Genomic DNA, 44,210 nt, shown 5'->3' with positions numbered 1-44,210 from the left:
CCATCCCGAACAGGACAGTGAAACGCCTTTGCGCCGATGATAGTGGACGGACGTCTGTGAAAGTAGGTCATCGTCAGGCTTTTATTGCTCAAAACCCCGCAGGTATCCCCTGCGGGGTTTTGTCTTTAGTGAGAGACCAGGCCGTTGCGCTGGAGGTTGATTGCGCGATTGGCGCGAACCCTTCCGCGGCTGTAAGCGCCAGGTCCCATTGCAGTAAACCGTAGTGCCCAACAGTGTCAAAGCGGCACTTAAGTAAGACCCAAGATTCGTAAGACCCAAGATTCGAACGATTGACCCTGGTGTCAATTGCTCAAGCAGCTACGCTTGACGACCATAGCAAGGTGGTACCACTCCTTCCCATCCCGAACAGGACAGTGAAACGCCTTTGCGCCGATGATAGTGGACGGACGTCTGTGAAAGTAGGTCATCGTCAAGCTCTTATCCTCAAAGCCCCACCGGTACCCGGTGGGGCTTTGTCTTTGGTGCGTCACTGGCCTGCAAGCCGCGCCAATGCTGAATGTGCCCAAATAACAACGCGCGTGGGCGGGGTGGCTTTGTGCGGTAAGATTGTTCGAGTCAATTCGTTGGAGCGTTATCGTGAGTGATCCCCAGACCCCCGTGCCCGGTACGACATTGGACCTTCGCACGTTGACCCACGTGGCCTATGGCTTGTATGCCTTGGGCTTTCTGACGAGTGGATTTCTGGGCATTGCCACGATCGCGGCTGTTGTGCTCATGTATCTCAAGCGGTCTGACGCGGCCGGCACCGTCTACGCCGGCCATTTCGACTGGCTGCTGCGTACGTTCTGGTGGGCGTTGCTGTGGCTTGCCATCAGTGGGATCGCGACGCTCATCTTCATCGGCTGGATCGGCGTGGCGGCAACCATTGTGTGGGTGCTGTATCGCCTGATACGCGGTTGGCTGTCGCTGCTGGAAGGCACTGCGCCCACGTCTTACGCCTGAGTCCAGGCTGTACCCTCGGAAAGGCCGGCATTGATGCCGGCCTTTTTGCATGCGCCTCGTGTGACGCAGGAGAACTTGCGCGCGGATGTTCCTTGGCTCGCGTGTGCACTCAATGGAATCGGAAAGGACGCGGGCGGCCGCCTTGTTTAGGAGCGGGGCGCTGAGCGTCGATTTAGTTGAGTGCGACGCGCCGGACGCATTCAGAGGCGGCGCGTGCGCCTATCGACGTTGCGTGTGCCGGAGGGGCCATTGAAGTGCGTGAGCATGCAGCTTGTCGGCTTGCAAAGGCGCACCAGTGCTGACGATCAGGCGATGGCGTCGCTATTGAAATCGGGCGGAGATGTCCACGGACGTGGCAATGGGGAACTGCGAGGAGGGGCTTGCTTGGTGGCGTCGAGCTCGCCCGGCCGTAAGCCAGGGCGTCGCGACAATCCAAAGGCAGGGACGTACGCCGTACGCCCTTTGCCTGCTTACTTCAGATGTGCGTTGACCAGTTTGGTCAGTTCGAACATCGTGACCTGATCCTTGCCGAAGATCGGGCGCAGCTTGGCATCGGCGTTGATGTTGCGCTTGTTGCTGGCATCTTGCAGGTTGTGCTTCTTGATGTATTCCCAGATCTTCTTGGTGACCTCGGTACGCGGCACGGCTTCCGAGCCGATGACAGCGGCCAATTCGGCGCTGGGGGTCAGCGGCTTCATGAATGCAGCGTTCGGCTTGCGCGCGGTCGCGGGTTTGGAGGTTGTGGCCATAATGCGGCGCTCCTTCTCTGGCTGTTGGAAAAATTGTCCTGCGGCCGGAGCATAACGTGTCTCTACAGTAAAGACAAAGGCATTTATCCTCTGTAGCAACTAAAATGCACCGACTGTCCCCTCTCTCACGTCATTCTGTAACGTCCTATGTACGCACGTTCTCCGTTGGAATCGATTCGGCTTTTTCATGACGAATTGACGGCGCTCCGGCGCGATTTGCATGCCCATCCAGAACTCGGTTTTGAAGAGGTCAGAACGTCCGGCATCGTCGCGGGTGCGCTGGAAGCGTTGGGCATCGAAGTGCACCGCGGTATCGGAAAAACCGGCGTGGTGGGCGTGATCCGCGGCAAGCGCTGCGACAGCGGCCGCATGATTGGATTGCGGGCCGACATGGACGCGCTGCCCATGACGGAAGACAACACGTTCGGCCACAAGTCGACCAAGCCGGGACTGATGCACGGATGCGGGCACGATGGTCATACCGCAGTGCTGATCGGCGCGGCGAAGTACCTGGCGCAGACCCGCAACTTTGATGGCACGGCAGTGTTGATTTTCCAGCCGGCCGAAGAAGGACGCGGCGGTGCGCGCGCCATGCTGGAAGACGGTTTGTTCGACACGTTCCCTTGCGATGCGATCTATGCCTTGCACAACTGGCCGGGCCTCAAACCTGGCACGATCGGCATCAACCCCGGACCGATGATGGCGGCGGCCGACCGCTTCGAGATCCTGATCACGGGGCGGGGCGGTCACGGTGCGCATCCCTATCAGACGATCGATCCGGTAACGATTGCGGGTCAGATCATCACCGCGTTGCAGACCATCGTATCGCGCAATGTGAATCCGCTGGATTCGGCGGTGCTGTCGATCGGGTCGGTGCAGACCGGGCATCCGGGCGCGATGAGCGTGATTCCGCGCGAGGCGCGCATGGTGGGCACGGTGCGCACGTTTCGTAAGTCCGTGCAGGAGATGGTCGAGACGCGGATGCGCGAGCTGGTGAGTGCCATCGCCGGCGCTTTTGGCGGCACCGCTGAAGTGGTGTACGAGCGCATCTACCCCGCGACGCTGAATACACCGCAGCACGCCAACCTGGTGGCCGACATCGCGACCGAGATGATCGGCAAGGAAAACGTGGTGCGCGACCTGGTACCCTCGATGGGTTCCGAAGACTTTTCATTCATGTTGCAGGCCAAGCCGGGCGCCTACTTCCGTCTTGGCCAAGGCGGCGCCGATTCCGGTTGCCTGCTGCACAACCCGCATTTCGATTTCAACGATGCCGTCATTCCCCTGGGCAGTGCAATGTTCTGCGCGCTTGCTGAACGGGGCATGCCGCTGGCAGATTAAGAAGCCTTCCATGTCTACTCAAAGCACGACTCAACTCACCATCACCCGCCCCGACGACTGGCATCTGCATTTGCGCGATGGCGCGGCGCTTGAAGCCGTGGTCGGCGACACGGCGCGCCAGTTCGCGCGCGCAATCATCATGCCGAACCTGAAGCCGCCGGTCACGACGACGGAACAGGCTTTGGCCTATCGAGGCCGCATCCTGGAAGCGCTTGGCAAGTCGGGCGTCAATCCGGCTTCGTTCACGCCCCTGATGACGCTGTACCTGACCGACAACACGCCCGCTGAAGAGATTGTGCGCGCGCATGAGTCGGGCCATGTCTACGCCGTCAAGCTGTATCCCGCCGGCGCCACGACCAACTCGGACGCGGGCGTGACCGATCTGCTGGGCAAATGCACGAAGGCGCTGGAAGCCCTGCAGAAATGCGGTATGCCGCTGTTGGTGCATGGCGAAGTGACGGATCCGTCGATTGACGTGTTCGATCGCGAAGCCATTTTCGTGGAGCGTGTGATGAAGCCGTTGCGGCGCGCCTTCCCCGCCCTGAAGGTCGTGTTCGAACACATCACGACCAAGGAAGGCGCGGAGTACGTTCGCGATGCGGAAGGTCCGATTGCCGCGACGATCACGCCGCAGCACATGCTCTACAACCGCAATGCCATCTTCCAGGGCGGCGTGCGGCCCCACTGGTATTGCCTGCCGATTTTGAAGCGCGAGACGCACCGTCTTGCGCTGGTCGAGGCGGCGACCAGCGGCAGCCCGCGTTTTTTCCTGGGCACGGATAGCGCGCCGCACGCGCGCGGTCTGAAGGAACATGCCTGCGGCTGTGCTGGCTGCTACACCGCATTGCATGCCATGGAGCTTTATGCGACCGCGTTCGAGGCGGCCGGCAAGCTCGACAAGCTGGAAGGGTTTGCCAGCTTCCATGGCCCCGACTTCTACGGTCTGCCTCGCAATACCGGCACGTTGACGCTGTCGCGCGAGACCTATCAGGTGCCGGAAGAGTTGGCGTTCGGCAACACGACGCTGGTCCCGCTGGCGGCGGGCGAGGCGCTGGAGTGGCGCGCTCACGTCTGAGGACGATCGCGGCTGGCGCCGCATGCAAATGAAAAAGGGGTGAGCGGCTGTGCCGTTCACCCCTTTTTTCCGCCGCGCGGACTATCTATATATAGCAGTCACGTCAAAGCGTGCCATCGCGCCGCGCTTCCAGCAGTTCCCAGCGCGCAAACTTCTCTTCGAGTTCAGTTTCGAGCTTGGCGAGTTCGCCGTTGATGCGGTCGACCTCGGCCGGCGCATCGCGGTAGAGGCTGCCGTCAGCAAGTTGGCCGGCCAATTCAGCTTGCTTCGCTTCGAGCGCGGCAATCGCGTCCGGCAGGCCTTCGAGTTCGCGCAGGTCCCAGGCGTTGATCTTGCCAGCCTTCGCAGGCTTGGGCCGCGCCGCCTTTGCTCGTGCGGCGCCGTCGTCGGCGGGTTTCGCGGCCTTGTCGGCCTCGGCCTGCGGAGCGACAGGCGCCGGGCGCTGTGCGACCCATTCGTCGTAGCCGCCCACGTAATCGCGCCAGTGGCCGTCGCCTTCGTAGGCGATCGTCTGCGTGACCACGTTGTTGAGGAAGGCGCGATCGTGGCTGACGAGCAGCACGGTGCCTGCGTATTCCTGCAGCAGTTCTTCCAGCAACTCCAGCGTTTCGATGTCCAGATCGTTGGTGGGCTCGTCCAGCACCAGCACGTTGGCCGGCCGGGCAAAGAGCCGCGCCAACAGCAGGCGAGCGCGTTCGCCGCCGGACAGGCTGCGCACCGGTGATCCGGCGCGCGCCGGCGAGAAGAGAAAATCGCCCAGGTAGGTCATCACATGCTTGCGCACGCCGCCGATCTCGACCCATTCGCTCCCCGGACTGATGATGTCGACGAGCGAAGCGTTTTCGTCGAGCTGCGCGCGCATCTGGTCGAAGTAGGCGACGGCGACGTTGGTGCCCAGGCGCGTCGCGCCGCTATCGGGCTGCAGTTCACCCAGGATGAGCTTGAGCAGTGTGGTCTTGCCTGCGCCGTTGGGGCCGATGATGCCGATGCGGTCGCCGCGCAGAAGGGTTGTGGAATAGTCGTCGACCACGATCTTGTCGCCGAAGCGCTTGCTGACGTGTTCGAGTTCGGCCACGAGTTTGCCGGAGCGTTGGCCTTCGGCCAGCGCCAGCGACACGTTGCCCACGCGCTCGCGGCGTTCGGCGCGCTGCACGCGCAGGCTTTCCAGGCGACGCACCCGGCCTTCATTGCGGGTGCGGCGGGCTTCCACGCCCTTGCGGATCCAGACTTCTTCCTGTGCCAGCAGTTTGTCGAAACGCGCCTGCTCGAGCCTTTCGGACTCGAGCCATTGGGCCTTGCGCTCCTGCCACTGCGAGAAGTTGCCCGGGAAGCTCAGGAGGCGTCCGCGATCGAGTTCGACGATGCGAGTGGTGACGGCGTCCAGGAACCGGCGATCGTGGGTGATGATGACTGCGGCGCCTTTCCAGGCGCGCAGCATGTCCTCCAGCCAGGCGATGCCTTCGAAGTCCAAATGGTTGGTGGGCTCGTCGAGCAGCAGCAGATCCGGCTCGTCGATCAGGGCGCGGGCAAGCGCGACGCGTTTACGCGTGCCGCCGGACAGGCCGGCGATCTGCACGTCGGCGGGCAGGCCCAGCTTTTCGATGACGGCGCGCGCGCGCGAGGGGCGCTGCCAGTCTTCGTGGTCGCCATCTGCATTGCATACGACGTCAAAGACAGTGGCATTGTCGTCGAGCTCGGGTTCCTGTTCGACGGTGGCCACTCGCAGACTCGAGCTGCGCGCGATTGCGCCGTCGTCGGGCTGTGTGCGGCCGTCGAGCAGTCTGAGGAGCGAGGACTTCCCTGCGCCGTTGCGGCCGATGAGGCCGATGCGCTCGCCGGACTGGATGGCGAAGTCGGCATGGTCCAGCAGTGGATGGTGCCCATATGCGAGCTGGACGTCGGTCAGGGTGATGAGAGTTTCGAGGGCCATGTAGTGTTGGTGTCTGCGGCATCTAAGCGGATCAGCGCGTATTGTCGCAGGAACCCGCCCCGAGGTTCTTGCGGGCGCCCTGGGGACAGAGCGGACGGCTGTAATAGAATACGCGCTGCAAGATGGGTCGGACGATCGCGGTGGGTGCAAGCCCATCGAGGAAGGTCCGGACTCCACAGGGCAGGGTAACGGCTAACGGCCGTCCGGTCGTGTCTTCGGGCATGGCTGAGGAATAGGACCACAGAGACGAGACTGCGGCGCGGGCGCGCTATGCGCGCACTGATACGGCCATCTCCGTATTGCGCCGTCCGGCGACGGGCGGCGGCATCGCAGGGTGAAACGCGGCAACCTCTATCCGGAGCAACATCAAATAGGCATGCGTGCGGCCTCACGGCCGTGAAGGGCGGCTCCGTCCGAGCATGCGGGTAGATGGCTAGAGCGGCTCAGCAATGATCCGCGCAGAGGAATGATCGTCCGCCAGGGCAACCTGGTGTACAGAATCCGGCCTATAGACCCGTCTTGCACTGAATTTTCCCGGCGCGCGCGGATCTGTACGAGGCCGCGCGGCCGTCTGGCGCCCACCGCGCCAGTTGGTTGCCACTTCCAGGGTCGCCCATTTGGCGGGAAGCCTCGCCAATGGGAAGGATCGACCCAGCCCCAGGCGGTAAACCGCAATCGTTAGGCGCTACTTCTTAAGTAGGACTTTTAGAGTATGTCGCAACCTCCTGATTTATTGGGAGGTTTTTCTTTTTGCGAATTTACAAGTTGATCTAAGTCCTTGTTGTGATTGAAAAAATTGCAACCGCTCGCTTGACCGCCCCTTTCCCATACCGTAGAGTGGGAAATAGTAGGAAATTGTGCAATTAAGTGGGGTAAATGTGGTGTTTCAGGGAAGCAGCGCGCTCACGCTGGATGCCAAGGGACGGATCTCCATTCCGACCCGGCATCGTGACGCGCTCATGTCGCAGGCCGAAGGCCGGCTGACCCTGACCCGCCATCCCGACGGCTGCCTGCTGGTGTATCCGCGACCGGAGTGGGAAAAGAAGCGCGAGCAGATCGCCGCTTTTCCGATGACGGCCCGCGCGCTGCAGCGGCTGTTGCTGGGCAACGCTCAGGACGTGGAACTGGACGGCTCCGGCCGGGTCCTGATCGCTCCTGAACTGCGCAACGCTTCCGGTATGACGCGCGATGTGATGCTGCTCGGTCTGGGCTCTCACTTCGAGCTGTGGGACGCCGCTACCCTGGCTAGCCGAGAGGCTGAAGACTTGGCCAAGGGTATGCCGGACGTGTTGAACCAGTTTTCGTTCTGACAGAGTTATGGAATTCGAACATCGGCCCGTCCTCCTGGCGCCGACGGTGGACGCGCTTTTGCTGCCCGGTTTCGGCGGCAAGGGTGCGGCACGGTCGCAGCCGCAGGATGGGCAGGATGTGGCTACGCGAATCGAAAGCGGCGTCTTCGTAGACGGCACTTTCGGCCGGGGCGGCCACAGCCGCGAGTTGCTTGGCCGGTTGGGCAAGCACGCCCGGCTGGTCGTGTTTGACAAGGACCCGCAAGCCATTGCGGTCGCCAACGCGCTGGCGGCCGAGGATGCGCGGGTCACTGTGGTGCATGGGGGCTTTGCCACCATGGCCGAAGAATTGCAGCAGCGCGGCATCGGCAAGGTCGATGGCGTGATGCTGGATCTGGGCGTTTCGTCGCCTCAGATCGACGATGCCGAGCGCGGTTTCTCGTTCATGCGAGACGGCCCGCTCGATATGCGGATGGACACCACTCGTGGTCCCACGGTGGCGGATTGGCTGGCGCAAGCCAGTGTGGATGAGATGCGGGAGGTCATAGCGGATTATGGCGAAGAACGGTTTGCTTTTCAGGTTGCAAAGGCGATTGCTGCTCGCCGCGCAACAAGGCCGCTGCGCACCACGCTCGAGCTTGCCGAGTGCGTCGCCAGCGCCGTCCGCACGCGCGAAAAGGGGCAACATCCGGCCACACGCACCTTTCAAGCTTTACGGATTTACATCAATCGGGAACTCGAAGAGCTCGCGCGCACCCTCGCGTCAGCTTTAGACCTGCTTGCCCCGGGGGGGAGGTTGGCGGTGATCAGCTTTCATTCACTTGAAGACCGCATGGTCAAGCAGTGCATCGCGGCGGCGGCCAGGCCGGCTGCTGCGCATGCACGCCTGCCCCTGCGCGAAAGCGAAATGCCCCAACCCGTTGTGCGATCCCTGGGCAAGGTCGTGGCCGAGGACGATGAAGTCTCGACGAACGCCCGCGCCCGTTCCGCCATCCTGCGCGCGGCTGAACGTACGGAAACGCCGCTGCCCGCTGAGGGCGGCTTTGCATTTGTGAAGATCGGTTCGCTGCCCGGCAGCGACCTCGCCCCGCCGCCCCGGCGTGGCGGCAAGGGAGGGCGCCGCTGATGGGTCGCGTCAACCTGATCGTTGCGGCTTTGCTGATGCTGTCGGCCATTTCCCTGGTCACCAGCCGGTATCAGTCGCGCCAGCTCTTCGTGGAGCTGGGCCGCGATCAGGCGCATGCGCGCGACCTCGAAACCAACTGGCGGCGCCTGCAGCTTGAGCGCGCCGAGCTGGCCCGCAATGCGCGGGTCGACGCCATTGCGCGCGACGGTCTGAAGATGATTCCCATCGTCCCCGACCGTACGCTCTATATGAATCAGGCGCCCGTGCCCGCGGCCGCCGGAGGCACGCAATGAAGCGCGTGCCCTTCTTCGACAATCCCGTGCTGCGCGGAAGCTTGCCTACGTGGCGCGCCCGCCTGGTGCTGATCCTGCTGTTTGGCGGGTTTACCGTGCTGGCCGGCCGCGCGCTGTTCCTGCAAGGATTGTCGACGGAATTCCTGCAGCAGCAGGGCGAGCGCCGCTACGAGCGCACGCTGACGCTGGCCGCCACGCGCGGCAAGATCATGGACCGTAATGGTGCGGTGCTGGCATCGAGTGTGCCGGCGCGCGCCATCTGGGCGATTCCCGAAGACGTGAAGCAGGCCACGCCCGCGCAGCTGGATTCGCTGGCCAAGCTGCTGGACACGCCGGCGGGCGATCTGCGCCGCCGCCTCGTCGACGAGGACAAGAACTTCGTGTACCTGAAGCGCCAGGTCTCGATGGACGTGGCCGACAAGATCAAACAGCTGGGCTTGCCGGGCGTGCACCAGCAGCCCGAAACCCGCCGCTACTACCCGGACGGCGACGTGATGGCCCACGTGGTGGGCTTCAATAGCGTCGAGGACCAGGGGCAGGAAGGCGTCGAGCTGACGTTCAACCAGCAGTTGTCGGGCCGACCGGGAAGCCGCCGTGTCATCAAGGATCGGCTGGGCCGGGTCATCGAAGACGTGCAGGCCGTTACGTTGCCGGTTGATGGCCGGGACTTGCGCCTGTCCATTGACACGCGCCTGCAGTACCTGGTGTTCAAGGAACTGAAGGACGCCATGGACAAGCACCGCGCCAAGGGGGCGACGGCCGTGGTGGTGGATGTGCACACGGGCGAGATCCTGGCGCTGGCCAACGTGCCGACCTTCGATCCGAACAACCGCGAAACCTTCCATGGCGCCAACCTGCGCAACCAGGCGATCACGGATACGTTCGAGCCGGGCTCGATCATGAAGCCCTTTACCGCAGCGCTGGCGCTGGACCTGGGCCGCATCAGCACGTCGACGCAGTTCGAGACGGGCAACGGCCGGTTCACGTATCAGGGCAGCACGATCAGCGACGTGAGCCGCAACGGCACGCTGGATGTGGCGGGCGTGCTGCGCAAGTCCAGCAACATCGGCATGACGATGATCTCCGAGAAGCTGGAATCCCGTGAAATGTGGGATCGCTTCACCGAATTGGGTCTCGGCCAGGCGCCGCAAGTGGGATTCCCCGGCGCCGCGCCCGGCCGTCTGCGTCCGTGGGAACGCTGGCGCCTGATCGAAAAGGCCACGATGGCCTACGGCTACGGCCTGTCCGTGTCGCTGCTGCAAGTGGCGCGCGCCTATACCGTCTTTGCACGTAACGGCGACATGGTGTCGCTGACGCTGGTCAAGCGCGATAGCGATCCGACCAGCGTCAAGATCTACACGCCCAAGACGACCGCGCTGGTGCGCGCCATGCTGGAGGCCGCCACCGGCCCCGATGGCACGAAGGCCGCGCAGGTGCAGGGCTACCGCGTGGCGGGCAAGAGCGGCACCGCGCGCAAGATCGTGGACGGCAAGTACAGCACGCAACGTTACCGCAGCTCGTATGTGGGTTTTGCCCCGGTGTCGGATCCCAAGATCGTGGTGGCCGTGTCCATCGACGAACCGACGATCGGCGGCTATTACGGCGGCGCCATTGCCGCGCCCGTGTTCTCCCATATCGTGGGGGGGAGCCTGAGGCTGATGGGGGTGCGGCCCGACGCACCGTTTGAATCCACGATTGTTGCTGGTATCAAGGAGCCAGGCAGATGAGCGCCAACGGCTTCCACTCTTCCCCTGCCGCCACGGTTGCCGAGACCGTGGCGTGGTTGCATGAGCGCGTGTCGTTGACCGCGCATCTCAAGCTGGACTCGCGCGACATCGAGCCGGGCGACGTGTTCGTTGCTTGCCCGGGACTGTCGAGCGACGGCCGGCTCTATATAGATAAGGCGTTGGCGCTGGGCGCCAGCGCCGTGCTGTTCGAAGCGCCTGCCACCGATGCCGTACAAGCCGCGTCGGCCGGCACGCCCATGCTTGCGGTGACCGGCCTGCGCTCGCTGCTGGGCGAACTGGGCGACACCTGGTATGGCCGTCCGTCGGCGGCGCTGGCCGTGGTTGCGGTGACCGGCACTAACGGCAAGACGTCGTCGGTGCAATGGATTGCCCACGCGCTGAGCCGCAACGACAAGGCTTGCGGCACCATCGGCACGCTGGGCGCCGTGCTGCCCGACGGCCAGACGCTGGGCGGCAGCCTGACGACGCCGGATGTGCTGACTGTGCACCGCACGCTGGCCGCGATGCGCGACGCCGGCGCGAAGGCCGTGGCCATGGAGGCCTCGTCGATCGGCATCGAGCAGGGCCGCATGGATGGCGTGCGCGTGGCACTGGCCGCCTTCACGAATCTGACGCGTGACCATCTGGACTATCACGTCACGATGGAGCGCTACGAAGCGGCCAAGGCGCGCCTCTTCCGCTGGCCCGGCCTGACCGCCGCGGTGATCAACGCCGACGATGAAGCCGGGCGGCGGATGCTGGCCAGCCTGCCGGACGGCGTGACGCCGATGGGTTACAGCCTGAGCGACGATCCTGAAATTCCGGCCGCCATGCGTGCGCGGGACTTGCAGGCAACGTCGCAAGGCCAGATCTTTACGCTGGTGTCGCCGCATGGCGAAGCCCAGATCGTGACGCGCCTTTTGGGCGCGCACAACGTTTCGAACCTGCTGCTGGTGGCGGGCGTGCTGTACAAGCTGGGCCTGCCGTTTGCGCAGATTGCGCGTGAACTGGCGGCGACGGATCCCGTCGATGGCCGTTTGCAGACCGTGGAACCGGCAGTGAGCTTGCCAGCCCATACGGCACGCGGTCCGCTGGTGGTGGTGGACTACGCCCACACGCCGGACGCGTTGTCCCGTGCGCTGCTGGCGCTGCGTGCCGTGGCCACGGCGCGTTCCGGCCGCCTGATCTGCCTGTTCGGCTGCGGCGGTGAGCGCGATCCGGGCAAGCGTCCGGTGATGGGCGCCATTGCCGCGGAGCTGGCCGACCACGTGGTGGTGTCCAGCGACAACCCGCGCACCGAATCGCCCGAGGCGATCGTCCAGCAGATCCTGGCCGGCGTGCCCGAAGCGGCGCATGCCGACGTGCAGGTCGATCGCGCGCGCGCCATCTTGCAGACCATCTGGGCGGCGTCGCCGGAAGACGTGGTGCTGCTGGCCGGCAAGGGTCACGAAACCTATCAGGACATCGGTGGCGAGAAGCTGCCTTTCGATGATCGGGAATGGGCGCGCGTGGCGCTGCTGCTGCAGCAGACGCCGGGCGTGTCCACCGATACGCGCCGTATCGGCGAAGGCGAACTCTTCGTCGCGCTGGTGGGCGAGAATTTCGACGCGCACGACTACCTGGATCAGGCAGCTTCGCGCGGCGCTTGCGCGGCGCTCGTCGCGCACCAGGTTGCCGATGCCGGATTGCCGCAGCTTGTCGTGGGCGATACGCGCGTGGCGCTGACGCGCATCGGCGCCGCCTGGCGTGCCCGGTTCGTGCTGCCCGTGGTGGCGGTGACCGGCAGCAACGGCAAGACGACCACCAAGGAAATGATCTCCGCGATGCTCGCCGAATGGCAGGGCGACGCGGGGCGCCTGGCTACGGCCGGCAACCTGAACAACGACATCGGCGTGCCGCTGACCTTGCTGCGCCTGCGCGCGGGTCATCGCGCCGCCGTGTTCGAGCTGGGCATGAACCACCCCGGTGAAATTGCGCAGCTTGCCGCCATTGCCGCGCCTACCGTGGCGCTGGTCACGAACGCGCAGCGCGAGCACCAGGAATTCATGCACACCGTTGAAGCGGTCGCGCATGAGAACGGCGCCGCGATTGCCGCATTGCCGGCCGATGGCGTCGCCGTGTATCCCGGAGACGAGCCCTACGCAGCCATCTGGGATGCGCTGGCCGCGCCGCGCCGCGTGCTGCGGTTCGGTCTGCAGCCCGGCCTGGACGTCTATGCGGAACAGATCATCGCGGAAGTCGACGCCACGCGCTGCCGTGTCGTGACGCCGGTCGGCGTTGCCGATCTGACGCTGCCGGTGGCGGGATTGCACAACCTGCGCAACGCGCTGGCCGCCATCGCCAGCGCCATTGCAGCGGGCGCGCCGCTCGAGATCGCGGTGCGTGCGCTGGCGGGATTCAGCCCGGTGGCCGGCCGCATGCAGCACAAGCGAATGGGTGACGGAACGTTGCTCATCGATGACACCTACAATGCCAACCCCGATTCGGTCCGCGCAGCCATCGACGTGCTTGCGCGCATCGGCGGCACGCGCGTCCTGGTCTTGGGCGACATGGGCGAAGTCGGGGACAACGGCCCCGCCATGCACGTCGAGGTGGGCAATTACGCGCGCGAGCATGGGCTCGACGCATTCATCACGCTAGGCGAAGCCAGCCGGGCGGCAGCTGCCGCATTCGGCGCTGGCGCGCACGCCTGCGCATCGGTAGACGAAGTCGTTGCCGCCTTGCGCGGCTTGCGCCCGTCCTGCGTATTGGTAAAAGGATCGCGCTTTATGCGCATGGAGCGGGTAGTGACGGCTTTTTCTTTGAATGACGGTACGGCAGCCGCAGGGCAGGGAGAGCAGCATGCTGCTTGAGATCGCCCGCCTGCTTTCCGACGATGTGCGCGCGCTGGGCGTGTTCGAATACATCACCCTGCGCGCCGTCTTGGCGTGCGCGACGGCGCTGGTGATCGGCCTGGTGGCCGGTCCGCGCGTCATCCGCAAGCTGACCGAAATGAAGATCGGCCAGGCTGTGCGCACGTACGGTCCCGAATCGCATCTGGTCAAGACCGGCACGCCGACCATGGGCGGCGTGTTGATCCTGATCTCCATCGCCATCAGCACCTTGCTGTGGGCGGATTGGACTAATCGCTTCGTGTGGGTCGTGCTGCTGGTGACCTTCGGGTTTGGCTGGATCGGCTGGCGTGACGACTACCGCAAGGTGGTCTATCGCGATCCCGAAGGCATGCCGGCGCGTCAAAAATTCTTCTGGCAAGCCACCATCGGCATGGTGGCTGCGGTGTATCTGGCGTTCGCGGTGTCCGCGCCCGCCAACACCGAACTCTGGCCCCTGTTCAAGGCCTGGGTGGGCAGCGGCTTCACGATGGCGCTGCCGACGCGTGCCGACCTGATCGTCCCGTTTTTCAAGACCGTGAGCTATCCGCTGGGCGTGCTGGGTTTCGTGGCGCTGACCTGGGCTGTGATCGTCGGCACCAGCAACGCCGTGAATCTGACCGATGGCCTGGATGGCCTGGCCATCATGCCCACCGTGATGGTCGGCAGCGCGCTGGGCATCTTCGCCTACGTGGTCGGTCGCGTGGACTATTCGAAGTACCTGCTGTTTCCGTACATCCCCGGCGCATCGGAATTGATGGTGCTGTGCGCGGCGATCGGGGGCGCGGGGCTCGCATTTTTATGGTTCAACGCGTATCCGGCGCAAGTGTTCATGGGCGACGTCGGCGCGCTTGCGTTGGGCGGTGCGTTGGGCACGATCGCGGTCATCGTGCGCCAGGAAATCGTGCTGTTCATCATGGGCGGCGTGTTCGTCGTCGAGACGCTTTCCGTGATGATCCAGGTGACCTGGTTCAAGTACACGAAGCGACGTTATGGAACAGGTCGACGCATTTTCCGAATGGCCCCGTTGCATCATCACTTTGAAGTGGGCGGCTGGAAGGAAACCCAGGTGGTCGTGCGTTTCTGGATCATCAGCATGATGCTGGTGCTGATTGGCCTCTCTACGCTGAAGTTGCGATGAACATGATGGAATCCTCCCGCGCTGACGCGCCGCTCGTGCTGATCCTCGGATTGGGCGAGACGGGCGTCGCCGCCGCACGCTGGTGCGCCCGCCTGGGCGCCCGCTTGCGCGTGGCCGACACGCGCTCGGAACCGGGAGGCCTGGCCGCGCTGCGCGAAGCGTTGGCGCAGAACGAAGTGGAATACCGGCTGGGCTGCGACGAGTCGTTTGCCACCGATCTGCTGGATGGCGTGTCGCAGGTCGTGTTGAGCCCGGGTCTGGCGCCCACGCAGGCGCCCGCCGCCGACGTGCTGCGCGAGGCCGAGGCCCGCGGCATTGAAATCGTCGGCGAGATCGAACTGTTTGCCCGCGCGCTGGCGGATCTGGCCGCCCATCGCGAGTATCGCCCGCGTCTGCTGGCCGTGACCGGCACCAATGGCAAGACCACCGTCACCGCGCTGACGCGGCAACTGGTCGAAGCCAGCGGGCTGACGGTCATCGCTGCCGGCAACATCAGCCCCGCGGCGCTGTCCGCGCTGATGGACGCGCTGGACACGGACGCGCTGCCGCAGGTGTGGGTGCTTGAACTGTCCAGCTTCCAGCTTGAAACGACGCGCACGCTGATGGCCGATGCGGCCGTCGTGCTGAACGTGACCCAGGATCACCTGGACTGGCACGGCGGCATGCAGGCCTATGCCGATGCGAAGGGCCGTCTGTTGAAGATGGCGCGCATCGCCATCGTCAATCGCGACGATCCGCTGACCGTTGATATGGTGTCGTCGCTGAACGCCATGAACGTGCGCAGCTTCGGCCGCGATGTGCCTGAGCTGGTGGGCGACATGGGCCTTGAACTGGGACAGGGCGTAGCGTGGCTGACGGCCTGCGAGTCCAACGATTTCGATGAGCCGGCGCCGCCCACGCGGCGCAAGAAGGACGCGCCCGAACCGGTGCGCGCCAAGGGCCGTATGAGCCGCCTCATGCCCGTGGACGCACTGCGCATCCGCGGCATCCACAATGCGCTGAACGCGCTGGCCGCGTTACAGCTTGCCCGCTGCCTGGATCTGGGCTGGGGCGCCATGCTGCGCGCGCTGCGCGACTATGCGGGCGAGCCGCATCGCGCCGCCTTCGTGCGCACCATCGGCGGCGTGGACTACATCAATGACAGCAAGGGCACCAACGTGGGCGCCACCGTGGCCGCGCTGGAAGGCCTGGGCCAGCCCGTGGTGCTGATCGCCGGCGGCCAGGGCAAGGGCCAGGATTTTTCGCCGTTGATTCCCGTCGTCTCGCGCCATGCGCGCGCGGTGATGCTGATCGGCTTGGATGGCCCGGAGATCGGCCGCGTGCTGGAGCCGACCGGCGTCAAGTGCCTGATTGTCGAGACCTTGCGCGACGCCGTGCGCGGTGCGGCCGAACTGGCGCAGCCGGGCGACGCCGTGCTGTTGTCGCCGGCGTGCGCCAGCCTGGACATGTTCCGCAATTACCCGCATCGCGGGCAGGTGTTCGTGGAAGAGGTCGAAGACCTGGCCCGCGACCGTGGAGAGGTGGCATGAACCGCAACGCCGCCTCCTGGGCGAATTCCGTGGCGCGTGGCGCCGAGGCCGCACAATGAGCCTGATCGCCGACCTGACCGCCAGCGTCAATGCCGTACGGCCCGGCCGTACCCGCATGCGCAACTTCGACATGCCGCTCGTGATCGCGGCGTCGACGTTGCTGCTGCTCGGCCTGCTGATGGTGTATTCGGCATCGATCGCGCTGGCCGATGGCCCGCGTTATGCGTCCTATGGCCGCTATTACTTCGTGATCCGCCACGGCCTGTTCGTCAGCGCGGGCCTGGTCGGCGCCGCCATCGTGCTGTCGATCCCCATCCGGGTCTGGCAGCGTCTGGCCGTGCCGCTTTTCGTGGTGACGATGGTGTTGCTGGTGGCGGTGCTGATTCCGGGCATCGGCCGCGAAGTCAACGGCGCGCACCGCTGGATCCCGCTGGGTCCGCTGAATTTCCAGCCGTCCGAGCTGATGAAGCTTGCCGCCTTGCTGTACGCGGCCGACTACACCGTGCGCAAGCAGGAGCACATGCAGGCCTTTGCCCGCGGCTTCCTGCCGATGGCGTTCGCGCTGGCCGGCGTCGGCATGCTGCTGCTCCTCGAGCCCGACCTGGGCGCGTTCATGGTGATCGTGGCCATTGCCATCGGCATCCTGTTTCTGGGCGGCATCAACGGCAAGTATTTCAGCAGCCTGCTCGCCGTGCTGGTGGGCACGTTCCTGATGCTGATCTGGCTGTCGCCGTGGCGTCGTGCGCGGCTGTTCGCCTACCTGGACCCCTGGAACGAAGACAACGCCTACGGCAGCGCGTACCAGCTGTCGCACTCGCTGATTGCGCTGGGTCGCGGTGAATGGTTCGGCGTGGGCCTGGGCGCCAGCGTCGAAAAACTGCATTACCTGCCCGAGGCGCACACCGACTTCCTGATGGCGGTGGTGGGCGAGGAACTGGGCTTTGCCGGCGTCATGCTGGTGATCACGCTGTTCGCCATCATCGTGTACCGCGGATTCGACATCGGCCGTCAGGCCATCGCCATGGAACGCACGTTCGCCGGCCTGGTCGCGCACGGCGTGGCCATGTGGTTCGGCGTGCAGTCGTTCATCAACATGGGCGTGTGCCTGGGCCTGCTGCCCACCAAGGGCCTGACGCTGCCCCTGATGAGCTACGGCGGTTCGGGCGTGGTGATGAACCTGTGCGCGCTGGCGATGCTGATCCGGGTCGACGTGGAAAACCGCATCATGATGCGCGGGGGACGGGTATGACCGCCGCTCGCACGATCCTGATCATGGCCGGTGGCACCGGCGGTCATATCATGCCGGGTCTCGCCGTGGCCGACGTGCTGCGCGAGCGCGGCTGGCGCGTGCTGTGGCTGGGCAATCCCGAAAAGATGGAAGGCCGCCTCGTGCCGCCGCGCGGCATCGAACTGGTGCCGCTGCGCTTCCAAGGCGTGCGCGGCAAGGGCGCGTCCGCGTTGCTGAAGCTGCCGTTCCTGCTGCTGCGCGCGTTCGCGCAAGCGTGGTCGCGGCTGTCCGACGTGCGTCCCGACGTGGTGTTGGGCATGGGCGGTTACGTGGCATTTCCGGGCGGCGTGATCGCGGCGCTGCGCGGCACGCCGCTGGTCGTGCACGAACAGAATGCCGTCGCCGGCACCGCCAACAAGTGCCTGGCGAAGATGTCGCGCCGTGTGCTGAGCGGATTTCCCGGCGTGCTGCCCAAGGGCGAAGCGATGGGCAACCCGGTGCGCGCCGATTTGTGCGCCTTGCCGGATCCCGCCGAACGCTATGCCGGCCGCACCGGGCCGCTGCGCGTGCTGGTGGTGGGCGGCAGCCTGGGGGCGCAAGCCTTGAACACCACCGTGCCGCAGGCGCTGGCGCGTCTGCCGCTCGAGAACCGGCCGACGGTCGTCCACCAGGCTGGTGAACAACATTTGCCGGCGCTGCAACAGGCCTACGCCCAGGCGGGCGTGCAGGCCGATTGCCGCGCTTTCATCGACGACATGGCGGGCGCCATGGCCGACGCCGATCTGCTGATCTGCCGCGCAGGCGCCATGACGGTGTCCGAAGTGGCGGCCGCCGGCGTCGCGGCGCTGTTCGTGCCGTTCCCCCACGCCATCGATGACCACCAGACTGCCAACGCGCGCTTCCTGAGCGACGCGCAGGCCGCCTGGCTGCAGCCGCAGACCGCCCTGACGCCTGAGTGGCTGGCGGACTGGCTGAGCCAGCGCACCCGACAAGAACTCGAGGCTGTCGCCGTCCGGGCCCGCGCGCATGCGCGTCCCGACGCGGCCGCCCATATCGCCGACGTCTGTGAACAAGCAGCGGGGCGTTCATCATGAAACACAGAATTCAACATATCCATTTTGTAGGCATCGGCGGTTCGGGCATGAGCGGCATTGCCGAAGTGCTGCTGAACCTGGGCTACGACATCAGCGGTTCCGACCTGAACGAGTCGGCGGTGACGCGCCGCCTGGCCGGCCTGGGCGTGAAGATCGCGATCGGCCATGCCGCCAGCAACGTCACGGGCGCCAGCGCCATCGTCACGTCCACCGCGGTGGCGGGCGACAACCCCGAAGTGATCGCGGCGCGCTCTGCGCGTATTCCGGTGGTGCCGCGCGCCATCATGCTGGCCGAGCTGATGCGCTTGAAGCGCGGCATCGCCGTGGCCGGCACGCACGGCAAGACCACCACGACCAGCCTGGTCGCCAGCGTGCTGGCGGCGGGCGACCTGGACCCCACGTTCGTGATCGGCGGCCGCCTGAATTCGGCGGGCGCCAATGCGCGGCTGGGGCAGGGCGACTACATCGTGGTCGAGGCCGACGAGTCGGACGCCTCGTTCCTGAACCTGCTGCCCGTGATGGCCATCGTGACCAATATCGATGCCGATCACATGGACACCTACGGGCACGACGTGGCGCGGCTCAAGAGCGCGTTCATCGAATTCACGCAGCGCCTGCCGTTCTACGGCAGCGCCGTGCTGTGCTCGGACGACGCGAACGTGCGCGAGATCATGCCGTTCGTGTCGCGTCCCATCACGACCTACGGCCTGAACGAAGAAGCGCAGGTGCGTGCCTATGAGGTGCAGCCTGACGGCACGCGCATGCGCTTCAACGTGCAGCGCACTCACCGCGACACGCTGTTGCCGCCCCTGAACGTCGAACTGAATCTGCCCGGCCTGCATAACGTGCGCAACGCGCTGGCCGCGATCGCCGTGGCGACCGAGCTGGGCGTGTCCGACGCCGCCATCTGCGAGGCGCTGCGCGCGTTCAAGGGCGTGGGCCGCCGCTTCACGCAGACGGGCGAATTCCCGGTGCCGGCCAACCACGGCGGCGGCACGTTCACGGTGATCGACGATTACGGCCACCATCCGGTCGAAATGTCGGCAACGCTGGCTGCGGCGCGCGGCGCCTGGCCCGATCGTCGCATCGTGCTGGCCTTCCAGCCGCACCGCTACACGCGGACGCGCGATTGCTTCGAGGATTTCGTGCGGGTGTTGGGCACGGCTGACGCCGTTCTGCTGACCGAGGTCTATGCCGCTGGCGAACCGCCGCTGGTCGCCGCTGACGGACGTGCCCTGTCGCGCGCGTTGCGCGTGGCCGGCAAGGTCGAGCCGGTATTCGTGGAAGACGTGGCGGAGCTGCCGCAGACGGTTGTGGATTTCGTGCGCGATGGCGACGTCGTCATCGTGATGGGGGCGGGTTCGATCAGCAAGGTCCCCGCCCAGGTGGGAGAGCTGGCATGAGCAAGCAATTCGGCAAGGTGGGTGTGTTGTACGGCGGCCGGTCCGCCGAACGTGAAGTTTCGCTCATGTCCGGCAAGGGCGTGCACGAGGCGCTGACCAGCGCCGGCGTGGACGCGCACCTGTTCGACACCGGCGAGCGCAGTCTTGCCGAACTGGCCGATCAAGGTTTTGACCGCGTGTTCATCGCGCTGCACGGCCGTTACGGCGAAGACGGCACCCTGCAGGGCGCGCTGGAACTGTTGGGCATTCCTTACACGGGCAGCGGCCCGATGGCCTCGGCGCTGGCCATGGACAAGACCATGACCAAGCGCATCTGGCTGCAGCATGGCCTGCCCACGCCCGACTTTGAAGTGCTGGACGCCGATACCGAACTGCGCCTGGTCCCCGACCGCCTGCAACTGCCGCTGATCATCAAGCCGCCGCACGAGGGCTCGACCGTGGGCATCACCAAGGTCGTCGGCTACTCCGACATGAAGGAAGCCTACGCCGCAGCCGCGCAGTACGACAGCGAGGTGCTGGCCGAGCAGTTCATCACTGGGCGCGAGCTGACCGTGGCAGTCCTGGGCTCGGGCAAGGCGGCACGCGCGCTGCCGGTGATCGAGATCGCGGCGCCGGGCGGCAACTACGACTACGAACACAAGTATTTCTCCGACGACACGCAGTATTTCTGCCCGGCCGCCTTGCCCGCGGACGTCGCTGAAGAAGTCGCGCGGATTGCCGTCAAGGCGTATCAGACGCTGGGCTGCGAGGGCTGGGGCCGCGCGGATTTCATCCTCGATGCCGACAACCGGCCCTGGCTGCTTGAAATGAATACTTCGCCCGGCATGACCGGCCACTCCCTGGTGCCCATGGCCGCGAAGGCCGTGGGGATCAGCTATGCAGAATTGTGCGTGGCCATCCTGTCCGAGGCCTCGTGCAAGGTGCACGGCCACGCCCGCAACGCTTGATCTGGATACTCCGTGTGGAACGACGCTCGTACTACCAACCTGATCGCCAACACGCTCGCCGTGCTGGCGGTTGCCGCCATGCTCATCGCGGGCGTGGTGTGGGTAGCGCAACGTCCGTATTTCACGCTGTCGGCGATCGAGCTGGAATCGATGCCCGACACCGAACTGCACTACGTGTCGACGGGCGCCGTGCGTTCGGCGATCGCGGGCCGCGTGAAGGGCAACTTCTTCACGGTGGACCTGGACGACGCGCGCGAGATCTTCGAATCGGTGCCCTGGGTCCGGCATGCCACCGTGCGGCGGATCTGGCCGAACGTGCTGCGCGTGCGCATCGAGGAACAGCAGCCCCTGGCGCTGTGGAACGAGAACCAGATGATCAACACCTGGGGCGAGGCGTTCACGGCCAACACGGGCGAGGTGGACGACGACACGGTGCTGCCGCAGTTCTCCGGACCCGACGGCACGGAAGCGCTGGTCGTGCAGCGCTACGCCGAGCTGGCGCGCTGGTTCGCGCCGCTGGACATGCATGTGGAACAGTTGGAACTGAGCCCGCGCTACGCCTGGCGCGTCGTGCTTTCCAACGGCATGCTGCTGGACCTGGGCCGGGATCCGGGCGCCGATGCGCCGGACCCGCACGGCCTGCCCGGCGCCTTGCCGTTCGCGGCTCGTATTCAACGCTTTGTGCAGGCGTGGCCCACCGTATCGGGGCGCCTGGTAGGGCGCACCGTCACGCAGGCCGACCTGCGCTATCCGAATGGTTTCGCCCTGGCGCTGGCCCCGTTGCCCGCGTCGGAAACCAAATCCAAATCCACACCGAAACCTCCCAAGAAACGCTAACGCCATGACCCGTGACATCAAGGACCTTATCGTCGCCCTCGATATCGGCACCAGCAAGGTGGTGGCTGTGGTGGCTGAAATCCTGCCTGAAGGCCGCTTCGAGGTGCTTGGCCTGGGCCAGCACGAATCGCGCGGCATGCGCAAGGGCGTGGTCGTCAACATCGAGACCACTGTGAATTCCATTCAGCGCGCGCTTGAAGAAGCCGAGCTGATGGCAGATTGCAAGATTCGAGACGTCTACACCGGCATCGCCGGCAGCCATATCCGCAGCTTCAATTCCAGCGGCATGGTCGCCGTGAAGGACAAGGAAGTCACCGCCACCGACGTCGCCCGCGTCATCGAGACCGCCAAGGCGGTGAACATCCCGACGGACCAGCAGGTGCTGCACGTGCTGACGCAGGAGTTCATCGTCGACGGCCAGGAAGACATCCGCGAGCCCATCGGGATGAGCGGCCTGCGCCTGGAAGTGCGCGTGCACATCGTGACCGGCGCCGTCAGTGCCGCGCAGAACATCGTCAAGTGCGTCCGCCGCTGCGGCCTGGAAGTGCAGGACCTGATCCTGCAGCCGCTCGCCTCCAGCCTGGCCGTGCTGACCGCCGACGAAAAGGAGCTGGGCGTCGTTCTCGTCGACATCGGCGGGGGCACGACCGACGTTGCCATCTTCACCGGCGGCGCAATCCGCCACACCGCCGTGCTGCCCATCGCCGGCGATCAGATCACCAACGACATCGCGGCGATGCTGCGCACGCCCACGCCCGATGCCGAAGAAATCAAGCTGCGCTACGGCGTCGCCAAGCAGGTGCTGGCCAGCCCGGACGAGTCCGTGGAAGTGCCGGGCCTGGGCGACCGCGGCCCGCGCCAGGTCAAGCGCCAGGCGCTGGGCGCGGTGATCGAGCCACGCGTCGAAGAACTGTTCACGCTGGTGCAGCAGGTGGTGCGCGATTCCGGCTACGAGGACCTGCTGGCTTCCGGCGTGGTCCTGACCGGCGGATCCGCGCAGCTGCCCGGCATGATCGAACTGGCCGAGGACGTGTTCCTCAAGCCGGTTCGCGTGGCGGTGCCCGAGTATGAAGGCAGCCTTGCCGACGTGATGCGCAATCCGCGTTTCTCGACGGTGATGGGGCTGTTGCAGGAAGCGCGCATGCAGCGTGTGCGTGGCCGCAAGGTGGCTGCGCAGACGGGCAACTTCAAGAGCCTGCTTGCGCGCATGAAAGAGTGGTTCATGAATTAAAGGGTGCAGGTTGGGGCCTGCTCCTTGGTGCGAACCGCGGCTGTCCAGCGGGGAGCGCCAGAAAGAGGAGGCGTCTCAAACCCGTAGCGGGCCTATGTAGCCGGCGTCGGCTTTGAGGCGATTCACAAAAGATAGGTTGTCGGGGAATTTTTGTGATTTGCAAATTCGGACTTGTGAGGGAGTCATCATGATGAACTTTGAGATGCTTGAGAACAACACCAAAGGGACCGTAATCAAGGTCGTTGGTGTGGGTGGTGCGGGCGGCAATGCCGTCGCGCACATGATTCGCAGCGGTGTGCACGGCGTGGATTTCATCTGCGCCAATACCGATGCGCAAGCGCTGGCGGCAACCAATGCGCCGGTGCAGATCCGCCTGGGCCGTACCGGTCTGGGCGCGGGCGCCAAGCCCGAGCAGGGACGCGCGTCGGCGGAAACCGCGCGTGAGGAAATCCGTGCCGCGCTGAACGGCGCGCACATGGTCTTCATCACCGCGGGCATGGGCGGCGGCACCGGTACCGGTGCGGGTCCGGTCGTGGCTGAAGTGGCGAAGGAACTGGGCATCCTGACCGTGGGCGTGGTCACGAAGCCTTTCTCCTTTGAAGGCAACAAGCGCCTGAAGATGGCCGAGGACGGTATCTCGGAACTGGCCAAGCACGTGCATTCGCTCATCGTGGTGCTCAACGAGAACCTGTATGAACTGATGGACGAGGACGCGACGCAGGAAGACTGCTTCCGTTCGGCCGACGACATCCTGCACAACGCGTGCGCGGGTATCGCCGAAATCATCAACGTCGAAGGCAACGTCAACGTCGACTTCGAAGACGTGAAGACGATCATGGGTGAGCAGGGCCAGGCCATGATGGGCACGGCGTCGGCATCGGGCGCGGATCGCGCACGTGTTGCCGCCGAGCACGCCATTGCTTGCCCGCTGCTGGAAGGCGTGGATCTGAACGGCGCGCGTGGCGTGCTGGTCAACATCACCGCCAGCCGCTCGCTGAAGATGCGCGAAACGCGCGAAATCATGGAAACGATCCGCAGCTACGCTTCGGACGACGCGACCGTGATCTTCGGCACCGCCTACGACGAGTCCATGGGCGAAAACCTGCGCGTCACGGTGGTTGCAACCGGCCTTGGCCGTGCGCAAGCCCGTCCGCAACTGGTGCAGAACACAGCTGAAGTGCTGCGCACCGGCACCGACAACATGCCCATGGGCACGATGCCGGCCGGCCAAGGCGGCGACTACCGCAATCTGGACATGCCGTCTGTCATGCGCAATCCGCGCAGCCAGGCGTCGGCCCAGGTGCGGGCGCTGGAAAGCTCGGGAATGGATCATTTCGACATCCCGGCCTTCCTGCGTAAGCAGGCGGACTGAACCTAGAGCCGGTCAACGGCTCTAACTGCACTCCCTCACTCCGGCTCGCCTGTCCCCACGGGCGAGCCGGAGGCAGAGCGGTCCGTGTTTCCCTTGCACGTTAAATAAGGGACGGAGGTTTCGGCCGGTCTGAACGTCAGTTTGAATGGCGGCATGGATCGGACAGCGTTACAATACTTCGGTTACGCCGGCAATCCGTACTTATCTTGCCGGCTTCCGGGTTCAAAATTCCAAGTCTCATGTTCCGACAGCGCAGCATCCAGAATCTCGTCCGCACGACAGGCGTCGGCGTCCACTCAGGACGGCGGGTGGAGCTCACCCTGCGTCCGGCACAGCCCAATACCGGCATCGTCTTTCACCGGGTGGATCTGCCGCAGGTCGTCGACCTGCCCGCGCAAGCCACCGGCGTGGGCGACACCCGTATGGCGTCCGTGCTGCAACAGGGCAATGTTCGCGTGTCGACCGTGGAACATCTCATGTCGGCGTTGGCCGGCCTGGGTATCGATAACCTGCACGTCGACCTCACTGCTGAAGAAGTCCCCATCATGGACGGCAGCGCGGCGACGTTTGTTTATCTGTTGCGCTCGGCGGGCATCGTCGAGCAGAACGCGCCCAAGCAGTTCATCCGTGTGTTGAAGCCGGTGGAAGTGCGTGAAGGCGAAGGCCGCAACGAGAAATGGGCCCGGCTCGAACCCCATGAAGGGTACGCGCTGGCTTTCTCGATCGACTTCCGTCACCCCGCCATCGACTCCACGGCAAATTTCGCCGAAATCGATTTCGCCACGCATTCGTACGTTCGCGAAATCGCGCGGGCGCGCACCTTTGGTTTCGTGAATGAAGTCGAGGCCCTGCGGTCGATGGGCCTGGCCCGTGGCGGCAGCCTGGACAACGCCATCGTCATGGACGAGTACCGCGTGCTGAACAGCGACGGGCTGCGTTACGACGATGAATTCGTCAAGCACAAGATCCTGGACGCCATCGGCGACCTGTATCTGCTGGGCAAGCCGCTGGTGGCACGTTATGTGGCGTGCAAATCGGGCCACGGCCTGAACAACCAGCTTGCCCGCGCGCTGCTCGAGCAGCGCGACGCCTGGGAAATCGTCACGTACGAATCGCAGGCAGAAGCGCCCCAGGCGTTTCGCCATGAATGGAAACTGGCCTGACGCCAGGTTTCCGCTGAACCCGCGCACGGGGGCCACCCCTGGCCCAGCGCGGGTTTCTGCTTAGATACCCGCTTGGGTTTCTCCTTAGGGACGACGCTGGCCGTCATCCCCTCGCGCGATAGTCGCAATCCGGTAGCCCACCATCCGGCCATCGGTCTGAAAAGTTGGTTTCGCGACGTTTCCGGCCCTCTGAGTTGCCGGACAAAGCCGGGTTGCTCAGCTACTCTTGTGATGCTTCAAGAGCTTGGCGACGGCGTCGGCCAACGGACCTGGCCGCAGATTGCCGTGCAGCGTTTCGAACGCACCTAGAGCCTTGTCGTTCAACGGCTGCGCCTCTGTGGGAGGGCGCGGCTGACGGGCGCCGGGCTTGGGTAACCCCGCTTGTACCTTGATGGCAATTTCGTTAAGGTTCCAGCCCTGGTCCGCCAGAGACCGCGCGATGCGCGGCGCCAATTGACGCATCTTGGCCGCATGCGCGGCGGTCGGCACCACCAGGTGCAGACACAGGTTTTCCAGCTTGGCGACCTGGCACACAGCACCCAGCGGGGCGGGCAATACCGCCGCCACCGCGTATTGAATTTGCAGATGCTTGCGGGCAGTCGCCAATACACCGGCGCCCCGCATGTCATGACCCAGCCATCCCAGGGCGGTATTTTCTACGCGCCGGCTGGTACTGGAACGTTGACGGTATGAAGCGGGTCTATTCATGCCGGCTTTAAAAGAATTAGGAAGCAAACCTTGAAGATCGTGATTATGCACGCCCGCGACGGGCAGGACGGGCATTTCACCCTGGGCGGCGCGCGACTGGCGTTGTTCCTGGGGGGCGCCTTGATTACCGCGGCCATTTTTGGCGCAGCGCTTCAACGATACATCACTCCGATCCTTCCCGCCGTCCACACGATGGGATGGCCGCTGTCGGAGCAGCCTGGGCGCGACGCCGATTTCCTGCGTGAAAACATGAACTTGCTGGCTTCGAAGGTCGGCGCGCTGCAGGCCAAGCTGGTCAGCATCGACGGCTTGGGCCAGCGTGTGGCCAAGGTGGCGGGCGTGGCCTACACCGACCCCGAATTGGCCCAGCAGTTGGCATCTGCGCAGCCCGAGGCGCCGGCGCATCCCGAGGCCACACAGGTCATGGACGACCTTTTTACCGACCATCCGCCGCCCAGCGCGGCGTCGGCCGAGGCGCTGGGCCGGCAGCTCGACGAGATCCAGGCACGGCTGTCGCAGCAGACTGACAACCTGAAGTTGCTGGATGCGGCGCTCACCAAGCGTTCCGCGGATCAGGCGCGCATGCCGACCGCCATGCCGATCACCGATTACCCCTATCTGTCGTCCTCGTATGGCTGGCGCCGCAACCCGGTGACGGGCCGTTCGGCCATGCACGAAGGGCTGGATTTCGCGGCGCCCTCCGGCACGCCGATCCTGGCCGCGTCCGGCGGCGTGGTGCTCGAGGCCAAGTGGGCGCCTGGCTTTGGCAACATGGTCGAGATCGACCACGGCGACGGCCTGATCACCCGCTACGCCCATGCGTCGTCGTTGCTGGTCAAGCAGGGCGATCTGGTCGAGCGCGGCCAGCAGGTCGCGCGCGTCGGCAGCTCTGGCCGATCCACCGGCCCGCACCTGCATTTCGAGGTCCGCCTTGCCGGGCAACCGCTGGATCCGCGCCTCTTCCTGGGGCCGCAGCCTCAGCACGCGCCGCCCGCCGTCGCGCAGGCTGCCGCGCCTTGAACCCTTCGCGGGTTGGCCGGTCAAACCGGCCGACAGTGCTACCCTGGTCATAGGTCCAGGCTATTACGCTCCAGGTGCGTTAAACTGGTTCGTTTCCCGGCGGACCCCCGCTCAACCAATAACATCAAGTCACGGGTGACGCTGCCCCAAGCGTTTCGGGTGTGGTGTGGCTCGTGCGGCCGACATACGCATGGTTTCTCTGCTCAAAAAACTCATAGGTAGCCGCAACGACCGGCTGCTTAAGCAGTATCGCAAGCTGGTAACCCAGATCAATGGGCTCGAACCCAAGATCTCCGCGCTCTCCGACGCGGAACTGGCGGCCAAGACCGACGAATTCCGTTCCCGCCACGCCCAGGGCACGTCCCTGGACGATCTGCTTCCCGAAGCCTTCGCCGTTGTGCGCGAAGCCGGCAAGCGGGTGTTCGGCATGCGGCACTTCGACGTGCAGATGCTGGGCGGCATCGCCCTGCATAACGGCAAGATCGCCGAAATGCGCACGGGTGAAGGCAAGACGCTCATGGCGACGCTGCCCGTCTACCTGAACGCCATCGCCGGCAAGGGCGTGCACGTGGTCACGGTGAACGACTACCTGGCCCGCCGCGACGCCGAATGGATGGGCCGCCTGTACCGGTTCCTGGGCATGTCCACCGGCGTGGTGGTGCCGCAGCAGCCGAACGACGAAAAGAAGGCCGCGTACGCTGCCGACATCACGTACGGCACCAACAACGAATTCGGTTTCGACTACCTGCGCGACAACATGGAATTCCGTGTTGAAGACCGCCGCCAGCGCGTGCTGTTCTACGCCATCGTCGACGAAGTGGACTCGATCCTGATCGACGAGGCCCGCACGCCGCTGATCATCTCCGGCCAGGCCGAAGACCACACCGAACTCTACGTCCGCATGAACGCGGTGCCGCCGCTGCTGACGCGCATGGCGCACGAGCCCAAGCCGCAGGAGCCGGAACCCGAAGGCGATTACTGGGTCGACGAAAAGAGCCAGCAGGTCTACCTGTCGGAAGCCGGCCACGAACACGCCGAAGGCATTCTTGCCCGTCTGGGCATCCTGCCCGAAGGCGAATCGCTGTACGACCCGCGCCACATTGCGCTGATGCACCACCTGATGGTGGCGCTGCGCGCCAACACGCTGTTCTTCCGCGACCAGCAGTACGTCGTGCAAGACGGCGAAGTGGTGATCGTTGACGAATTCACGGGCCGCCTGATGGTGGGCCGCCGTTGGTCCGATGGCCTGCACCAGGCCGTCGAAGCCAAGGAAGGCGTGAAGATCCAGCACGAGAACCAGACGCTGGCGTCGATCACGTTCCAGAACTACTTCCGCATGTACGAAAAGCTGTCCGGCATGACCGGTACGGCGGACACGGAAGCCTACGAATTCCAGGAAATCTACGGGCTCGAAACGGTCATCATCCCGACCAACAAGCCCATGGTCCGTAAAGACCAGAACGACCAGGTCTTCAAGACCGACGGCGAAAAGTACAACGCCATCCTCGAAGACATCCGCGATTGCCACCAGCGCGGCCAGCCTGTGCTGGTGGGCACCACCAGCATCGAGAACTCCGAGCTGCTGTCGGGCCTGCTGAAAAAGGCCAAGCTGCCGCACGAGGTCCTGAACGCCAAGCAGCACGCCCGCGAAGCCGAGATCGTGGCCGAAGCCGGCAAACCGGGTCACATCACGATCGCCACCAACATGGCCGGTCGCGGTACCGACATCGTGCTGGGCGGCAGTGTCGACAAGCAGGTCGACCTGATCCGCGCCGACGAATCGCTGTCCGAAGCCGAAAAGACCGCGCGCATCGATAAGATCCGCGCCGAATGGAAGCCGCTGAACGATCAGGTCAAGGCTGCGGGCGGTCTGCGCATCATCGGCACCGAGCGCCATGAATCGCGCCGTATCGACAACCAGCTGCGCGGCCGTGCCGGCCGTCAGGGCGATCCGGGCTCGTCCCGCTTCTACCTGTCACTGGAAGATTCGCTGATGCGCATCTTCGCGGGCGACCGCGTGCGCGCCATCATGGAACGCCTGAAGCTGCCCGAGGGCGAGCCCATCGAAGCCGGCATGGTCACGCGCTCGATCGAGACCGCGCAGCGCAAGGTCGAAGGCCGCAACTTCGACATCCGCAAGCAATTGCTGGAATACGACGACGTTTCCAACGACCAGCGCAAGGTGCTGTACTCGCAGCGCAACGACGTGCTGGAAGCCGCCAGCGTCAGCGCAACCGTGCAGAACCTGCGCGACGCCGCGGTGACCGATCTGTTCAACACGTACGTGCCGCCGGAATCGGTGGAAGAACAGTGGGACATCCCCGCGCTGCAGAAGGCGCTGGAAGCCGACTGGCACCTGCATCTGCCGCTGACCGAGATGCTGGAAAAAGAACCCAACCTGAACGACGAAGAACTGCGCGAACGCGTGGTGGCCGCGGCGCGCGATGCGTACCAGGCCAAGGTCGACCAGGTGGGCGAGGAATCGTGGTCGCAGTTCGAGCGCTCGATCATGCTGCAGGCGATTGACACGCACTGGCGCGAGCACCTGTCGGCGCTGGATTACCTACGTCAGGGCATCCATCTGCGCGGCTATGCGCAGAAGAATCCCAAGCAGGAATACAAGCGCGAAGCCTTCGAACTGTTCTCGGGCATGCTGGAACGCGTGCGCGACGACGTGGTGAAGGTGCTGATGACGGTGCGCGTGCAGTCGTCGGAACAGGTCGAGCAGGCCGAAGCCGAAGCGGCGCAGTCGCATGTCCAGAACGTGCAGTATCACCACTCCGACTACGACGAGGCGCTGGCTTCCGATGCGCAGGAAACGGGTGCGCAACCCGCGCGCAACGCACTGCCCAAGGTCGGCCGCAACGATCCGTGCCCGTGCGGCAGCGGCAAGAAGTACAAGCAGTGCCACGGTAAGCTGGTCTGATAAAAGGGGTTAGCCTTCATGCTGCATTCTGTCGGCCGCACTGAATTCGACCACGCCGTCGTCATGGTGCGAGACCGGCTGGATGCGCTGGCGCCCCACTACGAACGGCAGGGGTTTCACCTCAGCGACAAAGCTGTGCACAACCTGGGGTCGTGCAATCGCCTGATCGTGCTGGAAGGCACGTACGTCGAATTGCTGGGTTGGCCGCCGGGCGCGCCGCCCGCGCGCAAGGAAATTGCCGATTCGCCGTTTGGCCTGGAAGCGCTGGTGTTCCGGACCTATGACGCCGAGGCCACCTACAAGCGGCTGCAGGACGCCGGCTTTGCCGTCAATCCCGTCCAGGAACTGACCCGTCCGGCCATGCTGGACGGTCAGGAAGTCCAGGCCCGTTTCCATACCGTGCGTTTTGCCGAGCAGCCCTTGCCCGGCATCCGCATGTATTTCTGCCGGCACCTGACGCCCGAGTGCGTCTGGTCGCCCGAACTGATGGCGCATCCCAATGGCGCCCGCAGCCTGCATCGTATCGATGCGCGCGCGGCGGACTCCCGCGGCGTGGCCGAGCGTCTGGCGCTGGTGGCCGGGGTGACTGCCGAAGCCGCCAACGGCGGCTGGGACGTGCCGTTGGCCAACCTGCGCATTCACGTCCAGCAGGACGACGCTGCGCAGACGCCTGTCCTGTCCACGCTGACCCTCGAAAATCGCGATGGCGCGCACTACACGCTGGATACCGGGCTGTAAGCCTTCCACGTACCGACTGCTTGCCGATAGCCCGCCGCCTGGCGGGCTTTTTCATGCCTGCCCGTCCCCGTCACGAGGCGGCCGTGGGCGACGACCGCGCGAAAGGGTGCCCGCCTGGGGCAAACCCGGGTTGTCCGTCAAAGTGTATGCACTTTAGTATGCACTTCATCCCGACTGGAACATTGCCACAGGCGATCCGGTATGACGCTCTCGCAACCTGCAGCCACCCCCGTTGCCCGCGCGGCCCGCACCTCGGCCGGGCAGGCCGAGTTGTATGGCGCCGTCAAGGCCATGGCGGTGCGCTTTGAGTTCAAGCCGGGTGAACGCATCAACGAGGTTGAGCTTGCGCGCCGGCTGCACGTAAGCCGCACGCCGCTGCGCGAGGTGCTGAACCAGTTGATGGTCGAAGGATTTCTGACGCGCGCGGTCAATCGCGGCTTCATTGCCCGCCTGCTGGACGCCAAGCAGATCCACAGTCTTTATGAATACCGCGCGGTGCTGGAAGCCGGCATCGTGCGTGCAGCCTGCGAGCGCGCCACCGACGAGGAGCTTGCCAGCCTGCGCGCCTTCGTCGAACGCTCGCGCGACGAGCCCGACGACAGTGATGCCGCCCGGTTGCTGGAACTGGACGAAGCCTTTCACCTGGCGCTGGCGCGCTACTCGCGCAACGACGAATTCGTGCGGGCGCTGGAAAGCGTCAACGCGCGCATTCATTTCGTGCGCTGGATCGACATGCAGCAAGGACGCCGCAGCCATACGCAAGGCGAGCACCTGCGCATCGTGGACGCGCTGCAAAAGCGCGACATCGAGGCCTTGCCCGGCCTCATCAGCGCGCATATCGGCCGCCGGCTGGACCAGATCACCGACGTCATCCGCACGGGCTTTTCAACGATTTACATGCGGGACCAGGCCGAACCCGCCACGGTAGTGCCGGCCAACACCACAACAGCAGGGGAAAACTGATGAATAGAACGATCAAGCGGGCGCTGGCGGCGGTATGCACGCTGGCCGCAGCCGGGGGCGCCTTTGTCGCCGCGCCGGCGATGGCCGAGGAACGGCCGCTGATTCTCGTCGTGCCGTATCCGCCAGGCGGCAGCACCGACATCCTGGCGCGCATCCTGCAGCCGCGCCTGTCGCAGCAGATGGGCGGCCGCGCGGTGGTGGTCGAGAACCGTCCGGGCGCCGCCAGCCAGATCGCCACGGCGTTCGTGGCGCGCGCCGAACCGGACGGCAACACGCTGCTGGTCAGTTTCGACAATCACGGCATCAATCCGGCCGTGAAGCCCAAGCTGCCGTACGACACGTTCAAGGATTTTGTCGCCATCGGGCAGACGGTGCGCTTTCCGCTGGTGATCGGCGCGAATCCGAGCGTGCCTGGGGACAACCTGAAGGAGTTCCTGGCGGCAGCCGCCAAGCAGCCGCCCAACAAGTTCAACTATGCGTCCACGGGCGTGGGCTCGCTGAACCATCTGGCGCCGGAAGAGCTCAAGCGGCTGTCGAAGGTTGAGCTGCTGCACGTGCCGTATGGCGGCGGCGGACCGGCCATTCAGGCCGTCGTCGGCGGGCAGGCCAACATGACGTGGCTGAGCTTTGCCGCGCTGCGTGGCCAGATCCAGGCCGGCAAGATCAAGCCGCTGGCCGTCGCCGGTGAAAAGCGCCTGCCCGAACTGCCCAACGTGCCCACCGTGGCCGAATCGGGCTTCCCCGGCTTTGTCGCTTATTCGTGGAGCGGCATGTTCGCCCCGAAGGGCACGCCGGAAGCCACCGTCAAGAAGCTGACGGCCGATTTCCAGGCGGTGCTGGCCGATCCCGAGATCAAGAAGAAGATCACGGAAGCGGGCTTTGAGATCGTTGCGTCTGATGGTCCTGCGCTGGATGCGTACGTGAAGTCGGAGTACGACCGCTGGAGCGCTTTCATCAAGAGCAGCAACATCAATCTGGACAACTGAACGGCGTCGGGCCGGGGCGGCTGAATGCCGCCCCGGCCCGGCTCCCGAATTACGTGGAGATGACATGGAACACATGAACGGCGCCGAAGCGATGGTGCGGATGCTGCAACACAACGGCGTCAAACATATCTTTGGCCTGTGCGGCGACACCACCTTGCCGCTTTACGACGCGCTGTACCGCTTGGACCACGGCATGCAGCACATCCTGACGCGTGACGAGCGCAGCGCGGCCTACATGGCCGACGCCTATGCACGCGTGACCGGCAAGGTCGGCGTGTGCGAAGGCCCGAGCGGCGGCGGCGCGACCTATCTGCTGCCTGGTCTGGTCGAAGCCAACGAGTCGTCGATTCCCGTGCTGGGCATCACGTCGGACGTGGCCGTCGGCTCGCGCGGCAAGTATCCGCTGACCGAACTGGACCAGGAGGCGCTCTACCGCCCGCTGACCAAGTGGAACCGCACGATCGACCGCGCGGACCAGATTCCGGGCATGGTGCGCGCGGCCTTCCGCGCCATGACGACCGGCAAGCCCGGCTCGGCGCACCTGTGCTTTCCCTATGACGTGATGAAGCAGGAAGTGGATGCGTCCGACGTGTGGGCGCAGCCCGAGCACGGCAGCTTCCCCGCCATGCGCTTCGCGCCGGATCCCGCCGACGTGGCGCGCGCCGCGCAACGCCTGGTGGCGGCGCGCTCGCCCGTGATCATCTGCGGCGGCGGCGTGGTCATCGCCGGCGCCTGCGGCGCGCTGCAGGAAGTCGCCGAGGCCTTGAAGGCGGCGGTGTGCGTGACGGTGAGCGGGCAGGGCAGCCTGGCCGACACCCATCCGCTGAATGCGGGCGTGGTGGGATCGAACGGCGGCGTGATGGCGACGCGCGATGTGGTGGCGGCTGCCGACGTGGTGCTCTTCGTGGGCTGCCGTGCCGGGTCGACCTCGACCGAGCACTGGCGCTTCCCGAACCGCAACGTGCCGATCCTGCACATCGACATCGACCCGATGGTGATCGGCGCCAACTACCTGACCGAAGTCGGTCTGGTGGGCGATGCCAAGCTGGCCCTCGAAGCGCTGTCCGCCGAAGTGCAGGCGCGCATCAAGCACCGGCCGTCCGATGCGACCGACGGAGCGGTGCTGGCCGGCCGCGCCAAGGAGGCACGCCGCGCGCAGCTTGAGCCGCTGGCCGCCAGCCTGGACGCGCCGATCCGCCCCGAGCGCGTGGTGCAGTCGCTGAACCGCCTGCTGCCCGACGACGCGGTAGTCTGCGCGGACCCCGGCACGCCGTGCCCGTATTTTTCGGCCTATTACGACGTCTCGCGTCCCGGCCGCCACTTCATCACCAACCGCGCCCACGGCGCGCTGGGCTTTTCGATGTCGGCGGCGCTGGGCGCCTGGGTCGGCCGTCCGCAATCGAAGTGCGTGTCGGTGATGGGCGACGGCAGCTTCGGCTTCACGGTGGGTGAATTGGAAACCATCGTGCGCCACAAGGCGCCGCTGCTGATGGTGGTGTTCTCGAACTCGGTCTACGGCTGGATCAAGGCCAGCCAGAAGGCCGGCTACGACAAGCGCTACTACAGCGTGGACTTCAATCGCACCGACCATGCGCGTATCGCCGAGGCCTATGGCGTGAAGGCGTGGCGTGTCGAGGACCCGTCCAAGCTGGACGCCGCGATCAAGGCCGCCATGGAACACGACGGCCCCGCGCTGATCGACGTGATCGCGCAGCCGCTGCAAGATACCGCGGCGCCCGTGAGCCAATGGATGGGTTGATGTGGTAAGCGCAGCGCGCTGCATTGCCGATGGGGCCCTTCGCGGGGCCCCATTTTTCTTGGCCGGTCCGATTAGAAAAAAATTCCCTGCCGGCGGGCGCGCTCCTATACTGGACCGCTTCGGAGCGGCGGGCCGCGGAGGTCCGGCGCCGTCAACGCGACAGCAGAGAGGGCAGGCATGGACCTGGGGATCAGCGGCAAAAAAGCACTGGTGTTTGGCGGCAGCCGCGGCATGGGGCGCGCCTGCGCCCTGCAGTTGGCGCGCGAAGGCGTGGCCGTGACCATCGCGGCGCGCAATCCGCAGACGCTTGAACAGGCCGCCGCCGACATATCGCGCGAAACCGGCATCGGCGTGGGCTGGGTGTCGGCCGACCTGACGCTTGCCGAGGGGCGCGACGCGGCAATCGCCGCCTGTCCGCATCCCGACATCCTTATCAACAACGCCGACGGCCCGCTGCCGGGCGACTTCCGCGATTGGTCGCGTGACGACTGGATCGCCGCGCTCGACGCCATGATGCTGGGACCGATCGACATGATCCGCCGCGTGGTGGACGGCATGGTCGAGCGCCGGTTCGGGCGTATCGTCAATATCGTGTCGCGCAGCGTGAAGGCGCCGCATGCCGAGCTGGGGCTGTCCAACGGTGCGCGTTCGGGCCTGATCGGCTTCGTGGGCGGCCTGGCGCGTCAGACGGTCCGGCACAACGTCACCATCAACAATCTGCTGCCGGGCGCCTTCGCCACCGATGCGCAGACCCGGCACATCCAGGGCATGGTGGAGCAGGGCGGCAAGACGTTCGAGCAGTTGTGGGACGAGCGGGCGCGCAGCAACCCCGCCGGCCGGTATGGCCAGCCCGAGGAACTGGGCGCGCTGTGCGCGTATGTCTGCTCGGCGCACTCGGGTTACATGACTGGGCAAAGCCTGCTGATCGACGGGGGCAGCTACCCCGGAACCTACTGATGGCGTCAAGACATCCCATGGACCAGACGGACCTGAAGATACTCGCGCTGCTGCAAAAAGACGCCACCTGCTCCGTAGCGGAAGTGGCCGAACAGGTGAACCTTTCCGTGACGCCGTGCTGGCGCCGGATCCAGAAGCTGAAGGACGACGGCGTCATTGCGCGCAACGCCATCCTGCTGGATCCCCGCGCGCTGGGCCTGAACCTGACGGTGTTCGTGTCCATTCGCACCAGCCAGCACAACGAGAAATGGACGCAAAGCCTGATCAATGCCGTGATGGCCTTGCCCAACGTGGTCGAATTCCATCGCATGGCCGGCGACGTGGACTATCTGCTGAAGGTGGTGGTCGAGGACATGGCGGCGTACGACCGCTTCTACCGACGGCTGATCGGCGCGGTGGATCTGCTGGACGTCAGCGCCAGCTTCTCGATGGAAGTCATTAAAAGCACCACGGAATTGCCGCTGGGCGCCGTGTAGCCGCCGGGCGCGCAAATTTTTTCCTGAGTCCCCCGCCGCCGCGGATGCAAATTTCTTTCTGCGTGTTGCGCGGGCCCAATCTGGCAATGCTTTTGCGCGGGGCGCGGCGTAGGATATCGCTCACTCCAGTCTTGGAGTGAATTGGGATATCAGAGGACCCTATGTCGTTGGCAGTGCCCGCCGGCTGCGCCGGATTGCAAGAATCGCGGCAAGCAGCATCGGTGGATGACCTCCTGGCCGGCTGGAATGGCGTCGACGACCTGTGGGTATTTGCCTACGGTTCCCTGATCTGGCATCCCGGGTTTGCCTGGCGCGAACGGCGCCTGGCCACCGTGCGGGGCTATCACCGTTCGCTGTGCCTGTGGTCGCATGACCACCGCGGGTCGCCGGACAATCCTGGTCTCGTGTTCGGACTGGATCGCGGCGGTTGCTGCCGCGGTGTGGCCTTCCAGATCGCGGCCAGCGACGTGCCGCAGGTCTTTGAAGCCTTATGGCGCCGGGAGATGGTCACGGGCGCCTACCGTCCGCGCTGGCTGACCTGTCACACCGAGGCCGCGCCGGTGCGTGGACTGGTGTTCCTGCTGAATCGCACCTGCCGCGAGTATGCCGCCGATCTCTGCGACGACCGCCTGCTGACGTCCGTGCGCAATGCGGTCGGACATTCCGGACCGTGCCTGGACTACGTGGTGGAAACGGCGCGCGCGCTGCGTGCGCATGGGATCGACGACTGGCGGCTGGGCGATCTGGTGCGCAAGCTGGGTCACGCGTTCTGACGCGTTTCAGAACTGCCAGCGGCCGAACACGAACAGCACATTGCCCGCGCCGCTTGAGCCCGGGATGTACGTCGCGTAAAGCATGGCGTCCTTGTAGCCCGCGCTGACCAGCGGCAGGATGCCGGGAAACGGCACGTAGCTCATGATGTCGTGGCGCGCGGTGAGGAACACGGTGTAGCCCGCGCCGAGCCGGAAGTTGTCGCTGACCTGGCCGATCTTCAGAAAGCCATAGCCGGCGATGGGCTGCACCTTGGAGTGCGAGTCCAGAAACGCCATGGCGTACAGGCCCTGCCAGTCGCCGTCTTCATCGTAGATACTGCGGCCGTAGCCGCCGCCCCAGGCAAGTTCGCGGAAGCTGTCGATCTTGTCGGCGCTGTACTTGGCGCGGTTGTGCCAGGCCCAGCCGCTGACATAGAGGTCGTTGCCGCCTTCGGACCAGATCTGGTCGATGCGATTGCACGCCGACTGGGCCCACGAGGGCATGCCGTCGCAGGCGTGTGCGGAAACGGTGAAAACGGACAACAGCACGCAGAGCAGCGCGGCGCGGAATCTGGCGGTCATCGCAGGACCCAGGTAAAGATGACAGTTCCGTTACTGTAACGGAGCGCGTGTCATCTTCCCTGTCAGCGGGCTGTCACCGGGGGGGCGGCAGGGGCTGCGGCCATCCGATGCGGCGCATGGATGTGGCGGCAGCGCTACAGAAGAAAGATCGTGGCCAGGCCCAGGAAGATGAAGAAGCCGAGCGAATCGGTGGCGAACGTGAGCAGCACCGACGAGCCCATTGCCGGGTCCTTGCCGAAGCGCGCCCGCACCATGGGCACCAGCACGCCGACCGAGGCGCCGACCAGCATGTTGCAGATCATGGCGGCCATCATCACCAGCGCGATGGACAGCGAGCGCGAGATCACCCACGCGAACAGGGCGGCCACGAGGCTGCCGCACAATCCCACCAGCAAGGTCACGAACAGCTCGCGCTTGACGAGCTGCCACAGGTTGCGACCGGTGATACGGCCCATGGCCAGCGCCCGGATGATGAGCGTCATGGTCTGGTTGCCCGAGTTGCCGCCGATGCCGGCCACAATCGACATCAGGAACGCCAGGATGACGATCTGGCTGACCGTGCCCTCGAACTGCGACGCCACGAACGAGGCCGTGGCGGCAGTACAGAGGTTGAACAGCAGCCACGGCGCGCGGTTGCGCAGCGCGGTGCTGACGGGGGCAAAGATGTCTTCTTCCTGCAGACCGGCGCGCGACAGCGCCTGTTCCTGCGAGTCTTCGCGCATCACGTCCACGACGTCGGCGATGGTGACGCGGCCGATCAGCCGGCCCTGGTCGTCCATCACGGGGGCGGAAACCAGGTCGTAGCGCTCGAAGGCGCCGGCGGCGTCCGCGTCGGAGTCCAGCGGGTTCAGCGTCAGGAAGTCGGAATTCATGACCGCCCGCACTTCGGTTTCGGGCTCGCTGACCAACAGGCGCGACAAGGGCAGGATGCCTTGCAGCTTGTCCTGGCGGTCCACCACGAAGATCTGGTCGGTGTGATCGGGCAGTTCGTGCAGCCGGCGCAGGTAGCGCAGCACGACCTCGAGCGTGACGTCCTCGCGCACGCGCACCATCTCGAAGTCCATGATGGCGCCGACGCTGTCTTCCGGATAGCCCATGGCTTCCAGCAGCTGCGCGCGCTCTTCCTCGGTCAGACCCTTCTGGACTTCGGCCACCACATCGGGCGGCAGGTCGGGCGCCAGGTCGGCGAGCTCGTCCGCGTCCATGCTTTCGGTCGCGGCGACGAGATCCTGGCGGTCCATCGCTTCGATCAGCGATTCACGGACCCAGTCTTCGACTTCGAGCAGGACGTCCGCGTCGTGTTCGGGGCTGACCAGCTTCCAGATCGCCTGGCGCTCGTCCTTGGGCAGCGATTCGAGGATGAAGGCGATGTCGGCCGGGTGCAGGTTGTCGACCAGCGTCTTGAGCTCGGCCTCGTGCTGGCGGTGCACCAGGTCTTCGACGAGGGGCGCCTTGGCGTCGCCTTCTTCCTGGCGGTGAACCAGGTCTTCGACAAGCTGCTGGCGCCGCAGGCGCTCCTGGACTTCAGCCAGGGCGGTCTGGGCGTCTTCCGGGTCGAGGCGGCGTGGCGTCGCGGGCGGTTTCTGCGCGGCGGCGGACTGCGTCATGCGTTACGGCTCAAAGTGTGGGAAGAGGGCGGCTGCGCCGCGCTTCGTCGGTGGCGACATACGTCAGCGTGGCCTCGGTGACCTTGACGACTTCGGCGTCCAGCCGCTGGCGTTCCGCGTAGACCTCGACGGAGACCGTGATGGACGTGGTGCCGGTCTTGACGATGGCGGCGTAGAAGCTGAGCAGGTCGCCCACGAACACGGGCTCTTTGAACTGGAAGGCATTGACCGCGACGGTGGCGACACGGCCAGCGGCGCGGCGGGCGGCGGGGATGGACCCGGCGATGTCGACCTGAGCCATGATCCAGCCGCCAAAAACGTCCCCGTGGATGTTCGCATCGGCCGGCATCGGCATGACGCGCAACACCGCGTCGCGATGGGCAGGCAGAGTCGTAAACGGGGTTTTGGTGCTGGAGGTCATGCGGCCGACTCCAATGCTAGAGAACCAGCCGATTATGCAGGAAAAACGAGACGGCGGCGTGCGCGTCGGCGCCCGCCGCCCGGCCCGGCGCGGCCATCAGGTGGCCAGCTTGACGATCCCGTAGCCGCCAACCAACAGCCAGACGTAAAGGATGAAGCCCAGGGCTATTACGCGCGGGCCGGCCTTGCGGATCTGGGCGAAGCGCGTTTCGATGCCCAGCGCGGTCATGGCCATGGTCAGGGCGAAGACGTCGAGCCGGCGGATGGCCGCGACGACATCGGCGGGAATGATGTCGAGCGAATTGATGATGGCCAGCACCAGGAACCCGACGGCGAACCAGGGGATCGGAAGCTTGGCGCTCTTGCCCTGGCCGCCCGCATGGGAGGCGGCGCTGCGCAGGTACATGCCCAGCACCAGCAGCACGGGCACCAGCAGCGCCACGCGGGTCATCTTGACGATGGTGGCGACCTCGGTGGTGGCGGGGTCGATGTTGCTGGCGGCGCCCACGACCTGCGCCACTTCGTGAACCGTGCCGCCGATGTAGATGCCAAGCGCCTGCGTATCGAAGTTCAGCCAGCCGGCGTGATAGAAGACCGGATACAGGAACATCGACAGCGTGCCGAACAGCACCACGGTCGCGACAGCCACCGCGCTCTTGTGAGGGGCGGCGCGCAGCGTGGGTTCGAACGCCAGCACCGCGGCGGCACCGCAGATGGCGCTGCCCGCGGCGGTCAGCATGGCGGTGTCGCGATCCAGTCCGAGCAGGCGCTGGCCGACGACGGTGCCGATCAGCAGCGTGCCCACCACCACCGCCACGGACACGGCCAGCCCCGGCATGCCGACGGCGGCGATCTGCTGGATGCTGATATTCAGGCCGTAGAAGGCGACCGCGATGCGCAGCAGGCGGCGCGCGGTGAAATTCACGCCGACGCCCCAGTCCGCGGGCATGGTGCCGCGCAGGAAGTTGCCATACAGCATGCCGACGACGATACCCACGACCAGCGGCGAAAAACCGAGCTGCCGGATGAAGGGCAGATCGGCCAGTTGCATCACCGCGCCGGCCATCAGGCCCACGAACAGCACGCCGTTGAGCTTGTCGCGCCAAGGCGTGGCCGCGGCAGCGGGGGCTGCGGCAGCAGGGGCCGCGGGGCTGGCGGGGAGGGGGACGGCGGTCGTGGTGGAGGTGTTCATTACTGGCCCTTTGGGCATAACTACATAACTAGACGAAATATTAGATCCGGCCGTATTATTTGAAAAATCTTCAATCTAAATATTGAATATCAGAAATTCTGATATCGAGCCCATGACGCCGGATCAATTGCTCACGTTCGCCGCAGTCGCCGATACCGGCAACATCAGCCGCACCGCCCAGGCGCTGCATCTGTCGCAACCGGCGGTGTCCGGCCAGCTGCGCGCCTTGCAGGAATGGTTTGGCGAACCGCTGTACCGCCGCAGCGGCCACGGCATCGCGCTGACCGAAGCCGGCGAGCGCTTGGCCGAGCAGGCGCGGCAGCTGCGCCAGGTGTACCGGCAGGCGCAGGCCGTGCGGGAATCCTGGCGTGGCCTGGAAACCGGTGCATTGCGATTGGGCGCCAGCACCACGCCGGCCAGCTACCTGCTGCCCCGCCTGGTGGCGGACTTTCGCCACGCGTTTCCGGCCGTCAGCCTGCATCTGTCGGACGGCAATACGCGCGAGATCGTGGATCGCCTGCCGGCGCTGGACCTGGCGTTCATCGAAGGCGACGTGCCCCCCGGACTGCCCGCCGACACGGCGGTGCACGCATGGCGGCAGGACGAAGTAGTGGCGATCGTGCGGGCGGATCACGCCCTGGCGGGCAAGGGCGCCGTGACGCTACGGGATCTGGCGGGGTCGCCGCTGGTGATGCGCGAACCCGGTTCCGGCGTGCGGCGGCTGGTGGAACGGGCGTTCCGCGATGGCGGTCTGGCGCCGTCGGTGGGCCTGGAGCTGGCGGGGGTGGAAGGGGTGAAGCAGGCCGTGCGTGCGGGGTTGGGCGTGGGCTTCGTGTCCGTGATGTCGATGCGTCACGAAGACGGGGCACTGGCGGCCCTGCGCCTGTTGCCCAAGCCGCTGACGCGAACGCTGAGCATCCTGGTGCCGCATGCCGATGCGGCTGCCCGCGCCGCCGAACGCTTTCTGGCGATGTGCCTGGCGGTCGGCGGGCAGGACGTCGGGTAACTAAGCAGCCGGGCCGTTCAGGCCTTGGCCAGGCGCTTGAGCGCGAGCTGCACCCAGTACGTGCCGCCCAGCGGCAGCAGATCGTCGTTGAAGTCGTAGCTGCCGTTGTGCAGCATGCAAGGGCCCAGTCCGTGGCCGCTGTCGCGGTGCTCGCCAGTGCCGTTGCCAATCCACACGTAACAGCCCGGCAGTTCCTGCAGCATGAAGGCGAAATCTTCCGCGCCCATGGTCGGCTGCACGTTGGCGTTGACGTTGTCCGCGCCGACGATGTCGCGCAATACGTCGGCGCAGAACGCGGCTTCGTCGGCGTGGTTGATGGTGGGCGGATAGTTGCGCTGGAACGTGAATTCGACTTCGCAGTCCATCGCCGCACTGGTATGGCGGGCGATCTCTTCCATACGGCGTTCGATCAGGTCCAGCACGTCCAGCGTGAACGTGCGCACCGTGCCGCGCAATTCGGCGTGGTTGGGCACGACGTTATCCGCGCTGCCCGCGTGGATCTGCGTGATGCTGAGCACCGCGGCATCCAGCGGATTGCGGTTGCGCGTGACGATGGTCTGCAGCGATTGCGCCATCTGCACCGCGGCCATGACGGGGTCGATGCCAAGGTGAGGCATGCCGGCGTGCGTGCCCTTGCCCTTGATGACGATCGAGAATTCGTTGCTGGAGGCCATGATGGGGCCGGGCGTCAGACCGAACTGGCCGGGTTTCATGCCGGGCCAGTTGTGCATGCCGAATACTGCTTCCATCGGGAATTGCGTGAAGAGGCCGTCGTCGATCATGCGCTTGGCGCCGCCGCCGCCTTCCTCGGCGGGCTGGAAGATGACATAGACCGTGCCCGCGAAATCGCGGTTCGCGGCCAGGTATTGGGACGCGGCCAGCAGCATGGCGGTGTGGCCATCGTGGCCGCAGGCGTGCATCTTGCCTTCGTTCTGGCTGGCATGCGCGAAGGTGTTGACCTCTTGCATCGGCAGCGCGTCCATGTCGGCGCGCAGGCCCACGGCGCGATCGCCGGGCTGGTTGCCGCGGATGATGCCGACGACGCCAGTTCCGCCCAATCCGCGATGGATCTCGATGCCCCATTCCTCGAGCTTGGCCGCCACCACGTCGGCGGTGCGGAACTCTTCGAAGGCCAGTTCGGGATGCGCGTGGATATCGCGTCGGATCTTGGAAATATCCTGGTGCCAGGCAACGATGGGTTCAAGGAGTTTCATGAGGGAACTCGGGCGGAATATGGGGAACGGACAAAGGGTATCATCATTCAAAAATCAATTTAATGGAGACAAATACCATGACGCGTCCGTGGCTTGCTCAGTATCCCCAAGGCGTTCCTGCGGAGATCTCCACCGAGGATTATTCCTCGCTCACCGACTTGCTGGACCGGGCCTGCAAGCGTTACGCATCACGCATCGCCTGCACGGCGATGGGCAGCAACATCACCTATGCGCAGTTGGACGGGCAGGCACGCGCGTTTGCAGCATGGCTGCAGGGCCTGAACCTCGAAAAGGGCGCGCGCGTGGCGCTGATGATGCCCAACGTGCCGGCGTATCTGGTGTGCATGCTGGGATCGCTGCGCGCGGGCATGACCGTGGTGAACGTCAATCCGCTCTATACCGCTGACGAACTGCAGCGGCAATTGCTGGACAGCGGCGCGTCCGTCATCGTCATCCTGGAAAACTTCGCGCATACCTTGCAGCAGGTCTCCAATCGCGGCGACCTCAAGCACATCGTCGTGACCGGCCCGGGCGATCTGCTTGGCGGCCTGAAGGCGCCGCTGGTCAACCTGGCCGCGCGCTACATCAAGAAGATCGTGCGTGCGTGGCACATCGACGGCGCGCACGCGCTGCCCAAGCTGCTGCATGAAGGCGCGCACCTGCCGTTCAATCCGCCGTCCATTTCCATGGACGACGTGGCGGTGCTGCAATACACGGGTGGCACCACGGGTGTGCCCAAGGGCGCGATGCTGTCGCACCGCAATCTGGTGGCCAACGTGCTGCAGACCGAAGCGGTGGCGCAGCCGGTCGTGCATGACCTGGCGGACCAGCAGCTCACCATCATCAGCGCGCTGCCGCTGTATCACGTGTTCGCCATGACGGTCTGCGGTCTGTATGCCCTGCATGCGGGCATGCGCAACGTGCTCATCATCAATCCGCGCGATCAGCCGTCGCTGATCAACGCATGGCGCAAGACGCCGGTCAATCTGTTTCCGGGCGTCAATACGCTGTTCAACGCGCTGGCGCACAACGAAGACTTTGCGAAGCTGGATTTTTCCGGCCTGCGGCTGACGCTGGGCGGCGGAATGGCCGTGCAGCAGCAGGTGGCCGAACGCTGGCTGAAGATTACCGGGCGGCCGCTGATCGAAGGCTACGGCCTGTCCGAGACGTCGCCGGTGGCAACGGTCAATCCCACCAACGCGACGGCGTATTCCGGTTCGATCGGGCTGCCGTTGCCGTCGACGGATGTGGCGATTCTGGACGATGCCGGCAACGAGGTGCCGCTTGGCGAACGCGGCGAAGTCGGCATCCGCGGGCCGCAGGTCATGCTGGGGTACTGGCGCAAGCCTGATGAAACGCGCGATTCGATGACGGCCGACGGCTACTTCCGTACCGGCGACATCGGCATCATGGACGAACAGGGCTACACGCGCATCGTGGACCGCAAGAAGGACATGATTGCGGTGTCCGGATTCAAGGTCTATCCGAACGAAGTGGAGGCGGCGGTCGCGCAGCATCCCGGCGTGCTGGAGTGCGCGGCGATCGGGGTGCCCGATGAGCACTCCGGCGAGGCAGTCAAGGTGTTCGTCGTGAAGA

Annotated in this window: 37 protein-coding genes, 1 rRNA gene and 1 other RNA gene (1 of these 39 only partly in view); 31 read left to right on the top strand and 8 right to left on the bottom strand. The window is 65.2% G+C overall.

Annotated elements, in window-relative coordinates; translation table 11 throughout:
- Positions 1 to 323: 323 nt before the first annotated feature.
- Together rrf and KW836_RS24685 are read left to right on the top strand one after the other, a co-directional pair.
- Positions 324 to 436, top strand: a 5S ribosomal RNA gene (gene rrf, locus KW836_RS24690).
- A 161-nt stretch (positions 437 to 597) separates the two neighbouring features.
- Positions 598 to 963, top strand: coding sequence for a hypothetical protein (locus KW836_RS24685; protein ID WP_056569333.1), 366 nt, complete (start codon positions 598 to 600; stop codon positions 961 to 963).
- Between the two features lie 470 nt (positions 964 to 1,433).
- Here KW836_RS24685 and KW836_RS24680 read toward each other — a convergent pair whose 3' ends face one another.
- Positions 1,434 to 1,712 carry an SWIB/MDM2 domain-containing protein gene (locus KW836_RS24680; protein WP_006217453.1) on the bottom strand — a complete coding sequence of 93 codons (279 nt, stop codon included), beginning with the start codon at positions 1,710 to 1,712 and terminating at the stop codon, positions 1,434 to 1,436.
- Between the two features lie 147 nt (positions 1,713 to 1,859).
- Here KW836_RS24680 and KW836_RS24675 point away from each other — a divergent pair, with 147 nt between their 5' ends.
- Entirely contained in the window at positions 1,860 to 3,053 is a 1,194-nt protein-coding gene (locus KW836_RS24675; protein WP_218345033.1) for a M20 aminoacylase family protein, read from the top strand.
- On the top strand, positions 3,049 to 4,128 hold the full coding sequence (gene pyrC, locus KW836_RS24670; protein WP_218345048.1) for a dihydroorotase: 1,080 nt from the start codon (positions 3,049 to 3,051) through the stop codon (positions 4,126 to 4,128). The genes KW836_RS24675 and pyrC overlap by 5 nt, the downstream gene beginning before the upstream one ends.
- A 103-nt stretch (positions 4,129 to 4,231) precedes the next feature.
- Here pyrC and KW836_RS24665 read toward each other — a convergent pair whose 3' ends face one another.
- The gene (locus KW836_RS24665) at positions 4,232 to 6,058 is read right to left on the bottom strand and encodes an ATP-binding cassette domain-containing protein (RefSeq protein ID WP_218345032.1); all 1,827 of its coding nucleotides are present in this window, start codon (positions 6,056 to 6,058) and stop codon (positions 4,232 to 4,234) included.
- 119 nt (positions 6,059 to 6,177) lie between these two features.
- On the opposite strand from KW836_RS24665, the gene rnpB reads away from it, so the two are divergent.
- The 16 genes from rnpB to lpxC all read left to right on the top strand — a co-directional run bounded on the left by rnpB (position 6,178) and on the right by lpxC (position 25,308).
- Positions 6,178 to 6,583: RNase P RNA component class A (gene rnpB, locus KW836_RS24660), an RNA gene on the top strand.
- Positions 6,584 to 6,939: 356 nt separating this feature from the next.
- Positions 6,940 to 7,368, top strand: coding sequence for a division/cell wall cluster transcriptional repressor MraZ (gene mraZ, locus KW836_RS24655; RefSeq protein ID WP_056322651.1), 429 nt, complete (start codon positions 6,940 to 6,942; stop codon positions 7,366 to 7,368).
- A 7-nt stretch (positions 7,369 to 7,375) separates the two neighbouring features.
- Positions 7,376 to 8,473, top strand: a complete 1,098-nt coding sequence (gene rsmH / locus KW836_RS24650; protein WP_175139419.1) for a 16S rRNA (cytosine(1402)-N(4))-methyltransferase RsmH — start codon at positions 7,376 to 7,378, stop codon at positions 8,471 to 8,473.
- Positions 8,473 to 8,766: a cell division protein FtsL gene (ftsL, locus tag KW836_RS24645; RefSeq protein ID WP_056569320.1), complete on the top strand. Its 294-nt coding sequence runs from the start codon at positions 8,473 to 8,475 to the stop codon at positions 8,764 to 8,766. The genes rsmH and ftsL overlap by 1 nt, the downstream gene beginning before the upstream one ends.
- Positions 8,763 to 10,493 (top strand): penicillin-binding protein 2, encoded by a 1,731-nt coding sequence (locus KW836_RS24640; RefSeq protein WP_175125648.1) that lies wholly within the window; start codon positions 8,763 to 8,765, stop codon positions 10,491 to 10,493. The genes ftsL and KW836_RS24640 overlap by 4 nt, the downstream gene beginning before the upstream one ends.
- On the top strand, positions 10,490 to 13,345 hold the full coding sequence (gene murF / locus KW836_RS24635) for a bifunctional UDP-N-acetylmuramoyl-L-alanyl-D-glutamate--2,6-diaminopimelate ligase MurE/UDP-N-acetylmuramoyl-tripeptide--D-alanyl-D-alanine ligase MurF (RefSeq protein WP_218345031.1): 2,856 nt from the start codon (positions 10,490 to 10,492) through the stop codon (positions 13,343 to 13,345). Before KW836_RS24640 ends, murF begins: the two co-directional genes overlap by 4 nt.
- The gene (mraY, locus tag KW836_RS24630; RefSeq protein ID WP_105237357.1) at positions 13,335 to 14,504 is read left to right on the top strand and encodes a phospho-N-acetylmuramoyl-pentapeptide-transferase; all 1,170 of its coding nucleotides are present in this window, start codon (positions 13,335 to 13,337) and stop codon (positions 14,502 to 14,504) included. Before murF ends, mraY begins: the two co-directional genes overlap by 11 nt.
- Positions 14,501 to 16,033 carry a UDP-N-acetylmuramoyl-L-alanine--D-glutamate ligase gene (gene murD / locus KW836_RS24625; protein ID WP_218345030.1) on the top strand — a complete coding sequence of 511 codons (1,533 nt, stop codon included), beginning with the start codon at positions 14,501 to 14,503 and terminating at the stop codon, positions 16,031 to 16,033. The genes mraY and murD overlap by 4 nt, the downstream gene beginning before the upstream one ends.
- Positions 16,034 to 16,088: 55 nt before the next feature.
- The gene (ftsW, locus tag KW836_RS24620; protein ID WP_175139416.1) at positions 16,089 to 17,282 is read left to right on the top strand and encodes a putative lipid II flippase FtsW; all 1,194 of its coding nucleotides are present in this window, start codon (positions 16,089 to 16,091) and stop codon (positions 17,280 to 17,282) included.
- Positions 17,279 to 18,355 carry an undecaprenyldiphospho-muramoylpentapeptide beta-N-acetylglucosaminyltransferase gene (gene murG / locus KW836_RS24615; RefSeq protein WP_218345029.1) on the top strand — a complete coding sequence of 359 codons (1,077 nt, stop codon included), beginning with the start codon at positions 17,279 to 17,281 and terminating at the stop codon, positions 18,353 to 18,355. Before ftsW ends, murG begins: the two co-directional genes overlap by 4 nt.
- Positions 18,352 to 19,758 (top strand): UDP-N-acetylmuramate--L-alanine ligase, encoded by a 1,407-nt coding sequence (gene murC, locus KW836_RS24610; protein WP_175125638.1) that lies wholly within the window; start codon positions 18,352 to 18,354, stop codon positions 19,756 to 19,758. The genes murG and murC overlap by 4 nt, the downstream gene beginning before the upstream one ends.
- Entirely contained in the window at positions 19,755 to 20,705 is a 951-nt protein-coding gene (locus KW836_RS24605; protein ID WP_175139415.1) for a D-alanine--D-alanine ligase, read from the top strand. The genes murC and KW836_RS24605 overlap by 4 nt, the downstream gene beginning before the upstream one ends.
- Positions 20,706 to 20,717: 12 nt before the next feature.
- On the top strand, positions 20,718 to 21,542 hold the full coding sequence (locus KW836_RS24600; protein ID WP_175125634.1) for a cell division protein FtsQ/DivIB: 825 nt from the start codon (positions 20,718 to 20,720) through the stop codon (positions 21,540 to 21,542).
- A gap of 4 nt (positions 21,543 to 21,546) precedes the next feature.
- A complete protein-coding gene (ftsA, locus tag KW836_RS24595; RefSeq protein ID WP_006217473.1) occupies positions 21,547 to 22,773 on the top strand; it encodes a cell division protein FtsA in 1,227 nt (408 codons plus the stop codon).
- A 187-nt stretch (positions 22,774 to 22,960) separates the two neighbouring features.
- Positions 22,961 to 24,145 carry a cell division protein FtsZ gene (gene ftsZ, locus KW836_RS24590; protein ID WP_056320774.1) on the top strand — a complete coding sequence of 395 codons (1,185 nt, stop codon included), beginning with the start codon at positions 22,961 to 22,963 and terminating at the stop codon, positions 24,143 to 24,145.
- Between the two features lie 239 nt (positions 24,146 to 24,384).
- A complete protein-coding gene (gene lpxC / locus KW836_RS24585; protein WP_056320776.1) occupies positions 24,385 to 25,308 on the top strand; it encodes a UDP-3-O-acyl-N-acetylglucosamine deacetylase in 924 nt (307 codons plus the stop codon).
- Positions 25,309 to 25,524: 216 nt separating this feature from the next.
- Here lpxC and KW836_RS24580 read toward each other — a convergent pair whose 3' ends face one another.
- Positions 25,525 to 25,932 (bottom strand): DciA family protein, encoded by a 408-nt coding sequence (locus KW836_RS24580; RefSeq protein WP_175125683.1) that lies wholly within the window; start codon positions 25,930 to 25,932, stop codon positions 25,525 to 25,527.
- A 129-nt stretch (positions 25,933 to 26,061) separates the two neighbouring features.
- On the opposite strand from KW836_RS24580, the gene KW836_RS24575 reads away from it, so the two are divergent.
- The 9 genes from KW836_RS24575 (at position 26,062) to KW836_RS24535 (ending at position 36,614) form a co-directional block, all read left to right on the top strand.
- Positions 26,062 to 27,036, top strand: a complete 975-nt coding sequence (locus KW836_RS24575) for a M23 family metallopeptidase (RefSeq protein ID WP_175125681.1) — start codon at positions 26,062 to 26,064, stop codon at positions 27,034 to 27,036.
- Between the two features lie 190 nt (positions 27,037 to 27,226).
- Complete coding sequence (secA, locus tag KW836_RS24570) at positions 27,227 to 29,962, top strand: preprotein translocase subunit SecA (protein WP_175139414.1); 2,736 nt, start codon at positions 27,227 to 27,229, stop codon at positions 29,960 to 29,962.
- An 18-nt stretch (positions 29,963 to 29,980) separates the two neighbouring features.
- Positions 29,981 to 30,700, top strand: a complete 720-nt coding sequence (locus KW836_RS24565) for a VOC family protein (RefSeq protein ID WP_218345028.1) — start codon at positions 29,981 to 29,983, stop codon at positions 30,698 to 30,700.
- A gap of 201 nt (positions 30,701 to 30,901) precedes the next feature.
- Positions 30,902 to 31,663, top strand: a complete 762-nt coding sequence (locus KW836_RS24560) for a GntR family transcriptional regulator (RefSeq protein ID WP_218345027.1) — start codon at positions 30,902 to 30,904, stop codon at positions 31,661 to 31,663.
- Positions 31,663 to 32,649 carry a tripartite tricarboxylate transporter substrate binding protein gene (locus KW836_RS24555; RefSeq protein ID WP_175139411.1) on the top strand — a complete coding sequence of 329 codons (987 nt, stop codon included), beginning with the start codon at positions 31,663 to 31,665 and terminating at the stop codon, positions 32,647 to 32,649. The genes KW836_RS24560 and KW836_RS24555 overlap by 1 nt, the downstream gene beginning before the upstream one ends.
- Positions 32,650 to 32,713: 64 nt before the next feature.
- Entirely contained in the window at positions 32,714 to 34,408 is a 1,695-nt protein-coding gene (locus tag KW836_RS24550; RefSeq protein ID WP_175125624.1) for a thiamine pyrophosphate-binding protein, read from the top strand.
- 177 nt (positions 34,409 to 34,585) lie between these two features.
- Positions 34,586 to 35,365, top strand: coding sequence for an SDR family oxidoreductase (locus KW836_RS24545; RefSeq protein ID WP_218345026.1), 780 nt, complete (start codon positions 34,586 to 34,588; stop codon positions 35,363 to 35,365).
- Between the two features lie 17 nt (positions 35,366 to 35,382).
- The gene (locus KW836_RS24540; RefSeq protein WP_056569264.1) at positions 35,383 to 35,841 is read left to right on the top strand and encodes an Lrp/AsnC family transcriptional regulator; all 459 of its coding nucleotides are present in this window, start codon (positions 35,383 to 35,385) and stop codon (positions 35,839 to 35,841) included.
- Between the two features lie 161 nt (positions 35,842 to 36,002).
- Positions 36,003 to 36,614 (top strand): gamma-glutamylcyclotransferase, encoded by a 612-nt coding sequence (locus tag KW836_RS24535; protein WP_175125622.1) that lies wholly within the window; start codon positions 36,003 to 36,005, stop codon positions 36,612 to 36,614.
- A gap of 6 nt (positions 36,615 to 36,620) precedes the next feature.
- Here the strand turns inward: KW836_RS24535 and pagP are convergent, their stop codons facing one another.
- From pagP to KW836_RS24515, 4 genes are all read right to left on the bottom strand, one after another.
- The gene (gene pagP / locus KW836_RS24530; protein WP_175139409.1) at positions 36,621 to 37,175 is read right to left on the bottom strand and encodes a lipid IV(A) palmitoyltransferase PagP; all 555 of its coding nucleotides are present in this window, start codon (positions 37,173 to 37,175) and stop codon (positions 36,621 to 36,623) included.
- Between the two features lie 134 nt (positions 37,176 to 37,309).
- Positions 37,310 to 38,782, bottom strand: a complete 1,473-nt coding sequence (gene mgtE / locus KW836_RS24525) for a magnesium transporter (protein WP_175125612.1) — start codon at positions 38,780 to 38,782, stop codon at positions 37,310 to 37,312.
- Between the two features lie 10 nt (positions 38,783 to 38,792).
- A complete protein-coding gene (locus KW836_RS24520) occupies positions 38,793 to 39,203 on the bottom strand; it encodes an acyl-CoA thioesterase (RefSeq protein ID WP_056569253.1) in 411 nt (136 codons plus the stop codon).
- A 96-nt stretch (positions 39,204 to 39,299) separates the two neighbouring features.
- Positions 39,300 to 40,394, bottom strand: a complete 1,095-nt coding sequence (locus KW836_RS24515; protein ID WP_255596200.1) for a YeiH family protein — start codon at positions 40,392 to 40,394, stop codon at positions 39,300 to 39,302.
- A gap of 112 nt (positions 40,395 to 40,506) precedes the next feature.
- Between KW836_RS24515 and KW836_RS24510 the strand changes: the two genes are divergently transcribed.
- A complete protein-coding gene (locus KW836_RS24510; protein ID WP_218345025.1) occupies positions 40,507 to 41,400 on the top strand; it encodes a LysR family transcriptional regulator in 894 nt (297 codons plus the stop codon).
- Between the two features lie 17 nt (positions 41,401 to 41,417).
- Here the strand turns inward: KW836_RS24510 and KW836_RS24505 are convergent, their stop codons facing one another.
- A complete protein-coding gene (locus KW836_RS24505) occupies positions 41,418 to 42,614 on the bottom strand; it encodes a M20 aminoacylase family protein (RefSeq protein ID WP_175125608.1) in 1,197 nt (398 codons plus the stop codon).
- A gap of 77 nt (positions 42,615 to 42,691) precedes the next feature.
- Between KW836_RS24505 and KW836_RS24500 the strand changes: the two genes are divergently transcribed.
- Positions 42,692 to 44,210 carry the 5' portion of an AMP-binding protein gene (locus tag KW836_RS24500; RefSeq protein WP_218345024.1) on the top strand. It continues 185 nt past the right edge of the window, so only the first 1,519 of its 1,704 coding nucleotides appear in the window; the start codon lies at positions 42,692 to 42,694; the stop codon falls past the right edge of the window.

The sequence above is a fragment of the Achromobacter sp. ACM05 genome (genome assembly GCF_019218915.1).
Lineage (GTDB): Bacteria > Pseudomonadota > Gammaproteobacteria > Burkholderiales > Burkholderiaceae_B > Achromobacter > Achromobacter animicus.
Note: the sequence above shows the minus strand (reverse complement) of the source record. Positions and strands in the feature narration are given on the sequence as shown.

What these genes read in the sequence shown, in the direction of transcription:
- KW836_RS24505 (WP_175125608.1), bottom strand. Translation starts at nt 42,614, where the DNA reads ATGAAACTCCTTGAACCCATCGTTGCCTGGCACCAGGATATTTCCAAG.
- KW836_RS24575 (WP_175125681.1), top strand. Translation starts at nt 26,062, where the DNA reads ATGCACGCCCGCGACGGGCAGGACGGGCATTTCACCCTGGGCGGCGCG.
- ftsA (WP_006217473.1), top strand. Translation starts at nt 21,547, where the DNA reads ATGACCCGTGACATCAAGGACCTTATCGTCGCCCTCGATATCGGCACC.
- pagP (WP_175139409.1), bottom strand. Translation starts at nt 37,175, where the DNA reads ATGACCGCCAGATTCCGCGCCGCGCTGCTCTGCGTGCTGTTGTCCGTT.
- KW836_RS24540 (WP_056569264.1), top strand. Translation starts at nt 35,383, where the DNA reads ATGGACCAGACGGACCTGAAGATACTCGCGCTGCTGCAAAAAGACGCC.
- KW836_RS24675 (WP_218345033.1), top strand. Translation starts at nt 1,860, where the DNA reads ATGTACGCACGTTCTCCGTTGGAATCGATTCGGCTTTTTCATGACGAA.
- ftsW (WP_175139416.1), top strand. Translation starts at nt 16,089, where the DNA reads ATGAGCCTGATCGCCGACCTGACCGCCAGCGTCAATGCCGTACGGCCC.
- murG (WP_218345029.1), top strand. Translation starts at nt 17,279, where the DNA reads ATGACCGCCGCTCGCACGATCCTGATCATGGCCGGTGGCACCGGCGGT.
- KW836_RS24515 (WP_255596200.1), bottom strand. Translation starts at nt 40,394, where the DNA reads ATGAACACCTCCACCACGACCGCCGTCCCCCTCCCCGCCAGCCCCGCG.
- ftsZ (WP_056320774.1), top strand. Translation starts at nt 22,961, where the DNA reads ATGATGAACTTTGAGATGCTTGAGAACAACACCAAAGGGACCGTAATC.
- rsmH (WP_175139419.1), top strand. Translation starts at nt 7,376, where the DNA reads ATGGAATTCGAACATCGGCCCGTCCTCCTGGCGCCGACGGTGGACGCG.
- murC (WP_175125638.1), top strand. Translation starts at nt 18,352, where the DNA reads ATGAAACACAGAATTCAACATATCCATTTTGTAGGCATCGGCGGTTCG.
- KW836_RS24550 (WP_175125624.1), top strand. Translation starts at nt 32,714, where the DNA reads ATGGAACACATGAACGGCGCCGAAGCGATGGTGCGGATGCTGCAACAC.
- KW836_RS24580 (WP_175125683.1), bottom strand. Translation starts at nt 25,932, where the DNA reads ATGCGGGGCGCCGGTGTATTGGCGACTGCCCGCAAGCATCTGCAAATT.
- KW836_RS24680 (WP_006217453.1), bottom strand. Translation starts at nt 1,712, where the DNA reads ATGGCCACAACCTCCAAACCCGCGACCGCGCGCAAGCCGAACGCTGCA.
- KW836_RS24565 (WP_218345028.1), top strand. Translation starts at nt 29,981, where the DNA reads ATGCTGCATTCTGTCGGCCGCACTGAATTCGACCACGCCGTCGTCATG.
- KW836_RS24510 (WP_218345025.1), top strand. Translation starts at nt 40,507, where the DNA reads ATGACGCCGGATCAATTGCTCACGTTCGCCGCAGTCGCCGATACCGGC.
- KW836_RS24560 (WP_218345027.1), top strand. Translation starts at nt 30,902, where the DNA reads ATGACGCTCTCGCAACCTGCAGCCACCCCCGTTGCCCGCGCGGCCCGC.
- KW836_RS24535 (WP_175125622.1), top strand. Translation starts at nt 36,003, where the DNA reads ATGTCGTTGGCAGTGCCCGCCGGCTGCGCCGGATTGCAAGAATCGCGG.
- KW836_RS24665 (WP_218345032.1), bottom strand. Translation starts at nt 6,058, where the DNA reads ATGGCCCTCGAAACTCTCATCACCCTGACCGACGTCCAGCTCGCATAT.
- secA (WP_175139414.1), top strand. Translation starts at nt 27,227, where the DNA reads ATGGTTTCTCTGCTCAAAAAACTCATAGGTAGCCGCAACGACCGGCTG.
- KW836_RS24605 (WP_175139415.1), top strand. Translation starts at nt 19,755, where the DNA reads ATGAGCAAGCAATTCGGCAAGGTGGGTGTGTTGTACGGCGGCCGGTCC.
- murF (WP_218345031.1), top strand. Translation starts at nt 10,490, where the DNA reads ATGAGCGCCAACGGCTTCCACTCTTCCCCTGCCGCCACGGTTGCCGAG.
- lpxC (WP_056320776.1), top strand. Translation starts at nt 24,385, where the DNA reads ATGTTCCGACAGCGCAGCATCCAGAATCTCGTCCGCACGACAGGCGTC.
- KW836_RS24640 (WP_175125648.1), top strand. Translation starts at nt 8,763, where the DNA reads ATGAAGCGCGTGCCCTTCTTCGACAATCCCGTGCTGCGCGGAAGCTTG.
- KW836_RS24520 (WP_056569253.1), bottom strand. Translation starts at nt 39,203, where the DNA reads ATGACCTCCAGCACCAAAACCCCGTTTACGACTCTGCCTGCCCATCGC.
- ftsL (WP_056569320.1), top strand. Translation starts at nt 8,473, where the DNA reads ATGGGTCGCGTCAACCTGATCGTTGCGGCTTTGCTGATGCTGTCGGCC.
- KW836_RS24555 (WP_175139411.1), top strand. Translation starts at nt 31,663, where the DNA reads ATGAATAGAACGATCAAGCGGGCGCTGGCGGCGGTATGCACGCTGGCC.
- murD (WP_218345030.1), top strand. Translation starts at nt 14,501, where the DNA reads ATGAACATGATGGAATCCTCCCGCGCTGACGCGCCGCTCGTGCTGATC.
- mraY (WP_105237357.1), top strand. Translation starts at nt 13,335, where the DNA reads ATGCTGCTTGAGATCGCCCGCCTGCTTTCCGACGATGTGCGCGCGCTG.
- KW836_RS24545 (WP_218345026.1), top strand. Translation starts at nt 34,586, where the DNA reads ATGGACCTGGGGATCAGCGGCAAAAAAGCACTGGTGTTTGGCGGCAGC.
- mgtE (WP_175125612.1), bottom strand. Translation starts at nt 38,782, where the DNA reads ATGACGCAGTCCGCCGCCGCGCAGAAACCGCCCGCGACGCCACGCCGC.